This is a genomic window from Streptomyces changchenzhani (assembly GCF_039766235.1).
GTDB lineage: Bacteria > Actinomycetota > Actinomycetes > Streptomycetales > Streptomycetaceae > Streptomyces.
This window is the reverse complement of the sequence record NZ_JBDHNH010000006.1, coordinates 226,709-284,379: the sequence shown is the minus strand read 5'-3', so window position 1 is coordinate 284,379 and position 57,671 is coordinate 226,709. Positions and strand designations below refer to the sequence as shown.

The window sequence follows — 57,671 nt, the reverse complement described above, 5'->3', positions numbered from 1 at the left end:
TCAGCGAGATCTATGACCGGATCGGCTTCGCCGCCGCCGGTAAGTACAACGAGTACGAGAACCTGCGCATCGGCGGTGTCCGGTACGCGGATCTGCGTGGATACACCTACGACCGCGACGATGTGACGGCCCGTGGCCTCGCCAACGTCTACGCGCAGACGCTGGGCACGATCTTCTCCAGCAACGCGGAGAAGCCGTACGAGGTGGAGCTGGTCGTCGCCGAGGTCGGTGCCGAGGCCGACGGTGACCAGATCTACCGCCTGCCGCACGACGGTTCGATCGTGGACGAGCACGGCTCGGTCGCGGTCGGTGGCAACGCGGAGCAGATCAGTACCTTCCTCGACCAGCGTCACCGCGACGGAATGACGCTCGCGGAGGCACTCAAGCTGGCCGTGCAGGCCCTCTCGCGGGACACCAACGGCAGCGAGCGGGAAATTCCCGCGGAGCGCCTTGAGGTGGCGGTCCTGGACCGTACGAGGCCGCAGAAGCGCAAGTTCAAGCGCATTGTCGGCCGCCAGCTGACCCGCCTCCTTGAGGCGGACGGCAACGCGGCCGAGCCGACCGAGGTGCCTTCGGACACCGAGGAGGAGTAGCTCGGCCGCTCTCCGAGCGCTTCATCCGATCCCCGGTCCGCCCAGCGGCCCGGGGATCAGGTGTGCGGGGCCGCGAAGGGACCAGATCCCGGAAGCCTCAGGCGCGGGCGGTGGAGCCGCGGGTGACGAGTTCCACCCGGAGGTCGCCCCCTTCGGGTGTGCGGCCGTCCAGGACGGCCAGCAGCGCCGCCATGCCGCGTTCTCCGACCTGCTCGGCCGGCAGTCGCACCGTGGTGAGTTCGGGCTCCACGGCGGTCGCCAGGGCCAGGTCGTCGAAGCCGGTGACCGAGACGTCCTCGGGCACCCGCAGACCGAGGCGGCGTACCGCCTTGCAGGCGCCGGCCGCGATGATGTCGTCGTCACAGACGAGCGCCGTGGGCCGTGGGCCGGGCCCGGTGAGCGCGGCCTGCGCGGCCTGTCGGCCGCTGTGCACGTCCAGCGCGGTGGGGACCGTACGTACAACGACGTCGGGGACTCCGCGCAGTGTCTCGCCGATCGCCCGGGCCCGCACCTCGAAGGTCCAGGAGTCCACGGCCGAAGCGAGATGGACGAACCTGCGGTGGCCCAGCGCGAGCAGATGCTCCGTCACCTGGCGCATCCCGTCGGCGATGTCGAGGTTCACATGGGCGGCGGCGCCGGGGTCCGCCGGGTCGCTGTCGAGCATGACCAGGGGCAGCGCGGCGCCCCGGATCGCGCCGAGCGCCCCGGCTGCCATGGAGGAGGCGATGATCCCGTCCAGTGCGGCCCGTGCCGAGGCGAAGGGGTCCCTGGCGGGGCCGATGCCGTCGGGGGAGGGGTAGAGCACCACGCCGAAGTCGTGCTCGGCGGCGGTGCGGGCGGCGCCTGCGTAGACCCGGGCGAAGAATTCGTTGGTGAGGGCGGGGACGACGAGCAGTGCGGTCCTGGTCCGGCCGAGTCGCAGGCTGCGGGCGGCGAGATTGGGCCGGTACCCCAGCTCTCTGGCTGCCCCGCGCACCAGTTCCGCGGTGCGCTCCGAGACCCGTCCGCGCCACTTGTCGCCGAGGACCAGTGACACGGTGGCCTGCGACACTCCGGCGGCCCGTCCCACGTCCCTGCTGGTCGGGGCCGCGTCGGCGGCCGATTCGCGCCTTGCCCGGCGGGGCCCGGCGGCGCCGTGGGTGTCGTCCGGGCTGGTCACTCGTGCCTCCGCGCGTCAACGGTGTCGCTGCCGCGGGGTGGACCCGCGCGCTGGCCCCATGGTACGTATGACCCTGGAAGTTATACGTAAAACCCCGGCTTGTACCGGAGGAGAGGGACGGACATGGCTGCGGGATACGCGGAACTGCTCAGAACCAGGTACGCCGCCCGCCTGCTGGCCGGGACGCTGGTGGGGCGCCTGCCGAACGCCACCGCGCCGATCGCGATCGTGCTCTTCGTCCGCGCCGAGGGCGGCAGTTACTCCCTGGCAGGCGCCCTGGCGGCGATCTACGGTCTCTCCAACGCGGTCGGCCAGCCGCTGCTCGGCCGCGCCGTCGACCTCTTCGGGCAGCCGCGCGTCCAGCTCCCCTCCGCCGTCCTCTCGGCCCTGGGGATGGTCCTGCTCACGCTCGCCGGCATCGATCCGCTGCTTCTCGCGTACGCCGCCGTGATCGTGGCCGGCCTCTTCACCCCGCCCCTCGAAGGGGGCCTGCGGGCGCTCTGGACGGACGTACTGGGCCGCGAGGACCGGGTGCACCGGGCGTACGCCATGGACGCTGTGGCGCAGGAGGTCATGTTCACCGTCGGGCCGCTGCTCGTCACCCTGCTCGTGTCGCTCTGGTCGCCCGCCGCCGCGCTGCTCGTGATCAACGCGATAGGCGTGCTCGGCGCGCTCTCGGTCGTCCTGTCGAAGCCCTCGCGTGCCTGGCGCTCCGCGCCCCGCGAGGCGCACTGGCTCGGCGCGCTGCGCTCGCCCGGTCTGCTCGCGCTGCTCGGCGCCTTCTTCTTCGTCGGCCTCGCGCTGGGCTCGATCACGGTCGCCGGAATCGCGTACGCCGACGACCACGGCCGCGAGTCGGTGTACGGCCTGCTGATGGCCGCGCTCGGCCTCGGCGCGCTGTTCGGCGGCCTGCTGTACGGCGCCCGCCAGTGGGCCGGCGCCCCCGAGCGGAGGCTGCGGGTCATCGTGGCGCTGCTCGCGCTCGGGTACCTGCCGCTGATGCTCACTCCGGGCGTGGCCGCGATGACCGTGCTCGCCGGTGTCGCCGGTGTCTTCCTGGCGCCCGCGCTCGCCTGCGCGTTCATCGTCGTCGACCGGCACGCTCCGCGTGGCACCGTCACCGAGGCGTTCTCCTGGCTGGTCACCACCTTCGGCGTAGGCGCGGCGGTCGGTACGGGAGCGGCAGGACCGGCCGTGGAGCACGGTGGGACCGCCGCGAGTTTCGCCGTGGCGTCGGTCGCCGGAGTCGCTGCGCTGGTGGTGTTGCTGACCACCCAACGGGTTCTCACTCCTCCCGTTGCCACCGACTCGGTGGTCAACCCTTCGGGAAATGATCGAATCCGTGCGGCCGAACCCGGTTTCAGGACAGGCCATAAGGCGTAATGTTCAGTCATGGACCGCCGCATTTTCGGGCTGGAGAACGAGTACGGCGTCACATGCACGTTCAGGGGACAGCGCCGACTGTCTCCCGACGAAGTGGCGCGCTACCTCTTCCGCCGTGTTGTGTCATGGGGCCGCAGTAGCAACGTCTTCCTGCGGAACGGCGCCCGCCTCTACCTCGACGTGGGATCGCATCCGGAATACGCAACTCCCGAGTGCGACAACCTGACCGAGTTGGTTACGCACGACAAGGCAGGCGAGCGCATTCTCGAAGGCCTGCAAGTCGACGCCGAACGCCGCCTGCACGAGGAGGGAATCGCGGGCGACGTCTATCTCTTCAAGAACAACACCGACTCTGCGGGGAACTCCTACGGCTGCCACGAGAACTATCTGGTGGCCCGCCACGGAGAGTTCTCCCGGCTCGCGGACATCCTCATCCCCTTCCTTGTCACACGGCAGATGATCTGCGGTGCCGGCAAGGTACTCCAGACGCCACGTGGCGCGGTCTTCTGCGTCAGCCAGCGTGCCGAGCACATCTGGGAGGGCGTCAGTTCCGCGACCACCCGCTCCCGGCCGATCATCAATACCCGCGACGAGCCGCACGCGGACGCCGAGCGCTACCGCAGGCTCCACGTCATCGTCGGCGACTCGAACATGTCCGAGACGACCATGCTGCTCAAGGTCGGCGCCACCGACCTGGTGCTGCGCATGATCGAAGCGGGCACGGTGATGCGTGACCTCACCCTGGAGAACCCGATCCGGGCCATCCGCGAGGTCAGCCACGACATCACCGGCCAGCGCAAGGTGCGCCTGGCGAGCGGGCGCGAGGCATCGGCCCTCGAAGTACAGCGCGAGTACTACGAGAAGGCCGTGGACTTCGTCGACCGGCGGGGCATCCGCACCGGCAATGTCGCTCAGGTCCTCGAACTGTGGGGCCGCACCCTGGACGCGATCGAGGCCGAGGACCTCGACCGGATCGGTACCGAGATCGACTGGGTGATGAAGTACAAGCTCATCGAGCGGTACCGGGCCAAGCACAACATGACGATGTCGAACCCGCGGGTCGCACAGATCGACCTCGCGTACCACGACATCCACCGCCGTCGCGGGCTCTACTACCTCCTGGAGAAGAGGGGGCAGGCCGCCCGCATCTGCAACGACCTGAAGATCTTCGAGGGCAAATCAGTGCCTCCGCAGACCACCAGGGCGCGGCTGCGCGGCGACTTCATCCGCAGGGCCCAGGAGCAGCGTCGGGACTTCACCGTCGACTGGGTGCACCTCAAGCTCAACGACCAGGCGCAGCGCACCGTGTTGTGCAAGGACCCGTTCAGATCGGTCGACGACCGTGTCGAGAAGCTCATCGCCGGGATGTGAGCCGTAGCGGTGTGTGAGCCGTAAACAGCAGTCAACACCGGACAGCAGCAGACAACAGTTGGCAAGGCTGCGCGCCGGGACGTACATGTCCCGGCGCGCAGCCATGTCAGTACCCGTGGTGCTGCTGGGGCGAAGTCGTAGAGTGGCAGGCAGTGCCCGGACCCCCTCTACTCGCGAGTTGGACTGAATGAACCCCACTAAGACTGTCCGCCGTGCCGCTGCGGTACTGGTAGTTCCCGCCCTGCTGCTGACCGCGGCCTGCGGGTCCGACTCAGGTTCCGAGGACGGCGAGGCGAAGAAGAGCAGCGCCGCCACGGTTTCCGGAAAGTTCGGCGACGAGCCCAAGATCGAGATTGCCAAGGGCGCGGAGCCCTCCAAGAAGCTCGTCGTCAGCACCGTCAGCGACGGTGACGGCGTCGCGGTGAAGAAGGGCGACTTTGTACGCGTCGACCACAGCGGCAAGGCGATGAAGGACTCCAAGCCTCTCGGCAGCAGCTGGACCAAGGCTCCGGGAGCAGACCCGAAGGCGCCGCGCACCCAGGTCGTGCAGGAGATCGGCGCGCCGAGCCAGATGCTGCCCGCCAAGGTGCTCGATTCCCTGGTCGGCCAGAAGGTCGGCAGCCGGGTCGAGATCGAGGGCACCGCCGACGCGATCATCGGTCAGCAGCTGAACCCGCAGTCCGGGATCAAGCCGACGGACGGCCTGGTCTGGGTCGTCGATGTGGTCGCTGCCAAGAAGGTCGACAAGAAGGCCGAGGCCAAGGGCGAGCAGGCGGCCTCCGAGGCCGGTCTGCCCGAGGTGAAGACCACCCCGCAGAAGGCCGCGACGATCACCATCCCCAAGGGTGACAAGGCCCCCAAGGACCTCAAGGACCAGGTTCTGATCAAGGGCACCGGCGCCGAGGTCAAGGCGGGTCAGGGCCTCGTCGCGCAGTACACCGGCGTGAAGTGGGAGGACGGCAAGAAGTTCGACTCGTCCTGGGACCACGGTGGCGCCACCGGCTTCCAGATCGGTGCCGGCGCGGTCATCCCGGGCTGGGACAAGGGCCTGGTCGGCAAGCACATCGGCGACCGTGTCCTGCTGAGCATTCCCGCCGCCCAGGCGTACGGCTCGAACCCGCAGAGTGAGCTGGCCAAGAACAACCTGCTCTTCGTCGTCGACATCATCGACACTGTCTGAGCCGCTCGTCCCCGGTCCTGTCCGGCCCGTACCGTCCGTCCGCCCGTGGCAGACTGGTTCGGTTGTCCACAAGATTCATTCGTAGGAGCACTTTCGTGAGCATCGAGAAGCCCGAGATCGACTTCCCGGAAGGTCAGGCCCCGGCCGACCTTGAGATCAAGGAAATCTGGGAGGGCGACGGCGCGGAGGCCAAGGCGGGCGCCACCATCAAGGTCCACTACGTGGGTGTCGCCTTCTCCACCGGCGAAGAGTTCGACGCCAGCTGGAACCGCGGCGCCCCGCTGTCGTTCCAGCTCGGTGCCGGCCAGGTCATCGCCGGCTGGGACCAGGGCATGCAGGGCATGAAGGTCGGCGGCCGTCGCAAGCTGACCATCCCCGCGCACCTCGCGTACGGCGACCGCGGCGCGGGTGGCGGCGTCATCGCCCCGGGCGAGACGCTGATCTTCGTCTGCGACCTCGTCGCGGCCTGATCGACCGGTAGCGGTACGAGGGCCCGCGCCTTGTGGCGCGGGCCCTCGGCTTTTGCCGCGACACCCCGGGGCGGTACGGTCAACGGTCGTAGAGCAAGAGAGAGGGTGCCGATGGCGATTGCCAAGGCCGAACGGTTGATGAATCTGGCGCTGTGCCTGCTCGGGACCCGGCGCCCGCTCAGCAAGCGGGAACTGCGGGGGTCCATCGAGGCTTACCTGGAAGCCAGTACGGACGACTCCTTCAACCGGATGTTCGAGCGCGACAAGGACGATCTGCGCGAACTCGGTCTGGTCATCGACACCGTCGAGAATCTCGACGGCGACACCGGCTACCTCGCCCGCCGCGACAGCAACCGGCTGCCCGCCATCACCCTCGACGCCGAAGAGGCCGCCGCGCTCACCCTCGCCGCGAAGGTCTGGCAGCAGGCCAGGCTGGCCGGCGCCGCCAGCGGCGCCCTGCAGAAGCTGCGCGCGGCCGGGATGCCGGAGGCGGACGACCCGTACGCGGTCCACCACAGCGCCCTGGAGCCGCGGATCCCGGTGCACGAGGCGGCCTTCGAGCCGCTGATGCTCGCCTGCCGCGACCGCCGCACCGTCGTCTTCGACTACCGCAAGGCCACCGCGGCCCGCCCCGAGACCCGGCATGTGGAGCCGTGGACGCTGGAGTGCTGGCGCGGCCACTGGTACCTCGCGGGCTGGGACCGCGACCGCAGCGCCGAGCGCGTCTTCAGGCTCTCCCGGATCACCGGGAAGGTCCGTTCACGCACCGGCGCGTTCACCGCGCCCGTGCCGGACGTGGTGACGGTGCGCGAGACGGTCGAGAGCTGGGCGGGGGAGACCGCGACCCGTACCGCGCTGATCAAGCTGCGCTCCGGCTCCGGCTACCCGCTGCGCGCCCGCTCCACCGCCGTGCGCGACCTCGGCGGCGGCTGGGACGAACTGGCCATCCCGTACGGGCACGGGCTCGACGCCTGGCTCGTCGAATTCGGCCCGGACGTGGTTGTACTGGAGCCCGCTGATCTGCGGGCGGACGTCGTGGACCGGCTGCGCGCCGTGGCCAAGGACTAGCAGGACCGAGGGGGACACGTACTTCATGGCCACGAACGCGATCGACCAGACCCGCCGCATGCTCTCGCTGGTGACCTATCTGCGCGAGCGCCCCGGCGCCCACGTCACCGATGTCGCCCGCGCCTTCGGGATCACCGAGGACGAGCTGATCTCCGACCTGGATGTGCTGCCCATGTGCGGCACCAGCTTCCGGGGCGGTGACCTGCTGGACATCGACACCGACGGTGACCGCATCTGGTGGCACAACCCCGACGATGTCGCTGAGCCGCTGAAGCTCGCCGCCGACGAGGCCACCGCGCTGCTCGTCGCCGCCCGCGCCGTCTCCACCCTGCCCGGACTGCGTGAGGGCGACCGGCAGGCACTGCTGCGCGCCACGGCGAAGCTGGAGGCCGCGGCGGGCGAGGAGGCGAGCGCCAGCTCCCGCCTCTCGGTGACCTTCGAGTCCGAGGGCGGGGTCTTCGCCGACGTCGACCGGGCGATCTCCGAGCGGCGCCGGCTGTGGCTGCGCTACTACTCACCGGCGCGCGACGAGCTGACCGAGCGCGAGGTCGACCCGATCAGGCTCTTCGCGGTGGGCCACACGTACATGGAGGCCTGGTGCAGGCTCTCCGAGGCGCGGCGTACGTTCCGCCTCGACCGGGTCGCCGAGATCAAGCTGCTCGACGAACCGTCCGTACCGCCCGAGATCGAGCTGCGTGACCTCTCGGAGGGGCTTGTGCAGCCCGCGGCGGACGACCCGGAGGTCGTGGTGCAGGTCGGCCCCGGCGGCCGCTGGGTGGCCGAGTACTACCCGCACGACAGCGCCGAGGAGCTGCCCGACGGCGGTCTGCGGATCACGCTGCGCACCCCCGATCCGGCCTCGCTGCGGCGCCTCGCGCTGCGGCTCGGCAGGGACGGGCACATCGTGGCGCCCGGATATCTGGCGGTCAGCGCACGTCAGGCGGCGCGCGAGGCGCTCACCGCCTACGACGGGCAGGCGTAAGCGGGCAGGCGTAAGCGGGTGACGTAAGCAGGTTTAAGGAGAACGGAGAGATTTCGATGGTGCCCGGAACGACCACCGCGGTGGGCCCGGTCCTCTTCAAGGCGGCCTGCCCGGACTGCCGTGCCCGCGTCGAGCTGTCGGCGGGCTCGCTGCGGCTGGCCATCGGCGCCAGCCACCGCAAGACCTTCTACGCCTTCACCTGCCCGGAGTGCGGCGTCGCGGTGCGCAAGCCGGCCGGTGAGCGCATCGTGGAGCTCCTCACCGTGGGCGGCGTACGGACACTGCGCCTCCACTCCACGTTCTGAGCGTCTAGGCTCTGCGCATGCTCTGGCCGATGCTCGCAATCGCTCTTGGTTTCTGTGGTCTCGCCGTGCTCGGCGTCCTGGCGGTCAAGGTCTTCCTTGAGGTCCAGCGCCTGGGCACCCAGGTCGCCGACACCTCGCAGCAGATCAACCGGGCCGCCGAGAATCTGGAGCGGGCGGCGGAGGATCTGGCCCGTACCGGCGAGACGCTGCGGTAGCGCACGCGCCCTCCACCGGCCAGGACCTGGGCGGTATCCTGCAGATGGCGGCCCTGTCAGCGAGGCGCGGGCCGCAATCCGTAGTACGCGCGGGCATTGCCCTGTGTTTACCCCTACGGGTTACGATCGCAGCCAGCGCGGCGACCGGACAAGTGTCCGGCCGGTCGAGCACCAGACCCCCTGTCGCCTCGGTGAAGAAGGTAATCAGCTATGGGTAGGCTCGGCCCCACCGAGATCATCCTCATCCTCGTCATCATCATCCTGCTGTTCGGGGCCAAGAAGCTTCCGGACATGGCGCGCTCGCTGGGCAAGTCTGCCCGCATCCTCAAGAGCGAGGCCAAGGCGATGAAGAAGGACGACGACCCCAGCGCCCCGGCCGACCCGCCGGCCCCGGGTGCCACCCCGGACCAGACCGTCCAGACTCCGCCGCGCACGATCCAGGCCGCTCCCGGCGACGTGACCAGCTCGCGTCCCGTGAACGAGCCGACCGACACCAGCAAGCGCTGAGACCTGGGCCGCCGCAGGCACCTTGACCGGTGACCGCCTGCCGCACGAGATGAGGACGTGGGTTGCTCAAGACTGCCCGCAAGTCGGAGAAGGATCCCGAGGGGCGCATGCCCCTCGTGGAACACCTGCGTGAGCTCCGCAACCGGCTTGCCAAGGGTCTGCTCGCGATCATGGCGGTCACGATTGTGGCCCTCGTGTACAGCGAGGACCTCATGGAGTTCCTGACGGACTCGGTGCCGAAGTGCCCCCCGGGCGTCACGAGCGACGGTGGTAACTGCGCGATCGTCTCCTTCAATACGTTGATGGCGCCCTTCAGCGTGACGATCCAGCTCAGCCTCACGGCCGGTCTCGTCGTCGCGAGTCCGGTCTGGCTCTACCAGCTCTGGGCCTTCATCGCCCCCGGGCTGCACAAGACCGAGAAGAAGTACACGTACGCCTTCGTCGGCGCCGCCGTACCGCTCTTCTCGGCGGGCGCCTACCTCGCCTACCTCATCCTCCCGGTCAGCGTGAAGGTGCTCATCAGCCTCACCCCGCCCGGTTCGGCGAACATCCTGTCGCTCGGCGACGTACTCGACTTCACGCTGCGCATGGTGCTCGTCTTCGGACTCGCCTTCGAGCTGCCGCTGGTCCTGGTGATGCTCAACATCACCGGCATCCTCAGCGGCCGTCGTATGGTCCGCTGGTGGCGCGGCGTCATCATGGGCGTCTTCGTCTTCGGCGCGGTGATCACTCCCACCACCGACCCGATCGGCATGCTCGCCCTGGCCGGTCCGATCACCGTCCTGTACTTCATGGCCGTCGCGTTCTCACTGGCCAACGACCGACGCCGCAGGCGCAACAACCCCGACACGGAGCTGGACGACGACGAGGCGTCCGATCTTGATCTCACGCCCGAGGCGGTCGGTGGCGTCGAGGCGGTCGAGACAGTCCCGGCGTCGCGTGCGTTGCCCGAAAAGGCGGGCGCGCCGAGCGGCGGGCCGCGGCCGAAGCAGCTGAACGGGTACGACGACGCCACCTGATCCACCGCCCAACAAGGGTGTCTCAGCCCGTCCATAAAGATCGGGCTGAGTGTCATACCTGGCGGGTAGGCTCTTGAACAAGATGACAGAGGACCTCTCCCCAGCTGAGCGGTACGCCGCAGCTCGCGCGCGCACCGCCGAGCAGGCCACCGCGCTCGCACCCTTCCGTGAGCTGTACGACTTCGATCTGGACCCGTTCCAGATCGAGGCGTGCAAGGCCCTTGAGTCAGGCAAGGGCGTGCTCGTCGCCGCCCCGACCGGCTCGGGCAAGACGATCGTCGGTGAGTTCGCCGTGCACCTGGCGCTCGCCGAGGGCCGCAAGTGTTTCTACACCACGCCCATCAAGGCGCTGTCCAACCAGAAGTTCCAGGACTTCGTCAGGCGTTACGGCGCCGACAAGGTCGGCCTGCTGACCGGTGACAACAGCGTCAACTCCGATGCCCCGGTGGTCGTCATGACCACCGAGGTCCTGCGGAACATGCTGTACGCGGGCTCGCAGTCGCTGCGCGGGCTCGGCTATGTGGTGATGGACGAGGTGCACTACCTCTCCGACCGTTTCCGCGGAGCCGTGTGGGAGGAGGTGATCATCCACCTTCCCGAGTCGGTGACGCTGGTCTCGCTGTCGGCGACCGTGTCCAACGCCGAGGAGTTCGGCGACTGGTTGGACACCGTCCGCGGTGACACCGAGGTGATCGTCTCCGAGCACCGGCCCGTGCCACTTTGGCAACACGTGCTCGCCGGGCGCAAGATGTACGACCTCTTCGAGGAGTCCGACGACGGCAGGGGCGGCAGGCGCGAGGTCAACCCCGACCTGATGCGCATGGCCCGGACGGAGAACAGCACCACGTTCCACGCGCGCGGCCGTCGCGGCAGGGAGCCGCGCGATGCCGACCGGGAGCGGGAGCGCAGGGCGAGCGGCCGCATCTGGACGCCCGCCAGGCCCGAGGTCATCGAGCGGCTCGACTCCGCGGGGCTGCTGCCCGCGATCACCTTCATCTTCAGCCGCGCGGGCTGCGAGGCCGCCGTGAAGCAGTGCCTGTTCGCGGGCCTGCGGCTCAACGACGAGGACGGGCGCCGACGGGTGCGCGAGATCGTCGAGGCGCGCACGGCGTCGATCCCCAACGAGGACCTGCATGTCCTCGGGTACTACGACTGGCTCGAAGGCCTGGAGCGGGGCATCGCCGCACACCACGCGGGCATGCTGCCGACCTTCAAGGAGGTCGTCGAGGAGCTGTTCGTCAAGAACCTCGTCAAGGCCGTCTTCGCGACGGAGACCCTCGCACTCGGCATCAACATGCCCGCCAGATCAGTGGTGTTGGAGAAGCTCGTCAAGTGGAACGGCGAGCAGCACGCCGACATCACACCCGGCGAGTACACCCAGCTGACGGGCCGCGCCGGGCGGCGCGGCATCGACGTCGAGGGCCACGCGGTGGTGCTGTGGCAGCGCGCCATGGACCCGGGCGCGCTGGCCGGCCTCGCCGGGACGCGCACCTATCCGCTCAGGTCCAGCTTCAAGCCGTCGTACAACATGGCCGTCAACCTGGTGCGGCAGTTCGGGCAGCACCGCTCGCGCGAGCTGCTTGAGACGTCGTTCGCGCAGTTCCAGGCGGACAAGTCGGTCGTCGGGATCTCGAAGCAGGTCCAGAAGAACGAAGAGGGCATCGAGGGCTACCGGGAGGGCATGACCTGCCACCTGGGGGACTTCGAGGAGTACGCGCGGATGCGCCGCGAGCTCAAGGACCGTGAGACCGAGCTGGCCAAGCAGGGTGTGACGCAGCGCAGGGCCGCCGCGGCGAACTCGCTGGAGAAGCTCAAGATCGGCGACGTCATTCATGTGCCGACCGGCAAGTTCGCCGGTCTGGCGCTGGTGCTCGACCCGGGGCTGCCTGCCGGGCGCGCCAACGGGCACCGCGGGATGGAGCACCACGACGGGCCCCGGCCCCTGGTGATCACCGCCGAGCGGCAGGTCAAGCGGCTCGCTTCGATCGACTTCCCGGTGCCCGTCGAGCCGCTGGAGCGGATGCGGATCCCCAAGTCCTTCAACGCGCGCAGCCCGCAGTCGCGCCGCGACCTGGCGTCCGCGCTGCGCACCAAGGCCGCGCACATCGACCCTGACCGGCACCGCAGGCCGCGGGCGGCCGCGGCCGACGACCGTGAGATCGCCCGGCTGCGCACGGCCCTGCGGGCGCACCCCTGCCACGGCTGCGACGAGCGCGAGGACCACGCCCGTTGGGCCGAGCGCTTCTACCGGCTGCAGCGGGACACGCGGCAGCTGGAGCGGCGCATCGAGGGGCGGACGAACACCATCGCCCGTACCTTCGACCGGATCTACGCCCTGCTGACCGAGCTCGACTATCTGCGCGGCGACAAGGCCACCGAGCACGGCAAGCGGCTCGCCAGGCTGTACGGCGAGCTCGACCTGCTGGCTTCCGAGTGCCTGCGCGAGGGTGTGTGGGAGGGGCTCAGCCCGGCCGAGTTGGCCGCGTGCGTCTCTGCCCTGGTGTACGAGGCGCGGCAGTCGGACGACGCGGCCGCGCCCAAGCTGCCCACGGGGCCCGCGAAGACCGCCATGGCCGAAATGGTCCGCATCTGGGGCAGGCTCGACGCCCTGGAGGAGGACCATGAGATCAACCAGACGGAGGGGGTCGGGCAGCGCGAGCCCGATCTCGGCTTCGCCTGGGCGGTGTTCATGTGGGCCTCCGGCAAGGGGCTCGACGAAGTGCTGCGCGAGGCCGAGATGCCGGCCGGCGACTTCGTCCGCTGGTGCAAGCAGGTCATCGATGTGCTGGGCCAGGTCGCGGCGGCCGCGCCGCACGACGGCAGCACGGTCGCGAAGAACGCCCGCAAGGCGGTCGAAGCCGTGCTGCGTGGTGTCGTCGCGTATTCGTCGGTGGGCTGAGTCCGGCCCGGAGCACCGGCGTTTTCGCGCGGGGAGGGGCGGCAACCAGCCATCCGGCCAACTCGGTTGTCCACAGGGGCTGGTGGAGTGTCCGACCCGTCGGCTTCGATGGGGTCAGTCGCGCGCAGCACCCGATGCGCGCCACCCGAGCAGGGGAGACCCCAACATGACCACGGATGCCGGTGCGGCCGTCGACGTACAGCTGCAGGAGTACCGGTCCGTGCCGGGGCCGCGCGGGCTGCCGTTCCTCGGCAACCTGCCGCAGTTCGGTAAGAACCCGCTGGCCTTTTTCGAACGGTTGCGGGCGCACGGGGACATGGTGCGGTGGCGGTTCGGCCGCACGCCGTGTCTGTTTCTCGCCGATCCGCAGCTCGTCGGTGAGCTGATCACGGAGGTCGAGCGGAGCTTTGACCAGCCCGAACTGGGCATCGCGTTCCGGACGTTGATGGGCAACGGCGTGATCGTGGCCCGTGGCCCCGACTGGCGGCGCAAGCGGTCGTTGGTGCAGCCGTCGGTCCGGCCCAAGCAGGTACGGTCCTACGCGACCACGATGGCGGAGTGCGCCGTTGAGCTCGCCGACGGCTGGTCGGACGGTGAGCGTGTAGACATCAAGCGGGAGATGGCGGCCCTGACTCAGCGGATCGCCGTACGTACCATCTTCGGCACCGGCGCCGCGGCCGACGCCGAGGCGATCGGCCGGGCGATGGATGTGGCGCAGCGGGAGATAGGCGCGGAGTTCAGCGGAATCGGGGCGCTGTTGCCCGACTGGTTGCCGACACCGGGGCGGGCCCGCATCAAGCGCGCCGCGGCTGTCATCGACGCGGAGGTCGCCCAGGTGGTCGCGCGGCACCGGAACGGCGACGGTGAACGGCCCGATCTGCTGAGCCGGCTCCTCGCCGCGCAGGACGAGACCGGGGCCCGCCTCTCGGACGAGGAGATCCGCGACGAGACCGTCACCCTGTACATCGCCGGGCACGAGACGACCAGCAGCACCCTGGTGTGGGCCTGGTACCTGCTCGCGCGCAATCCACGGGTGCGGGCCGCCCTCGCCGAGGAGCTGGATCGGGTGCTCGGCCACCGGGAGCCGGACTTCGACGACTTCGCGAAGCTCACCTACGCCCAGGCGGTGGTGAAGGAGACCCTGCGGCTGTATCCGACGATCTGGCTGCTCACCGGGGTGGCCAAGGTCGGCGCCCGGATCGGCGGACTGCCGGTGGCGCCGGGGACCAGGGTGTGGTGCAGCCAGTGGGTCACGCAGCGGGACGCGCGGTGGTTCCCGGAGCCCGAGGAGTTCCGGCCGGAGCGCTGGGACGCCGAGAGCGGCGAGGACATACCGGAGTACGCCTGGTTCCCGTTCGGGGGCGGCCCGCGGGTCTGCCTCGGCGCGCGCTTCGCCATGGTGGAGGCGGTGCTGATCCTGGCCGTCCTCGCGCGGCGGTTCGACCTGGACGTCGACCCCGGTGAGATACGGCCCGTACCGTCGCTGACGCTCCAGCCGGACCGGGAGGTGCGGGCGACGGTACGGGCGAGGTAGCTGGGATCAGGCCAGCCGCAGGGCGAGTTCGGCGAGCGCCGGGGCGCGCAGCACGCGCCCGTCGTACCCGGGCAGCGGCACATGCAGCGGCCCGGTCCACCGCTCGGGGATGGCTGCTGCGCCGTACACCGCGCCCGCGAGGCCGCCCGTGACCGCCGCCACCGTGTCGGTGTCCCCACCCAGGTCGATCGCGGCGCACAGCGCGTCCTCGAAGCCGCCGGTCGTGCGCAGTGCCCACAGCGCTGAGCCGAGGCACGGCCACACCGCGCCGTTGAACTCGGTGGCGTCGTCCGGGTGCCAGCCGGGCGCGAGCACGGTGGCCCACCGGGCACGGTGATCCGGGTGGACGAGCGCGAGGGCGCCCGGGACTGCGGCGAGCGGATCGGCGCCGTCCAGGGCGACCCGTACCAGGTCGTGGAAGACGGCGGTGCCTTCCCAGGCCGCGCGATCCCCGTGGGTGAGGGCCGCTGTGCGCCGGGCGGCGTCCATCGTGGCTTCCTGGCCCGCCCCGGCGAAGTACACGGCAGAGGTGGCGGCCCGCATCAGTGAACCGTTGCCCGCGGCACGCCCGTTGAGCTGGAAATGCAGCGCCGCCGCGAAGTCCCACGGCTCGCCGTTGGTCAGGACGTCCTCCGTCTGGAGCCCGATGTCCTTGGGCTCGGCTGCGGCCCAGCGCTGGAACCGCCGGAAGATGTCGGGCAGTTCCAGGCCGCCGTACTCCAGCAGGGACTCCCCGATGAGCACCGCCATCTGCGTGTCGTCGGTGGCCTCGCCGGGGTCCCAGCCACCACCCCCGCACATCGTGGCCACGCCGTCGGGAAAGCGCTCGGAGAGCGCCCCCGCGAGTCCGAACTCGAAGGGCGCGCCGAGCGCGTCCCCGACCGCCGAACCGACGACTGTCCCCACTACCCGGTCCGCCCGGTTCATCAGGTTCATCGGGCAAGCGTAAGGGTGGCGGGGACAGCTGGGCGTCGTACGCCGGTTGTTCCGGCATCAGGCGTTGCAGGCCTACAGCTGCGTACAACGCCTGCTGTTGCCTACTACTTGGGCATCAGGACGGTGTCGACGATGTAGACGGTGGCGTTGGCGGTGGGGACATTGCCGCAGACGACCTTGGAGGTGTCGTTGACGGTGTAGGACTCGCCGGAGCCCGCGGTGGTGAGGGTGCTCTTCTGGAGGGTGGGGTAGGTGCCCTTTTCGAGCTGCTTGGGGGCGAGCTTCTCACCGACGACGTGGTAGGTGAGGATCTTGGTGAGGGTGGCCTTGTCGGCGAGGACCTTGTCGAGGTCGGCCTTCGGGATCTTCGCGAAGGCGGCGTTGGTCGGCGCGAACACGGTGATGTTCTCGGCGTTGTTGAGTGTGTCGACGAGGCCGGCCTTCTTGACGGCGGTGACCAGGGTGGACAGCTCGGGGTTGTTCGATGCGGCGGTGGCGACGGGGTCCTTGGCCATGCCGTCGAAGCTGCCCGCGCCGTCGGCCGGGACGCCGGCGCAGGCGGCGCCGAAGGGCTTGTCCGTCATGGTGGCGTCGTCGGCGGGCGGGGTCGTCTTCTCCTCGGCGGCGGTCGGCGTCGAGTCGGCCTTGGTGTCGGAGCCGTCGTCGCTTGAGCAGGCCGTCAGCGACAGCGGAAGGACTGCGGCGGCGGCAACCGCGATGGCGGCGCGGCGGATGCGAAGAGTGTTCATGACGTACTCCTTGAGGGGGGTGACGGGTACGGGAGAGGCGTGCTGCGGCGCGTTGCCGGTGGGCCTATGTCACGGGGGACCACCTGCTGTGGGCCACACCCGCGCCTCGGTCGCGCCGTGCACCGGGTGGGCATCCGGACGGCTGGACGGCCGCCCTGCGGGAGCGGCTCCACGCCGGTCCTCGCGCAGCAGAAGGTCCGTGATCGATCCGCCCGGAGCGGCGGGGCCGACACGCGCCGGGCGCGCGGTCCTGCCCGGGGCACTGCCCCGCGCTGCCGGAACTTCCTGATCTTGGCTCACACCCGTTATTCGGGGCCGGGCCGCCCGCGGATTGGTCGTTCCCTCGAAGGAATTACTTCTCGTACCGCCGAGCGAGAAATTCGCCCGTGGCGTCAGCCCAGGCCGCGTGCCTGCTCGAACCTGCTCCGGCCGTCCGCGAGGTCCACGATCGGCTCCGGATAGCCGAGGCGGGCGCGGTCGGTCGCCGGGAGCTTCCACGGCTGGTGGACGGCCGCACCGGCGAGCTCGGCCAGCTCGGGTACCCAGCGTCGTACGTAGTCGCCCCGGGGGTCGAATCGCTTGGCCTGGGCGAGCGGGTTGAGGATGCGGTTGGGGCGGGTGTCGGTGCCGGTGCCCGCCGCCCACTGCCAGTTGAGCTGGTTGTTCGCGAGGTCCCCGTCCACCAGGAGATCCAGGAAGTGGCGGGCGCCGATCCGCCAGTCCACGTACAGCGTCTTGGTCAGGAAGCTCGCCACCAGGAGACGGCCCCGGTTGTGCATCCAGCCCTCGTGCAGCAACTGGCGCATGGCCGCGTCCACCACCGGATACCCGGTGCGGCCCTGCTGCCAGGCGGTGATCTCCTCGTTGTCCGCACGCCAGTGGTCGCCGCGTGTGCGGTAGTCGGTCCACGCGGCGGCCGGACGGGCCGCGAGGACCTGGTGGTGGAAGTCCCGCCAGGCCAGCTGCCGTACGAAGGCCTCCGCGCCAGGACCGCCCTTGCTCCGCGCCCGGTGGACCAGCTCGGCCGCCGACAGGCATCCGAAGTGCAGGTAGGGCGAGAGCCGCGAAGTGGCGTCGCCGGGCAGGTCGTCGTGGCGCTCCTCGTACGCCGTGACGGCGTCCGCCAGCCAGCCGCGCAGCAGAGCGCGGGCCTGGCGCTCACCGCCCAGCACGAGCCCCGGGGAGACCCCGGTGACGGCGTCGCGCGCGGGCAGTGGGCGGCCGGCGATCTCCGGGACCCGCACGGTGCGCGGAGCGGCCAGGGTCTCGCGCGCCCCGGCCGCCTCCCACTTGCGGAAGTACGGCGTGAACACCGCGAAGTGGTCACGGCCCGCCGGGGTGACCCGCCCCGGCGGCAGCGCCGTGATCACGGCGTCGTGCACGAGCAGCGCACACCGCAGGGGCGCCAGGGCGGTGCGCAGCGCCTCCGCCCGGCGCAGCGCGTAGCCGCTCACGCCGGCCGCGACATGCACCTCACGTGCCCCGCTCTCCGTCACCACCCGGCAGACCTGCTCCACCACGTCGCCGGCCCGGATCACCAGCCGCCCGCCCCGCTCGCGCAGTGCGGCATCCAGGCCGGCCAGGCAATCGGCCAGGAAGGCGCGGCGGTTGGGGGCGTCGAAGCCCGCCTTGCGCACGCCCGGGTCCAGCACGAAGAGGGGGACGATCTCGTCCGCGGCGCGCAGGCCGGCCTGCAGTACCGGCTGGTCGTGCACGCGCAGATCGGAGGTGAAGAGCACCAGGGCGACACTCATGAGCGGGTTCCATTTCCTTCTTCGCGCTGTTCTGTAGCGCCGCTGCGCGGCCCGGTCGGCCGGTTACGCGGTCGGGAAGTTCATCAGGGCCAGCGGATCGGAGGTCGGCTCGGGCGAGCCGCCCGACGGTTCGACCGTGATGCCTATGCCCGAGGCCGCGTCGACCGGCCCGTTCATCAGGACGCCGCCTGAGGTGGACGAGGGGTCCATCAGGCCGGCCGAGCGCATGGCGCCCTTGTCGTTGAACCACAGCTGGTAGACCTTGCCGCTGGGCGGCTTGGGCATCCCGGAAGCCAGGAAGGCCGCCTTGTTCCGGTCGCGCGATACGACCACGGTGCCGGTCGCGCCATCCGTCAATTTCCCGGTGCTGACCTTGGCGTCCGGCGCGGCGAGCACCGAGGCCAGCGCCTCGGCCTGCTGCTGCGACTGCTGGGCCTGGTCCCGCGCGTCCCGGGCCTCCTGGTTCTGCCACACCGCGATCCCGCCGAACGCGGCAGCCGCGGCCAGACAGGCGGCCAGCGCGAAGCGGGGGAGGGCGCGCGCCCGGTGTGCGCCGGTCGCCGGGGCGGGGCGCGGGACCCTGGGAGGCTCCTGGCGCTCGGCGGAGATCTGCCGCATCACCTGTTCTTTGAGCGTGGCGGGCGGCGTCCGGGTCATGGCCAGACCCAATCGGGCCGCCGTGGCGGTCAGTTCGGCGACCTCCTGGGTGCAGGCCGGGCAGTCCTCCAGGTGCCGCTCGAATTCCGCGCGCTCGTCGGAGGCCAGTGCGTGCAGCGCGTACGCGCCGGTCAGCGTGTGTAGTTCCGCCGTGCTCATGTGCTGACCCCCAGGCAGTCGCGCAGCCGGATGAGCCCGTCGCGCAGGCGTGTCTTGACCGTGCCGAGTGGTACGGCCAGTAGTTCGGCGACTTCCCTGTAGGCGAGCCCCCGGTAGTAGGCGAGCGTCACCGACTGCCGTTGCAGTTCGGTGAGAGTACGCAGACAGTGCCGCACCTGTTCACGTTCGAGGCGGCTCTCCACCTCTTCGATGACCTCGTCGAAGGCCGGCGTCCGGTCCAGCAGCGCCGCCCGGTGCTCACGGTCCGACGACGCCTGGGCCGAGCGCACCCGGTCCACGGCCCGCCGGTGGGCGAGGGTGAGCACCCAGGTCATGGCGGAGCCACGGGTGGGCTGGAAGCGGGCTGCGGTCCGCCACAGCTCGATCAGCACTTCCTGAGTGACTTCCTCCGACTGGGCGGGGTCGCGGAGCACAGCGCGTACCAGCCCCATGACGGGCCCGCAGACCGCGTCATAGACCTGGCTGAAGGCGTCGCGGTCACCGCGGGCCACCATGCCGAGCAATTCCTGCAGATCAGGCCCCGCCGAGGCGATGCCCCCGATGTGCACGGCTTCTTTCACGCGAAGTTCCTCCAGGTGCGGACCGGTCCCCAGGACAGGCTTCACGACATATTCGGAGCCGCGGCGGCCTTGGATTGGTCCAGGTTCGGATTGTTGTGGAGATGGTTCCACAGCTCCCAAAAAACTCGCGATACATCGTGGTTGGCCGTGTCTGAGGTCGCGGAGGTCCAGCGTCAGGGCAACCGCCCCGAGCGGACGCTCTGCGGCCTCGCCGGAGCGGGCCGTGAGGAGATGCTGAACTGGCTGTCCGACCTGCTCGCCGTACCCCCGGGCGAATTCCCGCGCTTCGAGACCGCGCTCTCGCCGGTGGCGCGCTGCCGCCGGACGAGGTGGCGGAGCTGCTCGAAGAGCGGGTGGCCAAGCTGGACATCCAGGCGGCGGGGCTCAGGGGCGTACTCCAGAATCCGAACGTGTCCGAGGCCCGAGTCAGGCCGCGCTCTCCTGCTCGCGCTCCACCTGCTCGTTCCACTCCCGCTTCGCCGCGCGCCAGGCGTCATCGTCCTGGCCGAGGCGCCAGTAGCCGGAGATCGAGAGCCGCTCGCGCGGGATCGCCCGCTCGATGCGCAGATGGCGGCGGAGATCCTTCACGAAGCCCGCCTCACCGTGCACAAAGGCCTGGACGTCGCCCGCCGGGAAGTCGAGACCGCGCACGGCGGCGACCAGGCTGTCGCCCACCGGGTTGTCACCTCGGTGCAGCCAGGTGACCTCGACGCCGTCGGGCGTGACGATCTTCTGCTCCTCCTCGGCGTCCGCCACCTCGACGAAGGCGTGCACCACTGCTCCGGCCTGCATCCGCTCCAGCGAGGCGGCGATCGCGGGCAGCGCACTCTCGTCGCCGACCAACAGGTGCCAGTCGGCCGCCGCGTCCGGGACGTAGCCGCCGCCGGGGCCGAGGAAACGTACGGTCTCGCCCGGCCGGACCAGCGCGGCCCACGGCCCCGCCAGGCCCTCGTCGCCGTGCACCACAAAGTCGACGGCCAGCTCGCGCGCGGCCGCGTCCCAGCTCCGCACGGTGTACGCCCGGGTGGCCGGCCACTGCTCCGACGGGAACTCCTCGCGGATGCGGGCCATGTCGAAGGGCTCCGGGTACGTCACATCCGCGGCCGGGAACAGCACCTTGATGTAGTGGTCGGTGAACTCGCCCACGGTGAAGCCGGCCAGGCCCTCACCGCCGAGGACGACCCGCACCATGTGCGGGGTGATCCGCTCGGTGCGCGTCACCAGTGCCTCGTGAATCTGCGGTGCCTTACGGGCCGGTCGTTCTGCCACGGTGGTTTCTCCCCTGACGCTCGTCTGCTTAGGCTTACCTAAGTTAGCACTCAGGTCCGCAGAGTGGAGAGCAGTCGCTGCAGGGCGCCGCCCAGCCCCCACCGGTCCGCCAGCGCGTCGAGCAGCTCCGGATCGAGCGGCTCGGTCGGCAGCGCCGGATCGAAGCCGGGCAGCGGCACGTCGGAGGCGACGCGCACCACCTTGGGGGCGACCGCGACATAGTCCCGCGACTCGTCAAGCCGCTTGCGCTGCGACGGCGTCAGTTTCGACGCCGGGTCACCGACGGCGGCCATGATCCCGGCCAGGTCGCCGTACGTGTCGAGCAGCTTGGCCGCGGTCTTCTCGCCGATACCGGGGACGCCGGGCAGTCCGTCGCTCGGGTCGCCGCGCAGGAGGGCGAAGTCGACGTACCCCGAGGCGTCCACCGCGTACTTCTGGCGGAGCCACGCCTCGTCGGTGACCTGGAGCTGGCCGACGCCCTTGAGCGGATAGAGCACCCGTACCCCGCGGGCGTCGTCGACCAGCTGATAGAGGTCGCGGTCGCCGGTGACGATGTCGACCGGCCCGGTCGCACGGCCCGCGAGCGTGCCGATCACGTCGTCCGCCTCGTACGTCGCGACACCGACCCGGGCGATGCCGACCGCGTCGAGCACCGCCTCGATGATCGGCACCTGCGGCGCGAGCGTGTCCGGGGTGGCCTCTTCGTCGGGGCCCGTCTCGGTCTCCACGGCCACTCGGTGCGCCTTGTAGGAGGGGATCAGCTCGACCCGCCAGTGCGGCCGCCAGTCGGCGTCCATGCAGGCCACGAGGTCGTCGGGGTGGTGGTCCTGGACGAGGCGGGTGATGAAGTCGAGCAGTCCGCGCACGGCGTTGACCGGTGTGCCGTCGGGGGCGCGGACGGTGTCGGGGACCCCGAAATAGGCCCGGTAGTAGAGGGAAGCGGTGTCGAGGAGCATCAGGCGTCGCGTCACCCTCCGATGATGCCGTACGTGACGCAAGAGGCGGCGGCGTGAAGTGGATCACTCTTGTGTTTGACCTGTGTAAGCGGGGGCAGGTGCCGCGTCGGAGCGGACCCCATTTTGGTTTCAACTTCTTGATGGGTGAAACGGGCCGAATCCGTGCCGCTCCACGGCCTGCCGAGCGGGGGTGGTGGGCCGTTTTCAGTTCAACGCGTGAGGTGTATGTGTCCAGGCTGCAGGCTGAACACTTGTACAAGGTGTTCGGCAAACGACCCGAAGACGCGGTTCAGAAGCTCGAAAGTGGAGCCGACCGTGACGAGCTGCGGGCCGAGGGTACGACCGCCGCGGTGATCGACGCCACGTTCACCGTGGAGCCAGGGCAGATATTCGTTGTCATGGGTCTGTCCGGATCAGGCAAGTCCACGCTGCTGCGCATGCTCAACGGACTGCTTGAGCCGACCGCCGGTCGGGTGCTCTTCGACGACCAGGACCTGACCGCACTGAGCCCTTCGGAGCTGCGCGGCGTTCGTTCTTCGAAGATCAGCATGGTTTTCCAGCACTTCGCGCTCTTCCCGCACCGCAGCGTCCTGGAGAACGTCGGTTACGGCCTCGAAGTGCAGGGTATTCCCCGCGAGGAGCGCCTGAAGCGCGCCACCGAGGCCCTGGAACTCGCCGGCCTCAAGGGCTGGGAGAAGTCCTGGCCCGACGAGCTGTCCGGCGGCATGCAGCAGCGTGTGGGCCTCGCCCGCGCGCTGGCCACCGACGCCGACCTGCTGCTCATGGACGAGTCGTTCAGCGCCCTCGACCCGCTGATCCGCCGTGACATGCAGGACCAGCTCCTGGAGCTCCAGAAGCGGCTGAAGAAGACCATCGTCTTCATCACCCACGACCTCAACGAGGCCATGCGCCTCGGCGACCGCATCGCGGTCATGCGCGACGGCCGAATAGTCCAGATGGGCACCGCCGAGGACATCCTCGTCACCCCCGCCAACGACTACGTCGCCTCCTTCACCCAGGACGTGGACCGCTCACGGGTCCTCACCGCGGGCGCCATCATGGCCGACCCCGACACCGCCTTCGGTACGAGGACCGACGAGGGCGCGTCGCTGCGTACCGCCGATGACGTCCTGAAGGCGGCGCCCGCCACCGTCACCGCGGACACTCCGATCATCGAGCTCTTCACCCCCTGCTCCACCAGCAGCGCGCCCGTCGCCGTCATCGACCCCGACGGCAGGCTGACCGGCGTCGTACCGCGGTCGCGGCTGCTCGCCGTACTCGGAGAGCCGATGACTCCGGGAGACGCGCCGAAGGCTTCCGCCGACACCGTCGTCCCCATGAGCGTCAACTCCGTGAGCAAGGTGATCGCCGGTGCCTAGGTTCCCCCTGGGTGAGTGGGTCGACAGTGGTGTCGAGTGGCTCATCGAGAACTTCACCTGGCTGTTCGACGCGATCACCGCTGTTGTCGGCGGCCTGCACGACGCCGTGTCCGGCGCGCTCACCGCGCCCGAGCCGCTGATCCTCGCCGGTATCTTCGCCGTCATCGCCTGGTGGCTGCGCGGCCTGATCGCCGGTCTGCTGGCCTTCGCCGGATTCGCGCTGATCGACTCGGTCGAACTGTGGGACGACGCCATGTCGACCCTGTCGCTCGTACTCGTCTCCACCGTGATCATCCTGGCGATCTCGATCCCGCTCGGCATCTGGTCCTCGCGGTCCAAGACCGTCAGCGCCGTGACCCGGCCCGTCATGGACTTCATGCAGACCATGCCGGCCATGGTGTATCTGATCCCCGGCGTCATCTTCTTCGGCGTCGGCGCGGTCCCCGGCATCGTTGCCACGATCATCTTCGCGCTGCCCCCCGGCGTCCGGATGACCGAGCTCGGCATCCGTCAGGTCGACGGTGACCTCGTGGAGGCCGCCGAGGCGTTCGGCACGACGCCGCGCAACACCCTGCTGCGTATCCAGCTCCCGCTCGCCCTGCCGACGATCATGGCCGGCATCAACCAGGTCATCATGCTGGGCCTGTCCATGGTGGTCATCGCCGGCATGGTCGGCGGCGGCGGCCTCGGTGGCGCGGTCTACCGCGCGCTGGGCAACATCGACGTCGGTCTCGGCTTCGAGGCCGGCCTGTCCATCGTCATCATGGCCATGTACCTGGACCGGATGACCGGTGCGCTCGGCAACCAGGTCTCCCCGCTCGGCCGGCGCGCGCTCGCCAAGGCGCAGACGCTGTCGAGCGGTTCGAAGATCTGGAGCTACCGGCCGCAGCCGGTCGTCGCGATCGCGGGCGTTGTCGTTCTCGCGCTGGTCGCGGGCGGCATGGGCCTCTTCGGCGGCTCCTCGACCAAGTCCGTCGCCGACTCCTCGAACGTCGGCCAGGGCAAGAAGATCTCCATGGGCTACATCCCGTGGGACGAAGGCATCGCCTCCACCTTCCTCTGGAAGGAAATGCTGGAGCAGCGCGGCTACGAGGTCGATACCAAGCAGTACGAGGCGGGCTCGCTCTACACCGGCCAGGCGGCCGGCCAGATCGACCTCCAGACCGACTCGTGGCTGCCGGTCACCCACGAGAAGTACTGGAAGAAGTACCAGGACAAGCTGGAGGACATGGGCTCGTGGTTCGGCCCGACCTCGCTGGAGCTGAGCGTCCCCTCGTACGTGAAGGGCATCGACTCCCTCGAAGACCTCAAGGGCAAGTCCGGCAAGTTCAAGGGCAAGATCATCGGCATTGAGCCGAGCGCCGGAATGATGGGGCTCCTCAAGGACAAGGTCCTCAAGGACTACGGCCTGGAGGGCGAGTTCGAGGTCGTCGACGGCGCCACGCCCGCGATGCTGGCCGAGCTGAAGCGCGCGTACGCCAAGAAGGAGCCCATCGTCACCACGCTGTGGTCGCCGCACTGGGCGTACAGCGACTTCGACCTGAAGAAGCTCAAGGACCCCAAGGCCAGCTGGGGCAAGGGCGACGGTGTGCACACCCTGGCGCGCAAGGGCTTCTCCAAGGAGAACCCCACGGTCGCCAAGTGGATCAAGAACTTCAAGATGACCGAGAAGCAGCTCACCGGTCTTGAATCGAAGATCCAGGAGACCGGCAAGGGCAAGGAGCAGGAGGCCGTCCGCGCCTGGCTCAAGGACAACCCGGACCTGCTCGACAAATGGGTCCCGGTCGCCAAGACGTCCAAGGCCGCGAACGGCAAGGACGAGCGTGACCGCGCCGTCGAGATGGCCTGGTTCCCCTGGGAGGAGGACATTGCCGCCACGTACCTGTGGAAGGCGGTCCTGGAGGAGCGCGGCTACCGGATCAACCTCAAGCAGTTCGAGGTCGGTCCCATGTACGCGGCGATGTCCCGGGGCCAGCTCGACGTCCAGCTGGACGGCTGGCTGCCGTACACGCAGAAGAACTACTGGGACAAGTACGGCGACAAGCTGACCGACATCGGGTCCTGGTACGGGCCGACATCGATCGAGGTCGCCGTCCCGTCGTACGTCAAGGACGTCAAGTCGCTTGAGGATCTCAAGGGCAAGGGCGACAAGTTCAAGGGCCGGATCATCGGCATCGAGCCCGGCACCGCGACGATGGAGAACCTCAAGACCAACGTCCTGCCCGGCTACGGCCTGGACAAGGAGTACAAGGTCGTCGACGGCTCCACGCCCGGCATGCTGGCCGAGCTGAAGCGCTCGTACGCCAAGAAGGAGCCCGTCGCGGTGATCCTTTGGACCCCGCACTGGGCGTACAACGAGTACGAGATGACCAAGCTCAAGGACTCGAAGAAGCTCTTCGGTGAGGGCGACCGCCTGCACATCATCGGCAACAAGGACTTCCCGACGAACTACCCGCAGCTGACCGAGTGGTTCAAGAAGTTCAAGCTGTCCGAGGAGCAGCTCGGCGGTCTGGAGAACGAGATCCAGAAGCGCGGCACGGGCCATGAGGAAGAGGCCGTGAAGGCCTGGATGAAGGAAAATCCGGGCATCGCGGAGAAGATGACGCCGGCGACCGGCTGACCGTTCGCCGCCGTGCACGACACCACCGAGGGGTGGCATCACCACGTGGTGATGCCACCCCCCTCGTGTTCTCCGTCCGGTCCGATGGGGACACCTTCCCTGACGTATGTACGAAACCGTCGCGTGAAGCTGCGTAGGCTTCACTCAGCCGGTTCGGACCACGAGCCAGGGAAGGAGCCGGAGCGATGGACGACAAGGAAACCCTTCGGGTCGGTACGGCCGTCCGGAGGCGTCGCAAAGCCCTGGAACTCACCCTGTCCACGGTCTCGGCCCGCAGCGGTCTTTCGGTGCCGTTCCTCAGCCAGGTCGAGAACGAACGGGCCCGCCCCAGCACCCGCTCGCTGGAGCGGGTGGCCGAGGCGCTGAAGACTTCGGTGGCCGAGCTGATCGCGGCGGCCGACTCGGGGCTCATGGTCGATGTCGTACGGGCCACCGACGACGTCGGGAACTCCGACGGCGTGCGGTGCGTGGTGCGGGGCCGGCACCAGCTGAAGGCCACCGAATACACCGGCGAACAGGACACCCGCCGCGAATTCCAGCACCACGGCGACGAGCTGATGTACATCGCCGACGGCGCCGCCGAGGTGGAGGCCGAAGGCCGCGCCTACCGGCTGGAGCGCGGCGACACGCTGTTCCTGTCCGGCGGTGTACGGCACCGGTGGCGCGCCACCGAGCCGGGCACCCGCATCCTCATCGTCGCCGCGGCAGGCACCGTCGGCCACAGCGGCTGACGGGTCCGCCGTGCGCGTCGTCTCGCTCGTGCCCTCGCTGACCGAGGCGGTGGCCGTGAGCGCGCCGGGGCTGCTCGTCGGGGCGACCGACTGGTGCAGCCACCCGGCGGACCTCGACGTCGTACGCATCGGGGGCACCAAGAACCCGGACGTCGAAGCGATCGTGCGGCTCGCCCCCGACCTCGTCATCGCCAATGAGGAGGAGAACCGGGAGCCGGATCTCGCCGCGCTGCGGCAGGCGGGCCTCACCGTCATGGTCACGGTCGTCCGCGACCTGCCCGAGGCCCTCGACGAGCTGGAACGCGTCCTGGTCGAAGGCTGCGGGCTGCGCTCCCGCCCGGCCTGGCTCGACGCCGCACACGACGCCTGGGGCGAAGTGGGCCCCGCGCCCCGGCTGACGGCGGTCGTGCCGATCTGGCGCAGGCCGTGGATGGTCCTGGGCCGCGACACCTTCGCCGGGGACCTGCTGGCCCGCCTGGGCGTCGACCACCTCTACGCCGGGCACGCCGAGCGCTATCCGCGGATCCCGCTCGACGAGCTGCGCGCGGCCGGGGCCGACCTGGTGGTGCTGCCGGACGAGCCCTACCGCTTCACGGCCGACGACGGGCCGGAGGCCTTCCCGGGGCTGCCGGCCGCGCTCGTCAGCGGCCGCCACCTCACGTGGTACGGGCCGTCATTGGCCGAGGCGTCGGCGGTGCTGCGAGCAGCGCTCCGCCGAGCAGACCGCGCAGCGTATGGACCGAAGCCACCGCCCACGCAGTGACGAGTACGGCGTACAGCGCCACCGCGAGCCAGCCGAAGGCGTCGAGCCCGGTGTGGCGGGCGAGACCCGCGGCGCCCGTCACGCATGTACCGACGGGGAAGGTGAAGGCCCACCAGGTCATCGCGAACGTCATCCCGTTGCGGACCGCGCGGACCACCAGTGCCGCGGCGAGCGCCAGCCACAGCAGCGCGAACCCCATCACCGGCACGCCGTAGAGGACGGCGAACGCGCCGAGAGCGTGCGCGTACGGCGCCCCGATCGCGCCCGGCGCGACGTCCGCGAGCGTGTTGACGGCGGTTGTGGACTGGCCGAGCGGCCCCAGGACGAGAAAGAGCGTCGGCGTCAGGATGAGCGGCAGTGGGCCGTGGTGGACAAGACGGGCGAATATCAGCGGGAGCATCAGCAGGGTGGCCAGCAGGCTGAGCCCGAACATCGCGTAACAGGCGAGCAGCATCGCCTCGCGCCACTGGCCCTCGGGCAGGTGCGGTATCAGCTGCGGGCCGAGCGCGGCGGAGACCATCGGCGAGACGACCGGCAGCAGCCACACCGGGGAGGCGCCTGCGGGGTCGACCCGGTGGCGTACGACCATCAGATATGGGATCACGACGGCGGCGGCCAGCCCGACGGCCGTTCCCGCGCACCACAGCGCCGCGGCGGCGGCGAGGGCCGCCCCGGCGCCGACGACATCCCCGCCGACCGAAGCGGTACCGCCGCCGACGGCGAGCAGCGCCATCGCCAGACACCCGTAGAACGGGGCGACGGCCGGGTCGAGCAGATGCGTCCTGGCCTGGTCTCCGTGGCGGGCCCAGTGCCCGGCGCGGGCCAGCAGGAGCGCGGCGAGCATCAGCACGGACAGCGCCCAGACCATCGTGTACGCCGTGCGCAGACCGGGGGCGTCGAGGGGGAGCGCGGCGCCGGCGTTGGCGACGATGGCGGTGCCCATGACGGTGGCGTACCAGTTGGGGCCGAGATGGCGCAGGGCCGGGCGGCGCGGGGTGGCCGTGAGGAGGGGGTGGGGCTGCGCGGAGATGGCCATGCGATCACCTTCCTCGGCGGGAGCGGCCCCCACCAGGGACGATTCTTCTATGGGGTCATAAGCTGGCTTTATGACGTACCCAGGCTTCGGCGAACACCAGCGCGTCGACGACGCGACGGGCTCGGACACGGGGTCGGGTTCGAGGGCGGCCTCGGGTTCAGGCTTGGGCCCGGCTTCGGCCTCGGGTCCCGGTTCGGGAGGTGGTCGCCCTCCGTCCGTATCGCCGGACGCGTCGGGGAATCACCCCGGCTCCGGTGACCGGCCGCCCCTCGCGCACCGGGTGCCCGACCTCGGCTCCATGGAGCTGCTGCTCGCCGTCGCCCGGCTCGGCAGCCTCGGGCGGGCGGCGCGCGAGCTCGGCATCACCCAGCCCGCGGCGAGCAGCCGTATCCGCTCGATGGAACGCCGGCTCGGCGTCGCCCTGGTGGACCGCTCACCCCGCGGTTCGCGGCTCACCGACGCGGGCGCCCTCGTCACCGACTGGGCCCGGCAGGTCGTGGAGGCGGCCGAGGCCTTCGACGCGGGCGCGCAGGCGCTGCGCGGCCGGCGGGACTCGCGGCTGCGGGTCGCGGCCAGCATGACGATCGCCGAGTACCTGCTGCCCGGCTGGCTGATCGCCCTCAGTGGCCAGCGCCCCGGCACCGCGGTCTCCCTGCTCGCGGGCAACTCCGCGGCGGTCGCGCAGCGGCTGCTGAGCGGTGAGGCCGACCTGGGCTTCGTCGAGGGCCTGGCCGTGCCGGACGGTCTTGACGGCGTTGTCATCGGCCACGACCGGCTCGTGGTGGTCGCGGCCCCGACCCACCCGTGGGCCCGGCGCCGCCGCCCGGTGGCCGCGCGGGAACTGGCCGAGGCCCACCTCATCCTCCGCGAACGCGGCTCGGGCACCCGCCAGGTCCTGGACGCCGCCCTCGCCGGGCACGGCGGCCTCGCTGACCCCCTCCTCGAACTCTCCTCCACCACCGCGGTGAAGGCCGCCGCGGTCAGCGGCGCGGGCCCCAGCGTGCTGAGCGAGCTCGCGCTGGGGGAGGAGCTGGCCTCGCGCCGCCTCGTCAAGATCCCGGTCGAGGGCGTTCGGCTCAGTCGTGACCTGCGCGCGGTCTGGCCGACCGGGCCCCGCCCCACGGGCCCCGCCCGTGACCTGCTGACGCTCACCCGACCGGCAAGGGAAGACAGCTGACGCCGCGGTCTCGAAGGCAAGGACGCCGTGGACGCCGCAGGAAACCACGTGACCCGCCACCGTCACCGCGTCGCAGCCGCCGCGATGTTGCGGGCCATCCCGCCGAACACCACCCCGTGGAACGGCGCCACGCTCCACCAGTACGCGTGTCCCGCCAGCCCGTGCGGATGGAACAGGGCCCGTTGCCGGTATACCGTCCGGCCCTTCTCGTCCGTCTCGACCCGCAGTTCCAGCCAGGCCAGCCCCGGCACCCGCATTTCCGCCCGCAGCCTGAGCAGTCGGCCCTGCTCGACCTCCTCCACCCGCCAGAAGTCGAGCGAGTCGCCCACGCGCAGGCGGGACGCGTCCCGGCGGCCGCGGCGCAGACCGACGCCGCCGACCAGGCGGTCCAGCCAGCCCCGTACGGCCCAGGCGAGCGGGAAGGAGTACCAGCCGTTCTCGCCGCCGATGCCCTCGATCACCCGCCACAGCTTCTCGGGCGACGCGTCGACGGTCTGCTCACGGGAGTCCGTGTAGAGGCTGCCGCCCGCCCAGTCGGGGTCGGTGGGCAACGGGTCGCTCGGCGCGCCGGCCACCGACGCGGAGGACCAGCGGGTGGTGACATCCGCCTCCTGCACGCGCTTGAGGGCCAGCTCGACCGCCCGGTCGAAGCCGATCGGGCCGCCCGGCGGCTCGGGGACGTACTGCGCGATGTCGTTCTCGTGGCACACCACCTCGTGGCGCAGCGACTCGGCCAGCGGGCGCGCGATGGAGGCAGGTACGGGCGTCACCAGGCCCACCCAGTGGCTGGAGAGCGACGGCGTGAGCACCGGAACGGGGAAGATCAGTCTGCGCGGCAGCCCGGCCGCGCGCGCGTACCGCTGCATCATGTCGCGGTAGGTGAGGACATCGGGCCCACCGAGGTCGAACGTCCGGTTCAGCTCCGACGGCAGCCGCGCGCAGCCCACCAGGCAGCGCAGTACGTCGCGGACGGCGACGGGCTGGATCCGGGTCCGTACCCAGCTGGGTGTCACCATCAGTGGCAGCCGCTCCGTCAGATACCGCAGCATCTCGAAGGACGCCGAGCCCGATCCGAGGATGACCGCGGCCCGCAGCACGGCCGTGGGCACCCCGGAGTCCAGCAGGATCCGGCCCACCTCGGTACGGGAGCGCAGATGCGGGGACAGCTCGCTCTCCGGGATGCGGGCCGGGGTGAGCCCGCCCAGATAGACGATGCGCCGTACGCCCGCCGCTTTCGCCTGTTCGGCGAAGACCTTGGCCGCTTTGCGGTCGGTGTCCTCGAAGCCGCGGCCGGTGTTGAGCGCGTGCACCAGGTAGTACGCGACGTCGATGCCCTTGAGCGCGCTGCCCGTCGACTCCGGGTCGGTCACATCTCCCCGTACGGTCTCCACCTGCCCGGCCCACGGGAAGTCGCGCAGTTTCTCGGGTGTACGGGCCATGCAGCGCACCTGGTGCCCGGCGCCGAGCAGTTCGGGCACCAGCCGTCCGCCGATGTATCCGCTCGCTCCGGTCACCAGGCACTGCAAGGGCGCCTGCGCCTCGTCCGTCGTCACGCCGGTTTCCCTCCTGCCGTCGGACTCGCTCGTACCTGTCCACTGTGGCGGTTGGAATGGGGGTGCGGGGCGATGGCGCGGCCGCAGGAGTGGTGCCGGTTGTCCGTCAGGGCGTGGTCCGGCCGTCTGCGGCGGCCGCGACCAGGGCTCGCATCACCCGCAGGTCCTCGCCCATCTCCGGGTGCCACTGGACGCCGAGGACCCAGGCGGCGCCGGGCAGTTCGACGGCCTCGGGGGTGCCGTCCGTCGCGTACGCCGACACCACCAGGCCGTCGCCGCGCCGGTCGGCGGCCTGGTGGTGGTACGTCGGTACGTCGCAGTCCCGCGGCACGATCGACGCGTACAGCGTGCCCGGCACCGGGCGCACGGTGTGCGTGCCCAGGACGCCGACGGACCCGATGTGGCCCTCCAGGTGCTGGACGAGCGTGCCGCCGAGCGCGACATTCAGCAGCTGCATGCCCCGGCAGATCCCGAGCAGCGGCGTACCGGACGCCAACGCCGCCCCGATCAGGGCGAGTTCCCACGCGTCCCGCTCCCGCGCGGGCGGCCCGGTACGTGGATGGCGCTCGGCTCCGTACCGTACGGGCTCGACATCGGGCCCGCCCGCGACGACCACCGCGTCGAGGCGGGCCACCACTTCGGCGGCCGACGCGGTCTCGTCGGGCGGCAGCATCACCGCGATCCCGCCCGCCGCCTGTACGAGCCGGGGGTATCCGGACGGCAGCAGGGCGGCGGGCAGGTCCCAAACGCCCCACTTGGCGGACGCTTCGAGGTAGGTACTGATGCCGATCAGCGGCTTGGGGGCGGGCACGTGCACGGTCCTCCGGTCGGTCGCGGGTCAGTCGTGGGTCACTTGCGTTCGAGTTCGGCCTCGGCCTCGGCCAGCGCCGCGAACTCCTCCTCGGGAGCCGCCGCCACCAGCCGGTGGCGACTGTAGAACGCGAAGTAGGCGAGAGCGACGGCGTAGACGCCGAGTGCGATGAACGCCGCGTCCTTGTCCACCAGGAACGTTGCCACCAGCGCCGACAGTGCCAGTACGAAGGCCACCGAAGAGGTGACGATGCCGCCGGGTGTGCGGTAGGGGCGCGGCAGTTCGGGCTCGCGGCGCCGCAGCACGATGTGCGACAGGGCCATCAGGGCGTACGAGATCGTCGCGCCGAAGACGGCGACGTTGAGCATCCGCCCGCCGTTGCCCGACCCGGCGGCCAGGGCGAAGCCGATCGCGCCGGGGATGAGCAGCCCGAGGTACGGGGCCTTGCGGCGGCTCGTCAGGGACAGGAAGCGGGGCAGATAGCCGGCCCGGGAGAGCGCGAACAGCTGCCGGGACCCCGCGTAGATCAGCGAGAAGAAGGAGGCGACGAGACCCGCCAGGCCCGCGTAGTTGACGAACCGGCTGAGCGGCGTGGGATCGCCGTCGCCCTGGAGCGCGACGACCAGCGGATTGCCCGCGTCCTGAATGGCAGCCGAGCCGCGCGCGCCGGTCGCGGCGAAGAACGTGACCAGGGCGAGCAGCGCCAGGACGGCCATGGAGATCGACAGGGCGCGCGGCATCGAGCGCACCGGGTCCTTGGCCTCCTCGGCGGCCAGCGGTACTCCCTCGACGCCCAGGAAGAACCACATGCCGAAGGGGAAGGCGGACCAGATGCCCAGCAGGCCGAACGGCAGCCAGGAGTTGGAGCCGAAGGCTTCCTTGTCGACCGGGATGTCATTGAGGTTGTCGCCGCTGAACTCGGTGAACGCGCCGACCGCGAAGATCAGCAGCGCGGCCACCGCGATGGCGGTGACCACCAGGCTGAAGCGCAGTGCCTCGCCGACGCCCCACAGATGGATGCCGATGAAGATCGCGAAGCAGGCGAGATAGACCGGCCAGCCCGCGTCGAGGCCGAAGAGGTTGAGCGACTCGACGTAGTCGCCGATGAAGATGGAGATGGCGGCCGGCGCCAGGATGTACTCGATGAGGATCGCCGTGCCGGTCAGGAAGCCGCCCCAGGTGCCCAGCGCGCGCCGGGCGAAGCCGTAGCCGCCGCCCGCCGTGGGCAGGATCGCGGACAGCTCCGCGAGCGCGAAGACCAGACAGGCGTACATCACGCCCATCAGCAGGGTGGCGATCGCGAGCCCGCCGAAGCCGCCCTCCGCGAGGCCGATGTTCCAGCCCGAGAAGTCGCCGGAGACGACGTACGCGACTCCGAGGCCGGTGAGCAGCAGCCAGCCGGCGCTGCCGCGCTTGAGCGCGCGCCGCTTCAGATAGATGGCGTCGGGGGAGTCCCCGTCGCCGGCCGAGGACGCGGACGGTGGGGTGCGCGATTCGGTGCTCTCGGCCATGAGCCGCTCCTGCCTCAGGTTCAATGGTGGGATGCCATACCTTTGTGGTTCGGCCGGTCCCAGCGCAAGACCTGTGCGTTAACCCGCTGTTACGAATGTCGCGGACGAGGTCGCGGACGAGGCGGTGGCCGGTTCAGGTCAGGAAGCCCCGCAGCAGCGCCGCCGTGCCTCCGCAGTGCTCGCGCATCACCTCGCGCGCGCCGTCGGCGTCCCCGTCGAGCACCGCGTCCACCAGTGCGGTGTGCTGCTGCTGGGAGTGCTCCAGGTTGCGCACGAGCAGCGGGATGCAGTCAAGCAGGCCGTTCACGTCCGCGCGCACGGCGGCGTACTGCGCCGTCAGGGTCGCGGACCCGGCCAGCTCGGCGAGTGTCAGGTGCAGCAGTGTGTCGCGCCTGCGGTAGTCGTCGAGGGGCGCGTCGTGCGTGGCGGCGAGCGCCGCGCGCAGCTGCCGTACGCCCTCTTCCGTCAGGCCGTGCGCCGCGCACAGCCCGGCCGCACCGACCTCAAGGACCTCGCGGAACCGCAGGACGTCCTCCACGTCGACCGACTCCAGGCGGCGCCGCAGCTCGGCCCCGGCGGAGCCGCCGTCGGGGGTGTCCGGGCGGGGCAGGACGAACGTACCGCCGTAACGGCCGCGTCTGCTCTCCACCAGACCCTGGTCCTGGAGCACCTTCAGGACCTCGCGCAGCGTGACCCGGCTGATCCGCAGGCGGTCCGCGAGATCGCGCTCGGCCGGCAGTCGCTCGCCCGCGGGCACGAGGCCGAGCCGCAGCACCTGGAGAATCTGCTCCAGGGCCTCCTCGAACCCATTGCCGGCCCGTACGGGCCGCAGGACGGGCGTCAAGCGGTCCGCAGAATCGATTTCGCTCGCCATGTTGCGGTTTCCCCTTCCCAAGCAATGGTCTTCAGGAATACCTTATGGCTTCCGGCTGACCGAAGGAGGACTTTTCCGTGGCAGACCGCACACCACCGCTCGCACTCCAGGAACTGCGCGACCTGATCGCGAGCGGCGAGATAGACACAGTCGTCCTGGCCTTCCCCGACATGCAGGGACGGTTGCAGGGCAAGCGGTTCGCCGCCCAGTTCTTCCTCGACGACGTCCTGGAGAACGGCACCGAAGGCTGCAACTACCTGCTCGCCGTCGACACCGAGATGAACACCGTCGACGGATACGCGATGTCCTCGTGGGACAGCGGATACGGCGACTTCGCCATGCGCCCCGACCTCTCGACGCTGCGCCGTGTCCCGTGGAACGACGGCACGGCCATGCTCATCGCCGACCTCGCCTGGCCGGCCGACGGCTCACCCGTCGTCGCCGCGCCCCGCCAGATCCTGCGCCGCCAGCTGGAACGGCTCGCCGAACACGGCTACACCGCGCATGTGGGCACCGAGCTGGAATTCATCGTCTTCAAGGACACCTACGAGCAGGCCTGGGACCAGGGCTATCGCGATCTTGTCCCGGTCAACCAGTACAACGTCGACTACTCGGTGCTCGGCACCGGCCGGATCGAGCCCCTGCTGCGCCGCATCCGCAACGAGATGACGGCGGCGGGCCTGACCGTCGAGTCGGCCAAGGGCGAGTGCAACCCCGGCCAGCACGAGATCGTCTTCAAGTACGACGAAGCCCTGACCACCTGCGACCAGCACGCCATCTACAAGACCGGCGCCAAGGAGATCGCGGCCCAGGAGGGTGTCTCGCTCACCTTCATGGCGAAGTACAACGAGCGCGAGGGCAACTCCTGCCACATCCACCTCTCGCTCCAGGCCGTCGAAGAGGCCGGCCGCAACGTCATGGCGGGCGACGGGCCCGGCGGAATGTCCCCGGTCATGCAGCACTTCCTGGCCGGACAGCTCGCCGCGCTCAGGGACTTCTCGCTGCTCTACGCGCCGAACATCAACTCGTACAAGCGCTTCCAGCCCGGATCGTTCGCTCCGACTGCCGTCGCCTGGGGCTACGACAACCGCACCTGCTCCCTGCGCGTCGTCGGCCACGGCCGCTCGATGCGCTTCGAGAACCGGCTGCCCGGCGGCGACGTCAACCCGCACCTCGCGGTCGCCGGCCTCGTCGCGGCCGGCCTGTACGGCATCGAGCACAAGCTCGAACTCCCCGAGGTGTGTACGGGCAACGCCTACACCGGCGACTACGAGCACGTCCCGCTGAGCCTGCGCGAGGCGGCCGAGCTCTGGGAGAACAGCCCCATCGCCAAGGCGGCCTTCGGGGACGAGGTCGTCGCGCACTACCGCAACATGGCGCGGGTCGAGCTGCAAGCCTTCAACACCGCGGTGACCGACTGGGAGCTCCGCCGCTCCTTCGAGCGACTGTGAGGCCCGCCTTGCCCTTCGAGCACGCCACCGAGCACCGCATCCTCAACCCGGCCACCGAAGAGGTCATCGCCACCATCGCGGCCTCGACAGCCGCCGATGTCGACGCGGCGGTTGTACGGGCCACCGGGGCGCAGCGCGCCTGGGCGGCGGCCGCCCCGGCCGACCGCGCCCGCCTGCTGCGCCGCTTCGCCAACGCCGTCGACGACCACGTCGAAGAACTGGCCCACCTGGAGGTCAGCGAGGCCGGCCACACCATCGGCAACGCACGCTGGGAAGCGGGCAACGTACGCGATCTGCTCGACTACGCCGCCGGGGGAGTGGAGCGCCTCACCGGCCTTCAGATCCCCGTCGCGGGCGGCATCAACTTCACCCTCCTCGAACCCCTCGGCGTCATCGGCGTCATCGCGCCGTGGAACTTCCCGATGCCGATCGCCGCCTGGGGCACGGCCCCCGCGCTCGCCGCGGGCAACGCCGTCATCCTCAAACCCGCCGAGACCACACCCCTGACCGCGCTGCGACTGGCCGAGCTCGCTCTCGAAGCGGGGCTGCCCGAGGGCCTCTTCCAGGTGCTGCCCGGCGCGGGCGCCGTCGTGGGCGACGCACTGGTCGAACACCCCGGCGTGGCGAAGATCGTCTTCACCGGGTCCACGCGCATCGGCAAGAAGATCATGTCGAAGTGCGCCGACCGCGTGAAGCGCGTCACCCTCGAACTCGGCGGCAAGAGCCCCAACATCATCTTCGCCGACTCCGACATCGAGGCCGCGGCGGCGGCCACCCCCATGTCCTTCCTGGACAACGCGGGCCAGGACTGCTGCGCCCGTACCCGCATCCTCGTCCAGCGCTCCGTGTACGACCGCTTCCTCGAACTCCTCACCCCCGCCGTCGAGTCGGTGGTCGTCGGCGACCCGGCCGACGAGAAGACCCAGATGGGCCCGCTGATCTCGCGCTCCCAGCTGGAGCGCGTACGGTCCTACGTCCCCGAGGGCGGCAGGGCGATCAGGGGCAGCGCCCCCCAGGGCCCCGGCTTCTGGTTCGCCCCGACCGTCCTCACCGACGCGGCACCGGGCTCCGACGTGGCCATGGAGGAGGTCTTCGGCCCGGTCGCCGTCATCCTGCCCTTCGACGACGAGCAGGACGCGGTCCGGCTCGCCAACGCCACTCCCTACGGCCTGTCGGGCTCGATCTGGACCCGTGACGTGGGCCGGGCACTGCGCGTCGGCGGCGCCGTCGCCGCGGGCAACCTGTCGGTCAACTCGCACAGCAGCGTGCGCCATTCGACCCCATTCGGCGGCTACAAGCAGTCGGGGCTCGGGCGTGAACTGGGCCCCGACGCCCTCACCGCTTTCACCGAAACCAAGAACATCTTCATCAGCACGGAGGCCTGAGCCGACATGAGCGAAACACCTGCACTTCCCGAGGGCGTCTGCCGCCGCCTCGTCGGCCGTACCGCGGTCGTCACCGGAGCGGGCAGCGGCATCGGCCTGGCCACCGCCCGCCGCCTCGCCTCCGAGGGTGCGAACGTCGTCTGCGGCGACATCGACGAAGCCGCGGGCAAGGCCGCTGCCGAGGAGGTCGGCGGCACCTTCGTACGCGTCGACGTCACCGACCCCGAGCAGGTCGACGCGCTGTTCAAGACGGCGTACGACACCTATGGCTCGGTCGACATCGCCTTCAACAACGCGGGCATCTCGCCGCCCGACGACGACTCGATCCTCACCACGAGTCTCGACGCCTGGAAGCGCGTCCAGGACGTCAACCTCACCTCCGTCTTCCTGTGCTGCAAGGCCGCCCTGCCGTACATGCGGCGCCAGGGACGCGGCTCCATCATCAACACGGCCTCGTTCGTGGCGCGGATGGGCGCCGCGACCTCGCAGATCTCGTACACCGCGTCCAAGGGCGGCGTACTGGCGATGTCCCGCGAGCTGGGCGTGCAGTTCGCCCGCGAGGGCATCCGCGTCAACGCGCTCTGCCCCGGTCCCGTCAACACCCCGCTGCTCCAGGAGCTGTTCGCCACGGACCCGGAGCGCGCCGCGCGCCGCCTGGTGCACATCCCGGTCGGCCGGTTCGCGGAGGCGGACGAGATCGCCGCCGCGGTGGCGTTCCTGGCCAGCGACGACTCCTCGTTCATCAACGCCACCGACTTCCTGGTCGACGGGGGCATCTCGGGGGCGTACGTCACTCCGGTGTAGCCCGTGCGCGTATCTCTCTGCGCATCGGCCGGGCGTCCTGAGACGTCCGGCCGATGCGCAGCGGTCACAGGAAGGTCCGGCCCTCGCCGCGGTACGTCGGTACGGTCGCCGTTACCCGGTCGCCCTCGATCAGCTGCAACTGGTCGAAGCGCTCGCACAGTTCGCCGGCCTTCGCGTGCCGGAACCACACCTTGTCGCCGATCAGTAGATCGTCGGCGGGGGAGCCGAGCAGCGGGGTCTGCACCTCGCCGGGCCCTTCCTGCGGGTCGTACTTCAGCCCCTCGGGCAGATAGGGGACGGGCAGCCGGTCCGGGCCCGCGACCCCGGAAGCGGGATAGCCGCCGCCCAGCACGGTCACGGTGCCGACGCCCGGCCTGCGCACGACGGGCTGGGCGAAGAGGGCGGCGGGGCGGCCGGTGAAGGAGGAGTAGTTGTCGAAGAGCCGCGGTACGTAGAGCCCGGAGCCCGCCGCGATCTCCGTCACCGCGTGCTCGGCTGCCGTGTGCTGGACACTGCCGGTACCGCCGCCGTTGACGAACTCCAGGTCGGGCGCCACGGCTCGAACCGCAGCCACGACAGCCGCACGCCGGGTGGCCAGCTCCTTGCGGGCCGCCTTCTGCATCAGCCTGATCGCCCGGGACCGCACCGGCCGGCCCGCGACCGAGTCGCCCACCCCGGCGACATGGCCCTCGTACGCCATGATCCCCACCAGCCGGAAGCCGGGGCGACGGACCACCGACCTTGCCATCTCGGCCAGTTGGGCGGGCTCGCGCAGCGGTGAGCGCAGCGCGCCGACCCGCACGCGGCCGCCGAGCAGCCGGAGCGAGGTGTCCAGTTCCAGACAGACCCGCACCTCCTCGGTGCCACCGTCCCTGGCCCGGTCGATCAGTTCGAGCTGCGCCGGGTCGTCGACCATCACGGTCACCGCGGCGGCGAGCTTGGGATCACCGGCGAGCTCCGCGAATCCGGCACGGTCCGCCGACGGATAGGCGAGCAGCACATCGTCGAACCCCGAGCGCGCCAGCCACAGGGACTCCGCGAGGGTGAACGACATGATGCCCGCGAACCCGTCCCGGGCCAGCACCCGCTCCAGCAGCGCGCGGCAGCGCACGGACTTGCTCGCCACTCTGATCGGCTTGCCCGCCGCCCGGCGGACCAGATCCGCGGCGTTGTCGTCGAAAGCCTCCAGGTCGACGACGGCGACAGGAGCGTCGAGATGGGCAGTGGCCCGGTCGTACCGGGCGCGGTCGGCAGCGCGGGGTGTCATGGCCAGAGCTTGCCAGAGTCGATTACCACTGGGTAGGGGGACGATCCGGTCAGATCCGCCCGACTTCCCCCGACCTCCGCGACTGGTTCCCGCCCGGCCCACGTCAGCCCGTAGAGTGAAGCCCACGCGGTGAGGATACGAACGGACCTGCCCCGAAAGGCGATCGGGCATCGTGGGGCACAGGTCGGGAGAACACGAACAGGGGGCCGGATGAGCACCGAAGCGCACCGTGCCCCGGCACAGCCCTCCACCCCGCAGGACCACCCCCGCACAGCTGCCCCGGACCCGTGGCTGTCTACGCCGGGGGCGCGGCAGTCGGTACCTCCGTCGGTCACGTCCGGCACCGAACCCCCTTCGGTCCCGGGCCCCCACCCGGCCCGCCCACCGAGCCCGCAGCCGCTTCACCCGCCCGCTCCGGCGCGTGCCGAACGCCCCTCCACACCGGGAGCGGGGGTCGCGCCGCCGATGGGCTCGACGGTCCGAAACGCCGCCCAGGCTCCGGCCACCGCCCCCAGATTCTGGTCCTCCCCGGCTGCGGACACCGCTCCCGGACCCCGCTCTCCCGCTCCCAGGGCCAGGTCCGCGCCTCGCGCGACCGCCCCGGCGTCACCTTCCGCCGACCGCCCCGCCGTCCCCGCAGCGCAGCCCGCGCCCCCGCGCACGACGGCGGACCCGGCCCGGACCGCCGACTCTCCGCGCCCCGCGCGTCCCCCCTTCGTTCCGCCGCGCGTGATCGGCGAAGCCCCCTCCGGGGCCCCCGGGCCCACCACCCGCGCGCCCGCGCGCGGCGCCGCACAGGACGTGGGTACGCCGTCCGGCTCGGACTTCGGTACCGGTACCGGCACCGCCCACCCGCCGAGGCCCGCCCGGCACCCGGCCGCCGCCCCGCCGGTCGAGACCACCACCCGGCTACGCCCCGTCACCGCCCCGCTGGCCCCGAGCCCCCGACCCACTCAGGCTCCGCCCCGGCCGGCCGGGCAGCCCGTCGGGCAGCCCGTCGACGGGCCGCTGCCCGGACTCGTACGCCGCAGGGCCGTCGGCGCCGTCGACCTGACGCCGCAGTCCGGCGCCGGACGCCCCGCCACGTTCGAGCCGCCGGTGCACTGGGCGGCGTACGAGACACCCGCCGAGACCACCACCCGGCTGCGCCCCGTCCGTACCCGCCGGCCCTCGCGGGTCCTGGCCGCCGCCGTCTGTGTCGTGCTCGGGCTCGGGCTGATCGGCGGCGCGGTCACCGGGAGCTGGCTGACCGGCGACTCGGCCGCCGATGGCACCGCCCCCGCCGGATACGCCGAGGCACGCGGCAGCTGGCACAGCGTCCCCGTCGACACGCTCCTCCCCCGCACGATCGAGGGCGACGGCGCGGGCCCCGGCGGAGCGGACCGGGACTGGACGCGGATCGCGGTCGCCCCGGACAGCAACTGCGCGAACGCCTTCGACCCGCTGCTGCGCAAGGCGCTCGCGCCGGTCGGCTGCGAGCGGCTGCTGCGCGCCACCTACACCGACGCCACCACCAGCAGCGTCATCACCGTCGGGCTGCTTTTCACCGAGGCCCAGGCGCCGGCCATGGAGACCCTGCGTACCCGTTTCACCGGCGAAGGCCTCGCGGAACGCGCCGACTTGATGCCCCGCACCTACCCGGTCGACGGCACCGCGGCAGCCGCCTTCGGCGACCGGCAACGCGCGAGCTGGACGGTGAGCGTGCTCACCGACGCCCCCGTCGTCGTGTACGCCGTCTCCGGGTTCGCCGACGGACGTACCGTCACCGACCCGCAGCCCGCCAAACCCGCCATGGCCAAGGGCGCGATCACCGCCCCCGCCCAGGCGGGCCTCGGCCACGAGGCGAAGGGCGTCGCGGACCGGGTCGAGCGGGCCCTGCGCAAGACGGTCGCCCCGGTCACGGAGACACCCCGATGACCCGCACCGCCAACCGGGCCCTCGCCGCCACCCTCGCGGCCACCGTCCTGGCGCTGCTGCCCGCCGCCCCCGCGCAGGCCGCCGACGGCATCCGCGTCCAGCAGTGGGCGCTCGACGCCATGCGTACCGAGCAGGCCTGGCGTACGACCAGGGGCGAGGGCGTCACCGTCGCCGTCCTCGACACCGGCGTGGACGACGCGCACCCGGACCTCGCGGGCCAGGTGCTCACCGGCAAGGACCTCATCGGCTTCGGGGCCCGGCGGGGCGACCGGCCGTGGGCCCGGCACGGCACCGCGATGGCCGGCATCATCGCGGGCCACGGACACGGCCCCGGCCGCACCGACGGCGTGCTCGGCATCGCGCCCCGGGCGAAGATCCTGCCGGTCCGGGTGATCCTCGAAGGCGGCGACACGGCCCGCAAGAAGGCCCGCAGCTCCCGGGGCAACGCCCTTGCCCAGGGCATCCGTTGGGCCGCCGACAACGGCGCCGACGTCATCAACCTCTCGCTGGGCGACGACAGCAAGTCCGCCCACCCGGAGCCCGCCGAGGACGCCGCGGTCCAGTACGCACTCGCCAAGGGCGCCGTCGTGGTGGCCTCCGCGGGCAACGGCGGCGAGGAAGGCAACCACATCTCCTACCCCGCCGCGTACCCCGGCGTGATCGCGGTGGCCGCCGTCGACCGCGACGGCTCGCACGCCCCGTTCTCCACCAGCCGCTGGTACGCGACCGTCAGCGCCCCCGGCGTCGATGTCGTCATAGCCGACCCCGACCGCCGCTACTACGAGGGCTGGGGCACCAGCGCCGCGTCCGCCTTCGTCTCGGGCGCGGCCGCACTCGTACGCGCGGCGCACCCCGGACTGGCCCCCGCCCAGGTCAAGAAGCTCCTCGCGGACACCGCGCGCAACGCGCCCCGCGGCGGACGCGACGACGCCCGGGGCCATGGCTTCGTCGACCCGGCGGCCGCGATCCGGGCGGGCGGCAAGCTGCGCCCCGCCGGCCTGCGCCCGGCCGCGGCGGCGCACGGCGACAAGTACTTCGGTCCGGGCCCCACCCCCGAGCGCGAGGCCTACGAACCGGCGAACTGGTTCGCCCCCCTGGCCGGTGGCCTTGGCGCGCTGCTCCTGGCGGGAGCGGTGGTCCTGTGGCGCGGCAGCCGCATCAGCGGCACCCGCCGCACCTACTGACGCAGCCCCCACTCGGCAGCTCGACCCGCCCCAGCGGCACCGCAGCCGCACCCACCGACGGAGCCACCCCGCCGGATGCCCCGCCGGCCGCCGCACCCCCGCCGCACCTACGGCCGTGCCCACCCGCCGACCGCATCCCGGGCCACCCGCTCGACCAGCGCGACCCCCGCCTCCCGCGTGGCATGGCCGTCCGAGAGCACGGCGACCAGCAGGGTCCGGCCGCCCACGGTGACGCGCCCGATGCTGTTGACGGCCCACAGCCCTTCCGGGCCCCGCGGCATCCAGCCGTTCTTCACCGCCGCCCCCGAGCCGGCCGCCGACACCCCCCAGCCCTGCTCCGAGACGACCCGCTCCATCAGGCGCGCGATGCGCGTACGGGAATCCTCGCTCAGCACCGACCCCGACCCCGACCCCGCATCATCCGCCCCGAACACCGCCCGCAGCAGGGCGAGTTGATCCCGCGCCGTGGTCCGTGTGCGCCCCCAGGCCCGGTCCGCCCGGGTCCGGGTGAGCCCGAGCCGCCCCTGCGCCGCGTCCAGCCCCGCCGCACCGCCGATCACCGCCCACAGTGCCGTCGCTGCGTCATTGTCGCTGCGCCGGATCATGGCGTCCGCGTACGCCTCCTCGCGCGCGTCGAGCGGCCGCCCGGTGTCCTGGGCCCGCAGCAGCAGCGCCGCGAGAATGCCGACCTTGACGATGCTCGCGCTCGCGAACAGACCGTCCCCGCTCGCGGCCACGCGCTCGCCGTCCGGGTCGGACACGGCGCAGGAGATGTTCATGAGAGGCGCCCTGCCCGCGGGCCCGGTGAACAAACGCCCACGGACCGGCCGCTAGGCTCGGGGGGTGGCGCTCAAGAACATCCCGGACCCCGGTTTCTCCGAAGACGACGGCACGGCCGACCCGCGGCTGACCGCCGCGCTCGCGGCCTGGGCGGACGATCCGGCCGCCGAGCCGCAGGTGCTCGAAGCGCTGGCGGGCGCCCGCCTCCTGGTGCCGGTCGTCGCCGTACTCGGCGAGGTCGAGACCGACGAGAACGGCCTGCGCCGCGAGAAGACCAGCGACATGGCCGTGCCGACCCTCCAGGCCGGCGACCGCCGGGCCCTCCCCGCCTTCACCTCCACCGAAGCCCTGGCCCGCTGGAACCCCCAGGCGCGCCCCGTCGCCGTACCCCTGCACCAGGCCCTGAAGGCAGCGGCCCACGAGTGCGTCGACACTGTGGTCATCGACCTCGCGGGCCCCGTCCCGTACCAGCTCATGGGGTCCGCGCTGCTGGCGCTCGCCGAGGGCCGCACCAGCGCGGCGCCGCTCGACGACCCGGCCGTCACCGGGGCGGTACGCGCCGCGGTCGCCGCCGAACCTGCGGTGCTCCTGGCCCACCTCGGCCCCGGCAGCGCCGACGGGGTCCTGGCTCTGGTCATCGACCCGGCCGCCGACCCGGCCGCCACCGCGCGGCGGGTCGCCGAAGCGCTCGCGGCGGACGACGTACTGAGGGCCCGCCTGGTGCGCGGTCTCGACCTGGCGCTGATGCCGGCCGAGGCCACCCCACCGGGCGAGCCCCTGTTCGTACGCGAGTAAATAAAGGAAGAAAGAAGAAGGGGACAGGTCAGCCGTAGACGGGGCCCGTGTACTTCTCGCCGGGACCCTTGCCCACCTCGTCCGGCACGATCGACGCCTCACGGAACGCCAGCTGCAGTGACTTCAGGCCGTCCCGCAGCGGTCCCGCGTGGAAGGAGCTGATCTCCGTGGTGGTCGCGTCCATCAGGCCGGCCAGCGCGTGCACCAGCTTGCGCGCCTCGTCGAGGTCCTTGTACGCGTCGCCGTCCTCGGTCAGGCCCAGCTTCACGGCGGCGGCGCTCATCAGGTTGACCGCGACCGTCACGATCACCTCGACGGCGGGGACCTCCGCGATGTCGCGGGTCATGGCGTCGAAGTCGGGAGTTTCATTGGGGGAGGTCGCGTCGCTCATGCAGCCCACGATATGCCCCGGTGTCCCGGCGCCCGCCCCGGCCACCGGTTAGCCCCCACGGGCGGGAGCTGCTAACCTTGTGTAACGACCGGCCGGACACCTGTGTGCCCGGCCCACAAGTGGAGGCTCCGATCTCCCACCTTGCTGTCCTCGCGGACGGCGGGTCACCGGTCAAGCGGTCCCCATCGTTCCGTACGGACGATGGAACCGTTCGATGCGCCCCGTGGCAGGTACACGGTGGTGCTCCGGTATTTCCAGGAGCCCCGCCTGTGTTCCGTTCGGGGCTTTTTTCGTGTGCCCCACACGGTTGGTCTCTGGAAATAGACGTTGCGCGGCTGTCTGCCAGGCGGCCGTGTGGTGCTACTGAGGAGGATCCATCAGCGCCGAGCCCCGCATCAACGACCGGATTCGCGTTCCCGAGGTGCGACTTGTCGGACCCAGCGGCGAGCAGGTCGGCATTGTGCCGCTTGCCAAGGCCCTGGAGCTTGCACAGGAGTACGACCTGGACCTGGTCGAGGTCGCGGCGACAGCCCGTCCGCCCGTGTGCAAGCTCATGGACTACGGGAAGTTCAAGTACGAGTCGGCCATGAAGGCCCGTGAGGCGCGCAAGAACCAGGCGCACACGGTCATCAAGGAAATGAAGCTCCGGCCGAAGATCGACCCGCACGACTATGACACCAAGAAGGGTCATGTCGTCAGGTTCCTCAAGCAGGGCGACAAGGTCAAGATCACGATCATGTTCCGTGGTCGTGAGCAGTCCCGCCCCGAGCTTGGTTTCCGACTGCTTCAGCGACTCGCTTCCGATGTCGAGGACCTCGGCTTCATCGAGTCGAACCCGAAGCAGGACGGCCGGAACATGATCATGGTTCTTGGCCCGCACAAGAAGAAGACCGAGGCCATGGCCGAGGCTCGCGAGGCCCAGGCGGCCCGCAAGGCCGAGCGCCAGGGCTACGCGACGGACGACGACGCCGAGGCGTCGACGGACGAGGCCGCCGAGGTGTCGACGGACGAGGTGACCGAGGCTCCGGCCGCGGCCGCCGAGGTTCCGACCGAGACCCCGGCCCCCTCCGAAGCGTGACCTGCGGGGCTGCCATCCAGGCGCCCCCGGGTCCCGCCCGGAACCACATACCAAAGATCTGACGCTCCAGTAGTCCGGTTGTTCGCACCGGGGGAGCGCCACTGACGAGGAGAGAACGGCGCCATGCCGAAGAACAAGACGCACAGCGGTGCCAGCAAGCGCTTCAAGATCACCGGCTCCGGCAAGATCATGCGCGAGAAGGCCGGCAAGCGCCACCTCCTGGAGCACAAGTCCTCCAAGAAGACCCGCTCGCTGACGGGTGCGGTCGTTGTGTCCGCGGCCGACGCCCCGAAGATCAAGAAGCTTCTCGGCAAGTGATGTTGGGCCCCTGGGTGACCGGGGGCGCGACATTGAGGCCGGGACCAATTCGTTTCCGGGCCGTGTGAAGACACCCACGGCCCCGCTACAAGGAGTCAACAAGTGGCACGCGTCAAGCGGGCAGTCAATGCCCACAAGAAGCGCCGGGCAATTCTCGAGGCGGCCAAGGGCTACCGCGGTCAGCGCTCGCGTCTGTACCGGAAGGCCAAGGAGCAGGTCACCCACTCCCTGGTCTACAACTACAACGACCGCAAGAAGCGCAAGGGCGACTTCCGTCGGCTGTGGATCCAGCGCATCAACGCCGCTGCCCGCGAGAACGGCATGACGTACAACCGCCTTATCCAGGGTCTGAACGCCGCCAACATCGAGGTGGACCGTAAGATCCTGGCCGAGCTCGCGGTCAACGACCGTAACGCGTTCGCCGCGCTCGTCGAGGTCGCCCAGAAGGCGCTCCCGAGCGACGTCAACGCTCCGAAGACCGCCGCCTGATCCAGGCAGCAGCTCTTCCCATCGGACCCGCAGGCGTCTGTCGCCTGCGGGTCCGGTGCGTCCTGCGGGTCCGAAGCGTCGTGCAGGACCCTTTCCGTAGGTAGACGTGCAGGACCCCTCCCGTACGTAGACATGCTGGATCCTTCCGTACGCAGAGAAGCGAGCCGCCGACCATGGGCACCCCCGAGCTGATCTCCCCGCGATCGCCGCGCGTCGCCGCTGCCAAGCGACTGACCAGGCGCAACTTCCGCGGCAAGGAGCGCCAGTTCATCGCCGAGGGGCCGCAGGCCGTGCGGGAGGCGGTCGAGCACCGCCGCGACGGCCGGGCGACCCTGATCGAGCTGTTCGCCACCGTCGAGGCGGCCGAGCGGTACGCCGACATCGTCGAAGCGGCCCACACCGCGGGCGCGCGGGTGCATCTGGCGCCCGACGAGGTACTCGCCGAGGTCTCGCAGACCGTCACACCGCAGGGCATCGTCGGCGTCTGCCACTTCCTCGACTCGCCCTTCGAGGAGATTCTCGCCGCGAAGCCCAGGCTGGTCGCCGTCCTCGCGCATGTACGCGACCCGGGGAACGCCGGAACGGTGCTGCGCTGCGCGGACGCCGCGGGGGCCGACGCGGTTGTCCTCACCGACGCCTCGGTCGACCTCTACAACCCCAAGTCGGTTCGGGCCTCGGTCGGTTCGATCTTCCATCTGCCCGTCGCCGTAGGCGTACCGGTCGAGCAGGCGGTGAGCGGGCTCAAGGCCGCGGGTGTACGTATCCTCGCCGCCGACGGCGCGGGCGACGACGACCTCGACGCCGAGCTCGACGCCGGCACCATGGGCGGCCCCAGCGCCTGGGTCTTCGGCAACGAGGCCTGGGGACTCCCGGCGGAGACCCGCGCACTCGCCGACGCCGTGGTGCGCGTTCCGATCCATGGCAGAGCCGAGAGCCTCAACCTCGCGACGGCCGCCGCCGTGTGTCTCTACGCCTCGGCCCGTGCGCAGCGTGCTTCCGGAGGGTGCCGCAGCGTTACCTCCAACTAGTAGTGTGACGGGCTTGGGGACCCACTGCGCTATTCGAAAGAGGTGGGGTACGGGGATGCCTGTCGGCATGAACGGCCTGTCCGGTCTGCGTGATTCCTTGCTGCGTACGTCCGATGAACCGGACGGCTTCGGGATCGATCCGGACGACCTGCCCGACGGTCTCGCCGTGGCCGACGAGAGCGGTCGCGTCATCTGCTTCAACGACGCCGCGGCCCGGATCACCGCCATCGCCAAGGACGCCGCGCTGGGCAGACCGCTTGAGCTCGCCCTGCCGCTGGAGGACCTCGAAGGCCGCCGCTGGTGGACGCTGACCGATCCGTACGGCGGACTCGCCATCAGGGTCGGCCAGCCCGAGCGCAATCTGCTGCTGCCCGGCGGCCGCGAGGTGCTGGTCTCCGCCCGATACGTACGCGAGGAGCCGACCGGGCCCGTGCGGCGGGTCGTCGTCGCCATCCGCGGCACCGAGGCCAGGCGCCGCACCGAGCGCAGCCACGCCGAGCTGATCGCCACCGTCGCCCATGAGCTGCGCTCCCCGCTGACCTCCGTCAAGGGCTTCACGGCGACGCTGCTCGCCAAGTGGGAGCGGTTCACCGACGATCAGAAGCGGCTGATGCTGGAGACCGTCGACGCCGACGCCAACCGCATCACACGGCTGATCGCCGAGCTCCTCGACATCTCCCGCATCGACGCCGGCCGCCTGGAGCTGCGCCGCCAGCCGGTCGACATCGCCGCGGCCGTCGGACGCCATGTGCAGGGCGCGATCTCCTCCGGCCAGGAGCCCGACCGCTTCCTGGTACGGGTCCAGCAGCCGCTGCCCGACCTCTGGGCCGACCCGGACAAGATCGACCAGGTCATGGGCAACCTGCTGGAAAATGCGGTGCGGCACGGCGAGGGAACAGTCACCATCGAGATGGCACCCGCGCACCTGAAGTACGCGGAGCACCTGGCGAACTCGGCGAAGGGAACGGCCGTCACCGTGAGCGACGAAGGCCCCGGCATCCCCGAGGAGTCGATGGGCCGTGTCTTCACCCGTTTCTGGCGGGGGAGCAAGCGCGGCGGGACCGGCCTTGGGCTGTACATCGTCAAGGGCATCGTCGAGGCGCACGGCGGCTCGATCGCGGTCGGCCGGGGGCCGGGCGGCGGCGCGGAGTTCCGATTTATTCTGCCCGTCGGCGCTCCGGCCTATCTGAGCTGAGCAGCCCACGGGCCACTCCACCCCTCGCGACCTTTAGACTCGACCTTTGGCACCTTTGCGTCCTCAGCGGTCGAGCGGGGCCGCGCCATCAGCCAATCGGAAGTACGGGAAGAGATGTCCGCACCCAATAAGTCGTACGACCCTGTTGAGGTCGAGGCGCTGAAACCGGCCGAGATCGAGCGCATGCGCGACGAGGCGCTCGCCGCCTTCGCCGCCGCCGGTGATCTCGACGCGCTGGCCCGCGCGAAGACCGCGCACAGCGGTCCCACCTCGCCCCTCTCGCTCGCCAACCGCGAGATCGGCGCCCTGCCGCCGGCCGCCAAGGCCGAGGCGGGCAAGCGTGTGGGCATGGCCCGCGGCGCCGTGAACAAGGCCCTCGCCGCCCGCCTGGCGGCCCTGGAGACCGAGCGCGACGAGCGCGTGCTGGTCGAGGAGGCAGTGGATGTCACGCTGCCCCACGACCGGGTCCCGGCCGGCGCCCGCCACCCGCTGACCACCTTCATGGAGCGCGTCTCCGACGTCTTCGTCGCCATGGGCTACGAGGTCGCCGAGGGCCCCGAGGCCGAGGCGGAGTGGTTCAACTTCGACGCCCTGAACTTCGTGCCCGACCACCCGGCCCGCCAGATGCAGGACACCTTCTTCGTCAAGGACGCTGACGGCGGCCAGGGCGACGAGTCCGGCGTCGTACTGCGCACCCACACCTCCCCGGTCCAGGCCCGCACGCTGCTCGACCGTGAGCCGCCCGTGTACGTCGTCTGCCCCGGGCGGGTCTACCGCACCGACGAGCTGGACGCGACGCACACCCCGGTCTTCCACCAGATCGAGCTGCTCGCCGTCGACGAGGGCCTCACCATGGCCGACCTCAAGGGCACCCTGGACCACATGGTCCAGGCGCTCTTCGGCGAGGGCATGAAGACCCGGCTGCGGCCGAACTACTTCCCGTTCACCGAGCCGTCCGCCGAGATGGACATGGTCTGTTACGTCTGCCGCGGCGAGTCCGTCGGCAACCCGGACCGTCCCTGCCGCACCTGCGGCAGCGAGGGCTGGATCGAGCTGGGCGGCTGCGGCATGGTCAACCCGAAGGTGCTCGTCGCCTGCGGTGTGGACCCCGCCAAGTACAGCGGATTCGCCTTCGGGTTCGGCATCGAGCGGATGCTGATGTTCCGGCACAACGTGGAAGACATGCGCGACATGGTCGAGGGTGACGTCCGGTTCACTCGGCCCTTCGGGATGGAGATCTGATGCGGGTCCCGCTTTCCTGGCTGCGGGAGTACGTCGATCTCCCCGCCACCGAGACAGGCCGTGACGTACAGGCCAAGCTCGTCCCCGCGGGGCTGGAGGTCGAAGCTGTCGAGCAGCTCGGCGCCGGCCTCAAGGGCCCGCTGGTCGTCGGCAAGGTCCTCACCATCGAGGAACTGACGGAGTTCAAGAAGCCCATCCGCTTCTGCACCGTCGACGTCGGTTCCGCCAACGGCACCGGCGAGCCGCAGGAGATCGTCTGCGGCGCCCGCAACTTCGCCGTCGGCGACAAGGTCGTCGTGGTCCTGCCGGGCGCCGTCCTGCCCGGCGACTTCGGCATCGCCGCGCGCCAGACGTACGGCAAGACCTCGCACGGCATGATCTGCTCCGGCGACGAGCTGGGCATGGGCGACGACGGCACCGGCGGCATCATCGTGCTGCCGCCCGAGTACGAGGTGGGCACCGACGCCATCGAGCTCCTTGAGCTCGTCGACGAGGTGCTCGACATCGCCGTGACGCCCGACCGCGGCTACTGCCTGTCGATGCGCGGCATCGCCCGCGAGACCGCCACCGCGTACGGGCTGCCGCTGCGCGACCCGGCGCTGCTTGACGTGCCCGCGCCGAACTCCTACGGCTACCTGGTCAAGGTCTCCGACCCGCAGGGCTGCGACCGTTTCACCGCCCGCACGGTCACCGGCCTCGACCCCGAGGCCCGCTCCCCGATCTGGCTGCGCCGCCGGCTGCAGAAGGCCGGGATGCGCCCGATCTCGCTGGCCGTCGACGTCACCAACTACGTGATGCTCGAAGTGGGCCAGCCGCTGCACGCCTACGACCGCTCCCGCATCGACGGGACGATCGGGGTTCGCCGCGCCGAGCAGGGCGAGAAGTTCACCACCCTCGACGGCACTAAGCGCGTGCTCGACGCCGAGGACCTGGTCATCACCGACAACCGCGGGCCGATCGGTATCGCGGGCGTCATGGGCGGCGCCAACACCGAGATCGCCGACGCCGAGACCGACGCCGAGACGGGCCGGGTCAAGGGCACCACCGACGTTGTCATCGAGGCCGCGCACTTCGACGCGCTCTCCATCGCCCGCACCGCGCGCCGTCACAAGCTCGCGTCCGAGGCGTCCAAGCGCTTCGAGCGCGGCGTCGACCCCGAGGCCGCGTCGGCCGCCGCCCAGCGGACCGTCGACCTGCTTGTGCTGCTCGCGGGCGGCACCGCCGAAGCGGGCGTCACCGAGGTCATCGCGCCCTCGGGACCCCGCACCATCAGCATGGGCGCGAACCACCCGGACCGCGTCGCGGGCGTCGAGTACGGCCGCGAGCGTGTCGTACGCCGCCTCCAGGAGGTCGGCTGCGACGTGTACGGGCAGGACGATCTCATCGTCACCGTGCCGTCCTGGCGCCCCGACCTGGCCTTCCCCAACGACCTGGCCGAAGAGGTCATCCGGCTGGAGGGGTATGAGAACCTCCCCTCGACCCTGCCCACGCCGCCCTCGGGCCGCGGGCTCACCGACCGTCAGCGGTTGCACCGCCGCGTCGGCCGCGCGCTCGCCGGGGCCGGCTACGTCGAGGCGCTGAACTACCCGTTCATCGGCAGCGCCGTGCTCGACCAGTTCGGCCTGGCCGCCGACGACGCCCGCCGCCGTACGGTCGAGCTGGTCAACCCGCTCTCCGACGAGGAGCCCGCGCTGCGCACCACGCTGCTGCCGGGTCTGCTCGGCGCGCTGCGCCGCAACGACGGCCGCGGCTCGCACGACCTCGCGCTCTTCGAGACCGGCCTGGTCTTCCGGCCCACGGGCAATGAGCACAAGGCCGTACGGCTGCCCGTCGACCGCCGTCCCACCGACGAGGAAGTCGCCGGGATCGACGCCACGCTGCCGCGCCAGCCGCGCCGCGCCGCCGTCGTCCTCGCGGGCGCCCGCGAGCAGGCCGGCTGGTGGGGCAAGGGCCGCCCGGCCGACTGGGCGGACGCCGTCGAGGCCGCTCGTACGATCGCCCGCGAGGCCGGCGTCGAGCTGACCATCCGCGGCGAACAGCACGCCCCGTGGCACCCCGGCCGCTGCGCCGCGCTGTACGTCACGGTGAACGGCACCGAGACCCTCGCGGGTCACGCCGGTGAGCTGCACCCGCGCGTCATCAAGGAGCTCCACCTCCCCGAGCGCAGCTGCGCCATGGAGATTGAGCTCGACGTGCTGGAGCAGGCCGCGGGCGGCGCACTGCTCGCGCCCCGGATCTCCACCTTCCCGGTGGCGACCCAGGACGTCGCGCTGGTCGTCCCCGCCGAGGTGGCGTCGGCCGACGTCGAGTCCGCGCTGCGCGCGGGCGCGGGTGAACTCCTCGAATCGCTCCGGCTGTTCGACGTCTTCACCGGCGAGCAGCTCGGCGAGGGCAAGAAGTCCCTCGCGTACGCGCTGCGCTTCCGCGCCGCCGACCGCACCCTGACCGTCGACGAGGCCTCGGCCGCCCGCGACGCGGCCGTCGCGCTCGCCGCCGAGCGCACCGGAGCGGTGCTGCGCGGGGCGTAACGCCTGGTGGAGCGGTGTGGAGAAGGCAGTACTGAGGGGCGCGTCCGGACACGGACGCGCCCCTCACTCATTCGGGTGAGAAGTTCGGGCGGTGCACGCCCACGCATACGGGAGATCGGCAGAATCATTTCGGCCACCGGGCCGCACGTCGTACACGGCGAGGGTCTAGGGGGCCATTGGGATGATCACAGCGATCGCAGTCAGAGCCTGTTGGGACGTGTGCGCGGACCTGCTGTGCGTCCGGCGCGTCCTTCTCTTCGGCCTCCCCGCCGTCTGGCTCGCCGCCGCGGTCGCCTGGGAGCTGGCCTGCCCGCTGGCCCTGCGGGAAGGGCTCGGCCCTCGCCTCGTCACCTGCGGGGCCTTCCTGTCCGTGGTCGCGTATCTGCTCACGGTCATGGCACTCGGCCCGGTGCGGGAGCTGCGCCGGGCCCGCGAAGTGGCCAACGCGGCCCAGCAGGTGCTGCTGCGCCCCCTGCCGCCACGCCTCGACGGCCTCGCGCTCGCCGCCGGGCAGCTCTCCGCGAGCCGCGGCGCGACGATCGGCGGTGATCTGTACGAGGCGGTGGCCACCCTCCACGGGGTACGGGTGGTCATCGGCGACGTGCGAGGCCACGGCCTGCCCGCGATCGGGGCGGTGGCCGCGCTGCTCGGCAGCTTCCGGGAGGCGGCGCACGACGAGGCCGAACTCGCGGGTGTGCTGCGCAGGTTGGAGCGGTCCTTGCACCGGCATCTGCGGGAGAGAGCGATGGCCGAGCACCCGGCGGCGGGTGGCAGCGGTCCGGACAGCCCGGCGGCCGAGGAATTCGTCACCGTACTGCTGCTCGAAATCCATGAGGACGACGAGGTGCTCGCGCTCAACTGCGGCCACCCGTGGCCCTATCGGCTCGGCCGGACCGCCGAGCCGATCGCGGGCGGCGACCCGCTGCCGCCGCTCGGCCCGTTCCCGCTGCCCGATGACCTGTCCGCGCGTCGGTGCACCCGGCTGCCGCGCGGCGAGGCGCTGGTGCTGCACACCGACGGGGCCGAGGACGCCAGGGACGCCGACGGGAGGTTCTTCTGCCTCCAGCAGACCCTCGCCGAGGCCGCAGCTCCGGGCGGGCCGGACTCACCGGCCCTGGTGGTGCAGCGCGTTCGCACGGCGCTGCTGCGCCACACCCGCGGGCGGCTCGCCGATGACGCGGCTCTGCTCGTGCTGCGCAACGATCGTCGTCGGATCGAAGCGCAGCCCGGTGAGCCCGGCCTGCACCGGTCCTGCGCCGAACCCTCCCATCGCTGAGTGGTCGCGGACCGGGCTGCTGACCGTCCGTCCGCCCTGCCGTGGAGTGTCGGGCAGACGAGCAGGGCGGACGGTGCGAGAACGGGCCGCCGCACTGTACGAGGGGGAGCCGACGGCCCGGCCACCTCTTTGTGGAGGCGGTTGCAGTAAATCGCGTGCAGGCTGTTGCGCGGGAGAGCACGCGGGGCACGAACATGAGCGTTCCGTTCACACCCCGTGTGAAAGCGGCTCCACTACGCTGAGTTCACCGAGTCACCGGAGAGGCCCATGCAGCCCAATTCCCTGCTCGACGCTCTGCTCGACGAGGCGGGCATTTCCAACGCCGGTCTGGCCGCGCACGTCAACCAGGCGGGCAGTTTCAGAGGACTGGCGTTGAGGTACGAACACACCGCCGTCGCCCGATGGTTGAAGGGGCAGCGGCCACGCGGCCAGGTGCCCGACCTGATCTGCGAGGTACTCGCGGCCCGGCTGCACCGGCCGATAACTCTGGACGACATCGGCTTCGGAGTGCCGGGCGATTCAGTGATGCCGCACGGCTCCCCGCTGACGGGTTTCGTGGAGCGCGCCACCGCGCTGTGGCGCTCCGACGAGCAACAACGCCCCCATGTCCTGGTTGCGCCCGCGGTCACCGGCACGCCCGCCGTGATGCCCGTCTGGGAGTGGGAGAACCCCCCGGAGGACTCGGACGTCTCCCGCAAGGGCCAGACGCGGGTCAGCGTCGCCGACATTCAGATGCTGCGCGCGGCCAGGGCCCACTACGAGCTGATGTACCGGAAGGCGGGCGGCATCGCGACCCGCTCGCGGATCGTGGGCTTCCTCAACGCCGAGACCGCCCCACTGCTGCGCGGCAGTTACTCCAATGCCATGGGGCGCCATCTGCACCGGGCGACGGGCGGGCTGGTCGCGATGGCCGGCATCTGCGCGTACGACTCGGACGCCCAGGGGCTCGCCCAGCGTTACTTCCACCAGGCGCTGAGGCTCGCGAAATCCAGCGGGGACAGGGGACTTGGCGCGTACATCATCGCGCTGCTCGTCAACCAGTCGCTGTTCATGGCCGAATACCGGCAGGCGGTGGCCTTCGCGGAGGCGGCCCTGCGGACCGCGGGCAAGCAGATCACCCCGGCGCTGGCCGCCGATCTGCACGCGATGCAGGCCAAGGCGTACGCCCATCTCGGCGACGGGAAGGGCGCGTTGTCCTGCATCCGGCGTGCGGAGGCGGAGGCCGAGCGCATCAGGCGCGGCCATGAACCGGACGAGACGGGGTACGTCCAGCCGGGTCTCGTCAATGTGCAGGTGGCCGAGGCGCTGTTGAGCCTCGGCGACCTGCCCGCCGCGCGGGAGCACGCCGCGGCCGCGGTGGGCACGCCGGCGCACGACAGGGGGCGCGTACACCGGCTTGCCATGCTCACCCACATCGAACTGCGCCAGGGCAAGGCGGACCGTGCCGTGGAAATCGCCACGGAAATGGCCGAGCGGGCCAGGGGGATGGAGTCCCAGCGGATGCGGGACCGGTTGCGGGCGGTGCGGGAGCATCTGGTGGGGAGCGGCTGCGCGGGCGCCGAAGAGGCGGCCGAACTGATCGACGGGGCACTGCGCGTTCCGCTGTGACTCTAGTCCTGCTGCGATGTTGCCACCTACTTGTCGAAAGGTGGCAGAACAGTGCAGTGGACGAATCTAAGCGAACAAACTGTGTACGAAAACCGATGGTTCCGGATCAACCTGGCGGATGTCGAGCTTCCCGACGGCCGACACCTGGACCACTTCGTCATACGCCTGCGCGCGGTGGCCGTGGCGACGGCGGTCAACGAGGCGAACGAGGTCCTGCTGCTCTGGCGGCACCGCTTCATCACCGACAGCTGGGGCTGGGAGCTCGCGGCGGGGGTGGTGGAGGACGGCGAGGACGTCGCGGAGGCCGCGGCCCGCGAGATGGAGGAGGAGACCGGCTGGCGGCCTGGACCGCTGCGTCATCTGCTGACCGTCGAGCCGTCCAACGGTCTCACCGACGCCCGTCACCACCTCTACTGGGCGGACAGTGCGACGTACATCGGCCATCCCGAGGACGACTTCGAGTCCTCGCGGCGCGAATGGGTCCCGCTCAAGCTGGTGCCCGACATGGTGGCCCGGGGTGAAGTCCCGGCCGCCAATATGGCGGCCGGGCTGCTGATGCTGCACCATCTGCGCCTCGGCTGACTCCACTGACTCGCTGACTGCGTGCTTCGGACGGCTCCACGATCGCGCTGTGTCCGGTCCCGGCTCCTGGCTCCCGCACTCTCCGCTAGCGGCCGAGAGCCTGCCAGAGGGTCACACCGAGTGATCCTGCCGCGGCGACCGCGGCCACGGTGGGGATCGGCCACCGGCTGTGTTCAAGGGCCGCGACGCGCGCGGTCAGGCCGTTCACGTCATTGTCGGCCTGGTCAATACGCTGAGCCAGCAGGGCCAGTCGTCCGTCGATGGTGGCGGCACCGACGTCCAGGCAACGGCGTAACTCGGCGAATTCTTCTACGACCACGGGCTGGTCGGGGTCGAGGCTCACGAATCTGCTCCCTTTCGGCAAGGCGTCCAACGTCGTTGGCCGGGTTGCGCAGAGTCAACTCGCCTTGTGCCCATGGCGGGAGCGTGTGTGCGAGGCATATGCGGGTACGCCTCGCACACTCCGTGCGAATCAGGAGTACGGATAGAACCCGGAGCTCGTCTTGCGGCCGAGCCTGCCGGCGTCCACCATGCGCTGGAGCAGCGGGGGAGCGGCGTACAGCGGCTCCTTGAACTCGTCGTACATGGAGTCGGCGACCGAGGCGACCGTGTCCAGGCCGATGAGGTCCGCGAGCTTGAGCGGTCCCATCGGGTGGGCGCAGCCCAGCTCCATGCCGTTGTCGATGTCCTCGCGGCTCGCGATGCCGGACTCGAACATCCGGATCGCCGAGAGCAGATACGGGATCAGCAGCGCGTTGACGACGAAGCCGGAGCGGTCCTGGGCGCGGATCGCGTGCTTGCCGAGCACGTCCTGCACGACAGCCTCGGAGCGCTTGATCGTCTCCTCGGAGGTGGTCAGCGCCGGGATCAGCTCGACAAGCTTCTGCACCGGGGCCGGGTTGAAGAAGTGGATGCCGATGACCTGGTCGGGACGTGAGGTCGCGACGGCCAGCTTCACCAGCGGGATGGAGGAGGTGTTCGAGGCGAGGATCGCGTCCGGGCGGGTCACCACCTGGTCGAGGACCTGGAAGATCTCGGTCTTGATCGACTCGTTCTCGACGACGGCCTCGATGACGAGGTCGCGGTCCGCGAACTCCCCGAGGTCGGTCGTGAAGCTGAGGCGGCCGAGCGTCGCGTCGCGCTCCTCCTCGGTGATCTTGCCGCGCTCGGCGGCCTTCGAGAGGGAGTTGTGGAGCCGGGTGCGGCCGATCTCCAGGGCTTCGCCCGAGGTCTCGGCAACCATGACCTCAAGGCCGCTGCGTGCGCACACCTCGGCGATGCCCGCACCCATCTGGCCGCAGCCCACTACTCCGACGCGTTCGATGTCGGTCACATCGTGCCTTTCGCTGAACAACAGTGCATGGGGTCCCCCAACCGAAGGTTAGGGGAAAGGTTCACCGGTGATTCCGGCGCCCGTCGGCCCCCGACGTTACTCCGGCCTTATAGGTGCACGAGGGGTCGGGGCGGGCATGCTGTGCGGATAAGGCGGGACGAAGTCACCGAACCAGGGGCAATAAATAGTGCATATCGGGCGTAGGGGATTGTTCATGGGAGCGGTCGGGACAGTGTCCGCGCTGTTGGTCGGCGGAGACGCCGCCGCCGCCGGGCGCCGGGCACCGAAAGGCGCGCTGCGGGGGATGTGGCTGGCCACCGTGGCCAACCGGGACTGGCCATCGGCGCCGGGCCTCACCGCAGCCAAGCAGAAGGCCGAGCTGCTGGCCCACCTGGACACGGCGGTGCGACGCAGGCTGAACGCCGTGGTCCTGCAGGTGCGGCCGACCGCCGACGCCCTGTGGCCCTCGCCGTACGAACCGTGGTCCGCGTGTCTCACCGGCGTCCAGGGCAAGGACCCGGGCTGGGACCCGCTGGGGACCGCCGTGCGCGAGGCGCACAGGCGCGGGCTTGAACTGCACGCCTGGTTCAACCCGTACCGAGTGGCCAATCACACGGACCCGTCCCGGCTGGTGGCGAGCCATCCCGCGCGTGTGCACCCGGACTGGGTCCTGCCGTACGGCGGGAAGCTCTACTACAACCCGGGGCTGCCGGAGGTCAGGAGGTTCGTCCAGGACGCGATGCTCGACGCCGTGCGGCGCTACGACATCGACGCCGTGCACTGGGACGACTACTTCTACCCCTACCCGGTGGCGGGCCA

53 protein-coding genes (2 of these 53 running past the window's edge) are annotated in these 57,671 nt (G+C 70.8%); 35 read left to right on the top strand and 18 right to left on the bottom strand.

Features of this window, described 5'->3' with window-relative positions; translation table 11 throughout:
• On the top strand, positions 1-593 hold the 3' portion of the coding sequence (gene prcA / locus ABCR94_RS20860; protein WP_283519003.1) for a proteasome subunit alpha. The gene continues 157 nt to the left of window position 1, outside the view; 593 of the gene's 750 nt are visible here — the last part of the coding sequence; its start codon lies beyond the left edge, outside the window; it ends in the stop codon at positions 591-593.
• Positions 594-690: 97 nt separating this feature from the next.
• On the opposite strand, the gene ABCR94_RS20855 is transcribed toward prcA, so the two are convergent.
• Positions 691-1,662: a LacI family DNA-binding transcriptional regulator gene (locus tag ABCR94_RS20855; protein ID WP_347121391.1), complete on the bottom strand. Its 972-nt coding sequence runs from the start codon at positions 1,660-1,662 to the stop codon at positions 691-693.
• A gap of 213 nt (positions 1,663-1,875) precedes the next feature.
• On the opposite strand from ABCR94_RS20855, the gene ABCR94_RS20850 reads away from it, so the two are divergent.
• From ABCR94_RS20850 to ABCR94_RS20795, 12 genes are all read left to right on the top strand, one after another.
• Positions 1,876-3,135 carry an MFS transporter gene (locus tag ABCR94_RS20850; protein ID WP_347121100.1) on the top strand — a complete coding sequence of 420 codons (1,260 nt, stop codon included), beginning with the start codon at positions 1,876-1,878 and terminating at the stop codon, positions 3,133-3,135.
• Between the two features lie 9 nt (positions 3,136-3,144).
• Complete coding sequence (pafA, locus tag ABCR94_RS20845; RefSeq protein ID WP_347121099.1) at positions 3,145-4,506, top strand: Pup--protein ligase; 1,362 nt, start codon at positions 3,145-3,147, stop codon at positions 4,504-4,506.
• A gap of 187 nt (positions 4,507-4,693) precedes the next feature.
• Positions 4,694-5,686, top strand: a complete 993-nt coding sequence (locus ABCR94_RS20840; protein WP_347121097.1) for an FKBP-type peptidyl-prolyl cis-trans isomerase — start codon at positions 4,694-4,696, stop codon at positions 5,684-5,686.
• Positions 5,687-5,781: 95 nt separating this feature from the next.
• Positions 5,782-6,156, top strand: a complete 375-nt coding sequence (locus tag ABCR94_RS20835) for an FKBP-type peptidyl-prolyl cis-trans isomerase (RefSeq protein ID WP_347121096.1) — start codon at positions 5,782-5,784, stop codon at positions 6,154-6,156.
• Positions 6,157-6,267: 111 nt separating this feature from the next.
• A complete protein-coding gene (locus ABCR94_RS20830) occupies positions 6,268-7,224 on the top strand; it encodes a helix-turn-helix transcriptional regulator (protein WP_347121094.1) in 957 nt (318 codons plus the stop codon).
• 25 nt (positions 7,225-7,249) lie between these two features.
• Positions 7,250-8,206, top strand: coding sequence for a helix-turn-helix transcriptional regulator (locus tag ABCR94_RS20825; protein ID WP_347121092.1), 957 nt, complete (start codon positions 7,250-7,252; stop codon positions 8,204-8,206).
• A 56-nt stretch (positions 8,207-8,262) separates the two neighbouring features.
• The gene (locus ABCR94_RS20820; protein WP_347121091.1) at positions 8,263-8,511 is read left to right on the top strand and encodes a hypothetical protein; all 249 of its coding nucleotides are present in this window, start codon (positions 8,263-8,265) and stop codon (positions 8,509-8,511) included.
• A gap of 17 nt (positions 8,512-8,528) precedes the next feature.
• Positions 8,529-8,726: a hypothetical protein gene (locus ABCR94_RS20815; RefSeq protein WP_283518995.1), complete on the top strand. Its 198-nt coding sequence runs from the start codon at positions 8,529-8,531 to the stop codon at positions 8,724-8,726.
• A 210-nt stretch (positions 8,727-8,936) separates the two neighbouring features.
• On the top strand, positions 8,937-9,233 hold the full coding sequence (tatA, locus tag ABCR94_RS20810; protein WP_347121090.1) for a Sec-independent protein translocase subunit TatA: 297 nt from the start codon (positions 8,937-8,939) through the stop codon (positions 9,231-9,233).
• A gap of 62 nt (positions 9,234-9,295) precedes the next feature.
• Entirely contained in the window at positions 9,296-10,252 is a 957-nt protein-coding gene (gene tatC, locus ABCR94_RS20805; protein WP_521977421.1) for a twin-arginine translocase subunit TatC, read from the top strand.
• Positions 10,253-10,334: 82 nt separating this feature from the next.
• A complete protein-coding gene (locus ABCR94_RS20800) occupies positions 10,335-13,151 on the top strand; it encodes a DEAD/DEAH box helicase (RefSeq protein WP_347121388.1) in 2,817 nt (938 codons plus the stop codon).
• A 166-nt stretch (positions 13,152-13,317) separates the two neighbouring features.
• Positions 13,318-14,685, top strand: coding sequence for a cytochrome P450 (locus ABCR94_RS20795; RefSeq protein ID WP_347121088.1), 1,368 nt, complete (start codon positions 13,318-13,320; stop codon positions 14,683-14,685).
• Positions 14,686-14,691: 6 nt separating this feature from the next.
• On the opposite strand, the gene ABCR94_RS20790 is transcribed toward ABCR94_RS20795, so the two are convergent.
• The 7 genes from ABCR94_RS20790 to ABCR94_RS20760 form a co-directional block, all read right to left on the bottom strand.
• Positions 14,692-15,612, bottom strand: coding sequence for an ADP-ribosylglycohydrolase family protein (locus ABCR94_RS20790; RefSeq protein WP_347121387.1), 921 nt, complete (start codon positions 15,610-15,612; stop codon positions 14,692-14,694).
• 113 nt (positions 15,613-15,725) lie between these two features.
• Positions 15,726-16,370, bottom strand: a complete 645-nt coding sequence (locus tag ABCR94_RS20785; protein ID WP_347119907.1) for a fasciclin domain-containing protein — start codon at positions 16,368-16,370, stop codon at positions 15,726-15,728.
• A gap of 392 nt (positions 16,371-16,762) precedes the next feature.
• Positions 16,763-18,124: a cryptochrome/photolyase family protein gene (locus ABCR94_RS20780; RefSeq protein WP_347121086.1), complete on the bottom strand. Its 1,362-nt coding sequence runs from the start codon at positions 18,122-18,124 to the stop codon at positions 16,763-16,765.
• A gap of 63 nt (positions 18,125-18,187) precedes the next feature.
• Positions 18,188-18,940 carry an anti-sigma factor gene (locus ABCR94_RS20775; protein WP_347121084.1) on the bottom strand — a complete coding sequence of 251 codons (753 nt, stop codon included), beginning with the start codon at positions 18,938-18,940 and terminating at the stop codon, positions 18,188-18,190.
• Positions 18,937-19,521 (bottom strand): sigma-70 family RNA polymerase sigma factor, encoded by a 585-nt coding sequence (locus tag ABCR94_RS20770; protein ID WP_347121083.1) that lies wholly within the window; start codon positions 19,519-19,521, stop codon positions 18,937-18,939. The genes ABCR94_RS20775 and ABCR94_RS20770 overlap by 4 nt, the downstream gene beginning before the upstream one ends.
• 426 nt (positions 19,522-19,947) lie before the next feature.
• On the bottom strand, positions 19,948-20,790 hold the full coding sequence (locus ABCR94_RS20765) for a siderophore-interacting protein (protein ID WP_347121081.1): 843 nt from the start codon (positions 20,788-20,790) through the stop codon (positions 19,948-19,950).
• A gap of 50 nt (positions 20,791-20,840) precedes the next feature.
• Positions 20,841-21,746: a 5'-3' exonuclease gene (locus ABCR94_RS20760; protein WP_347121386.1), complete on the bottom strand. Its 906-nt coding sequence runs from the start codon at positions 21,744-21,746 to the stop codon at positions 20,841-20,843.
• A gap of 227 nt (positions 21,747-21,973) precedes the next feature.
• Between ABCR94_RS20760 and ABCR94_RS20755 the strand changes: the two genes are divergently transcribed.
• The 4 genes from ABCR94_RS20755 (at position 21,974) to ABCR94_RS20740 (ending at position 27,239) form a co-directional block, all read left to right on the top strand.
• Positions 21,974-23,125, top strand: a complete 1,152-nt coding sequence (locus tag ABCR94_RS20755; RefSeq protein WP_347121080.1) for a quaternary amine ABC transporter ATP-binding protein — start codon at positions 21,974-21,976, stop codon at positions 23,123-23,125.
• Complete coding sequence (locus ABCR94_RS20750) at positions 23,118-25,745, top strand: ABC transporter permease/substrate binding protein (RefSeq protein ID WP_347121078.1); 2,628 nt, start codon at positions 23,118-23,120, stop codon at positions 25,743-25,745. Before ABCR94_RS20755 ends, ABCR94_RS20750 begins: the two co-directional genes overlap by 8 nt.
• Before the next feature lie 185 nt (positions 25,746-25,930).
• The gene (locus ABCR94_RS20745) at positions 25,931-26,476 is read left to right on the top strand and encodes a helix-turn-helix domain-containing protein (RefSeq protein WP_347121076.1); all 546 of its coding nucleotides are present in this window, start codon (positions 25,931-25,933) and stop codon (positions 26,474-26,476) included.
• 10 nt (positions 26,477-26,486) lie between these two features.
• On the top strand, positions 26,487-27,239 hold the full coding sequence (locus ABCR94_RS20740; protein WP_347121074.1) for a helical backbone metal receptor: 753 nt from the start codon (positions 26,487-26,489) through the stop codon (positions 27,237-27,239).
• Here ABCR94_RS20740 and ABCR94_RS20735 read toward each other — a convergent pair.
• Complete coding sequence (locus ABCR94_RS20735; protein ID WP_347121072.1) at positions 27,133-28,275, bottom strand: TDT family transporter; 1,143 nt, start codon at positions 28,273-28,275, stop codon at positions 27,133-27,135. The two genes, ABCR94_RS20740 and ABCR94_RS20735, sit on opposite strands and share 107 nt — an antisense overlap.
• 298 nt (positions 28,276-28,573) lie before the next feature.
• Between ABCR94_RS20735 and ABCR94_RS20730 the strand changes: the two genes are divergently transcribed.
• Positions 28,574-29,452: a LysR family transcriptional regulator gene (locus ABCR94_RS20730; RefSeq protein WP_347121384.1), complete on the top strand. Its 879-nt coding sequence runs from the start codon at positions 28,574-28,576 to the stop codon at positions 29,450-29,452.
• 62 nt (positions 29,453-29,514) lie between these two features.
• Here ABCR94_RS20730 and ABCR94_RS20725 read toward each other — a convergent pair whose 3' ends face one another.
• From ABCR94_RS20725 to ABCR94_RS20710, 4 genes are all read right to left on the bottom strand, one after another.
• Positions 29,515-31,005 carry an SDR family oxidoreductase gene (locus tag ABCR94_RS20725; RefSeq protein ID WP_347121070.1) on the bottom strand — a complete coding sequence of 497 codons (1,491 nt, stop codon included), beginning with the start codon at positions 31,003-31,005 and terminating at the stop codon, positions 29,515-29,517.
• Positions 31,006-31,111: 106 nt separating this feature from the next.
• A complete protein-coding gene (locus ABCR94_RS20720) occupies positions 31,112-31,816 on the bottom strand; it encodes a gamma-glutamyl-gamma-aminobutyrate hydrolase family protein (protein ID WP_347121068.1) in 705 nt (234 codons plus the stop codon).
• Between the two features lie 38 nt (positions 31,817-31,854).
• A complete protein-coding gene (gene eat, locus ABCR94_RS20715; RefSeq protein ID WP_347121066.1) occupies positions 31,855-33,327 on the bottom strand; it encodes an ethanolamine permease in 1,473 nt (490 codons plus the stop codon).
• 133 nt (positions 33,328-33,460) lie between these two features.
• Positions 33,461-34,201, bottom strand: coding sequence for a FadR/GntR family transcriptional regulator (locus tag ABCR94_RS20710; protein WP_347121064.1), 741 nt, complete (start codon positions 34,199-34,201; stop codon positions 33,461-33,463).
• A 77-nt stretch (positions 34,202-34,278) separates the two neighbouring features.
• On the opposite strand from ABCR94_RS20710, the gene ABCR94_RS20705 reads away from it, so the two are divergent.
• Genes ABCR94_RS20705 through ABCR94_RS20695 form a run of 3 tightly spaced genes read left to right on the top strand, consistent with a single transcriptional unit; the run spans position 34,279 to position 37,841 of the window.
• Entirely contained in the window at positions 34,279-35,652 is a 1,374-nt protein-coding gene (locus tag ABCR94_RS20705) for a glutamine synthetase family protein (protein ID WP_347121062.1), read from the top strand.
• An 8-nt stretch (positions 35,653-35,660) separates the two neighbouring features.
• Positions 35,661-37,037, top strand: coding sequence for an aldehyde dehydrogenase family protein (locus ABCR94_RS20700; RefSeq protein ID WP_347121060.1), 1,377 nt, complete (start codon positions 35,661-35,663; stop codon positions 37,035-37,037).
• Positions 37,038-37,043: 6 nt separating this feature from the next.
• Positions 37,044-37,841: a 3-oxoacyl-ACP reductase gene (locus tag ABCR94_RS20695; RefSeq protein WP_347121058.1), complete on the top strand. Its 798-nt coding sequence runs from the start codon at positions 37,044-37,046 to the stop codon at positions 37,839-37,841.
• 64 nt (positions 37,842-37,905) lie between these two features.
• On the opposite strand, the gene ABCR94_RS20690 is transcribed toward ABCR94_RS20695, so the two are convergent.
• Positions 37,906-39,108, bottom strand: a complete 1,203-nt coding sequence (locus ABCR94_RS20690; RefSeq protein WP_347121056.1) for an amino acid deaminase/aldolase — start codon at positions 39,106-39,108, stop codon at positions 37,906-37,908.
• Positions 39,109-39,837: 729 nt separating this feature from the next.
• Here ABCR94_RS20690 and ABCR94_RS20685 point away from each other — a divergent pair.
• Together ABCR94_RS20685 and mycP are read left to right on the top strand one after the other, a co-directional pair.
• A complete protein-coding gene (locus tag ABCR94_RS20685) occupies positions 39,838-41,025 on the top strand; it encodes a hypothetical protein (RefSeq protein ID WP_521977417.1) in 1,188 nt (395 codons plus the stop codon).
• Positions 41,022-42,209, top strand: a complete 1,188-nt coding sequence (mycP, locus tag ABCR94_RS20680; RefSeq protein WP_347121054.1) for a type VII secretion-associated serine protease mycosin — start codon at positions 41,022-41,024, stop codon at positions 42,207-42,209. The genes ABCR94_RS20685 and mycP overlap by 4 nt, the downstream gene beginning before the upstream one ends.
• A 107-nt stretch (positions 42,210-42,316) precedes the next feature.
• Here the strand turns inward: mycP and ABCR94_RS20675 are convergent, their stop codons facing one another.
• Positions 42,317-42,988 carry a serine hydrolase gene (locus tag ABCR94_RS20675; protein ID WP_347121052.1) on the bottom strand — a complete coding sequence of 224 codons (672 nt, stop codon included), beginning with the start codon at positions 42,986-42,988 and terminating at the stop codon, positions 42,317-42,319.
• A 64-nt stretch (positions 42,989-43,052) separates the two neighbouring features.
• On the opposite strand from ABCR94_RS20675, the gene ABCR94_RS20670 reads away from it, so the two are divergent.
• Positions 43,053-43,784, top strand: coding sequence for an SseB family protein (locus tag ABCR94_RS20670; protein ID WP_347121050.1), 732 nt, complete (start codon positions 43,053-43,055; stop codon positions 43,782-43,784).
• Between the two features lie 28 nt (positions 43,785-43,812).
• Here the strand turns inward: ABCR94_RS20670 and ABCR94_RS20665 are convergent, their stop codons facing one another.
• Positions 43,813-44,175 (bottom strand): DUF1844 domain-containing protein, encoded by a 363-nt coding sequence (locus ABCR94_RS20665; RefSeq protein ID WP_347121048.1) that lies wholly within the window; start codon positions 44,173-44,175, stop codon positions 43,813-43,815.
• 376 nt (positions 44,176-44,551) lie between these two features.
• Between ABCR94_RS20665 and infC the strand changes: the two genes are divergently transcribed.
• From infC to ABCR94_RS20615, 10 genes are all read left to right on the top strand, one after another.
• Entirely contained in the window at positions 44,552-45,253 is a 702-nt protein-coding gene (gene infC, locus ABCR94_RS20660) for a translation initiation factor IF-3 (RefSeq protein WP_347121381.1), read from the top strand.
• A 123-nt stretch (positions 45,254-45,376) separates the two neighbouring features.
• Complete coding sequence (rpmI, locus tag ABCR94_RS20655) at positions 45,377-45,571, top strand: 50S ribosomal protein L35 (protein ID WP_347121046.1); 195 nt, start codon at positions 45,377-45,379, stop codon at positions 45,569-45,571.
• Between the two features lie 102 nt (positions 45,572-45,673).
• Complete coding sequence (rplT, locus tag ABCR94_RS20650) at positions 45,674-46,060, top strand: 50S ribosomal protein L20 (protein WP_347121044.1); 387 nt, start codon at positions 45,674-45,676, stop codon at positions 46,058-46,060.
• Between the two features lie 173 nt (positions 46,061-46,233).
• Positions 46,234-47,088: a TrmH family RNA methyltransferase gene (locus ABCR94_RS20645; protein WP_347121042.1), complete on the top strand. Its 855-nt coding sequence runs from the start codon at positions 46,234-46,236 to the stop codon at positions 47,086-47,088.
• Between the two features lie 55 nt (positions 47,089-47,143).
• Entirely contained in the window at positions 47,144-48,283 is a 1,140-nt protein-coding gene (locus ABCR94_RS20640; protein WP_521977416.1) for a sensor histidine kinase, read from the top strand.
• Positions 48,284-48,397: 114 nt separating this feature from the next.
• Complete coding sequence (gene pheS, locus ABCR94_RS20635) at positions 48,398-49,525, top strand: phenylalanine--tRNA ligase subunit alpha (RefSeq protein ID WP_347121040.1); 1,128 nt, start codon at positions 48,398-48,400, stop codon at positions 49,523-49,525.
• Positions 49,525-52,053, top strand: coding sequence for a phenylalanine--tRNA ligase subunit beta (gene pheT, locus ABCR94_RS20630; RefSeq protein WP_347121038.1), 2,529 nt, complete (start codon positions 49,525-49,527; stop codon positions 52,051-52,053). The genes pheS and pheT overlap by 1 nt, the downstream gene beginning before the upstream one ends.
• 181 nt (positions 52,054-52,234) lie before the next feature.
• Positions 52,235-53,329, top strand: a complete 1,095-nt coding sequence (locus ABCR94_RS20625; RefSeq protein WP_347121037.1) for a PP2C family protein-serine/threonine phosphatase — start codon at positions 52,235-52,237, stop codon at positions 53,327-53,329.
• A gap of 267 nt (positions 53,330-53,596) precedes the next feature.
• The gene (locus tag ABCR94_RS20620; RefSeq protein WP_347121035.1) at positions 53,597-54,937 is read left to right on the top strand and encodes an NsdA family TPR-like regulatory protein; all 1,341 of its coding nucleotides are present in this window, start codon (positions 53,597-53,599) and stop codon (positions 54,935-54,937) included.
• Between the two features lie 51 nt (positions 54,938-54,988).
• On the top strand, positions 54,989-55,519 hold the full coding sequence (locus tag ABCR94_RS20615; protein WP_347121034.1) for an NUDIX hydrolase: 531 nt from the start codon (positions 54,989-54,991) through the stop codon (positions 55,517-55,519).
• A gap of 85 nt (positions 55,520-55,604) precedes the next feature.
• Here the strand turns inward: ABCR94_RS20615 and ABCR94_RS20610 are convergent, their stop codons facing one another.
• Both ABCR94_RS20610 and ABCR94_RS20605 read right to left on the bottom strand, forming a co-directional pair.
• Entirely contained in the window at positions 55,605-55,862 is a 258-nt protein-coding gene (locus ABCR94_RS20610) for a hypothetical protein (RefSeq protein WP_347121032.1), read from the bottom strand.
• Between the two features lie 129 nt (positions 55,863-55,991).
• Positions 55,992-56,852, bottom strand: a complete 861-nt coding sequence (locus ABCR94_RS20605; protein WP_347121030.1) for a 3-hydroxybutyryl-CoA dehydrogenase — start codon at positions 56,850-56,852, stop codon at positions 55,992-55,994.
• 184 nt (positions 56,853-57,036) lie between these two features.
• Between ABCR94_RS20605 and ABCR94_RS20600 the strand changes: the two genes are divergently transcribed.
• Positions 57,037-57,671, top strand: partial view of a glycoside hydrolase family 10-like protein gene (locus ABCR94_RS20600; protein WP_521977495.1) — the 5' portion only. It continues 595 nt past the right edge of the window; only the first 635 of its 1,230 coding nucleotides appear in the window; its start codon is at positions 57,037-57,039; the stop codon falls past the right edge of the window.

Coding starts and splice junctions, on each gene's coding strand:
- pafA (WP_347121099.1), top strand. CDS start 3,145: ATGGACCGCCGCATTTTCGGGCTGGAGAACGAGTACGGCGTCACATGC.
- ABCR94_RS20795 (WP_347121088.1), top strand. CDS start 13,318: ATGACCACGGATGCCGGTGCGGCCGTCGACGTACAGCTGCAGGAGTAC.
- ABCR94_RS20665 (WP_347121048.1), bottom strand. CDS start 44,175: ATGAGCGACGCGACCTCCCCCAATGAAACTCCCGACTTCGACGCCATG.
- ABCR94_RS20640 (WP_521977416.1), top strand. CDS start 47,144: ATGCCTGTCGGCATGAACGGCCTGTCCGGTCTGCGTGATTCCTTGCTG.
- ABCR94_RS20825 (WP_347121092.1), top strand. CDS start 7,250: ATGGCCACGAACGCGATCGACCAGACCCGCCGCATGCTCTCGCTGGTG.
- ABCR94_RS20780 (WP_347121086.1), bottom strand. CDS start 18,124: ATGAGTGTCGCCCTGGTGCTCTTCACCTCCGATCTGCGCGTGCACGAC.
- pheT (WP_347121038.1), top strand. CDS start 49,525: ATGCGGGTCCCGCTTTCCTGGCTGCGGGAGTACGTCGATCTCCCCGCC.
- ABCR94_RS20790 (WP_347121387.1), bottom strand. CDS start 15,612: ATGAACCGGGCGGACCGGGTAGTGGGGACAGTCGTCGGTTCGGCGGTC.
- ABCR94_RS20830 (WP_347121094.1), top strand. CDS start 6,268: ATGGCGATTGCCAAGGCCGAACGGTTGATGAATCTGGCGCTGTGCCTG.
- ABCR94_RS20620 (WP_347121035.1), top strand. CDS start 53,597: ATGCAGCCCAATTCCCTGCTCGACGCTCTGCTCGACGAGGCGGGCATT.
- ABCR94_RS20675 (WP_347121052.1), bottom strand. CDS start 42,988: ATGAACATCTCCTGCGCCGTGTCCGACCCGGACGGCGAGCGCGTGGCC.
- ABCR94_RS20840 (WP_347121097.1), top strand. CDS start 4,694: ATGAACCCCACTAAGACTGTCCGCCGTGCCGCTGCGGTACTGGTAGTT.
- ABCR94_RS20785 (WP_347119907.1), bottom strand. CDS start 16,370: ATGAACACTCTTCGCATCCGCCGCGCCGCCATCGCGGTTGCCGCCGCC.
- ABCR94_RS20800 (WP_347121388.1), top strand. CDS start 10,335: ATGACAGAGGACCTCTCCCCAGCTGAGCGGTACGCCGCAGCTCGCGCG.
- pheS (WP_347121040.1), top strand. CDS start 48,398: ATGTCCGCACCCAATAAGTCGTACGACCCTGTTGAGGTCGAGGCGCTG.
- eat (WP_347121066.1), bottom strand. CDS start 33,327: ATGGCCGAGAGCACCGAATCGCGCACCCCACCGTCCGCGTCCTCGGCC.
- rpmI (WP_347121046.1), top strand. CDS start 45,377: ATGCCGAAGAACAAGACGCACAGCGGTGCCAGCAAGCGCTTCAAGATC.
- tatA (WP_347121090.1), top strand. CDS start 8,937: ATGGGTAGGCTCGGCCCCACCGAGATCATCCTCATCCTCGTCATCATC.
- ABCR94_RS20760 (WP_347121386.1), bottom strand. CDS start 21,746: ATGCTCCTCGACACCGCTTCCCTCTACTACCGGGCCTATTTCGGGGTC.
- ABCR94_RS20745 (WP_347121076.1), top strand. CDS start 25,931: ATGGACGACAAGGAAACCCTTCGGGTCGGTACGGCCGTCCGGAGGCGT.
- ABCR94_RS20820 (WP_347121091.1), top strand. CDS start 8,263: ATGGTGCCCGGAACGACCACCGCGGTGGGCCCGGTCCTCTTCAAGGCG.
- ABCR94_RS20695 (WP_347121058.1), top strand. CDS start 37,044: ATGAGCGAAACACCTGCACTTCCCGAGGGCGTCTGCCGCCGCCTCGTC.
- mycP (WP_347121054.1), top strand. CDS start 41,022: ATGACCCGCACCGCCAACCGGGCCCTCGCCGCCACCCTCGCGGCCACC.
- ABCR94_RS20730 (WP_347121384.1), top strand. CDS start 28,574: ATGGAGCTGCTGCTCGCCGTCGCCCGGCTCGGCAGCCTCGGGCGGGCG.
- ABCR94_RS20710 (WP_347121064.1), bottom strand. CDS start 34,201: ATGGCGAGCGAAATCGATTCTGCGGACCGCTTGACGCCCGTCCTGCGG.
- ABCR94_RS20775 (WP_347121084.1), bottom strand. CDS start 18,940: ATGAGCACGGCGGAACTACACACGCTGACCGGCGCGTACGCGCTGCAC.
- ABCR94_RS20815 (WP_283518995.1), top strand. CDS start 8,529: ATGCTCTGGCCGATGCTCGCAATCGCTCTTGGTTTCTGTGGTCTCGCC.
- ABCR94_RS20735 (WP_347121072.1), bottom strand. CDS start 28,275: ATGGCCATCTCCGCGCAGCCCCACCCCCTCCTCACGGCCACCCCGCGC.
- ABCR94_RS20625 (WP_347121037.1), top strand. CDS start 52,235: ATGATCACAGCGATCGCAGTCAGAGCCTGTTGGGACGTGTGCGCGGAC.
- ABCR94_RS20690 (WP_347121056.1), bottom strand. CDS start 39,108: ATGACACCCCGCGCTGCCGACCGCGCCCGGTACGACCGGGCCACTGCC.
- ABCR94_RS20850 (WP_347121100.1), top strand. CDS start 1,876: ATGGCTGCGGGATACGCGGAACTGCTCAGAACCAGGTACGCCGCCCGC.
- ABCR94_RS20645 (WP_347121042.1), top strand. CDS start 46,234: ATGGGCACCCCCGAGCTGATCTCCCCGCGATCGCCGCGCGTCGCCGCT.